The sequence below is a fragment of the Avibacterium volantium genome, from assembly GCF_049366555.1.
Taxonomy (GTDB): Bacteria; Pseudomonadota; Gammaproteobacteria; order Enterobacterales; family Pasteurellaceae; genus Avibacterium; species Avibacterium volantium_A.
The window spans coordinates 1-45,465 of the sequence record NZ_JBMMGT010000020.1 but is presented as its reverse complement, the minus strand read 5'-3'; the positions used below and the strand labels follow the sequence as shown (position 1 = coordinate 45,465).

41 protein-coding genes, 1 pseudogene and 1 riboswitch are annotated in these 45,465 nt (G+C 41.8%); of the genes and pseudogenes, 20 read left to right on the top strand and 22 right to left on the bottom strand.

Annotated features, from left to right (window positions below; translation table 11 throughout):
- Nucleotides 1–399, top strand: a 399-nt coding sequence (locus ACLS0A_RS07685) for an anion permease (protein WP_423106805.1), incomplete at its 5' end; no start/stop codon positions are given.
- A 99-nt stretch (nt 400–498) separates the two neighbouring features.
- Here ACLS0A_RS07685 and metE read toward each other — a convergent pair.
- On the bottom strand, nt 499–2,772 hold the full coding sequence (gene metE / locus ACLS0A_RS07680; protein WP_423105277.1) for a 5-methyltetrahydropteroyltriglutamate--homocysteine S-methyltransferase: 2,274 nt from the start codon (nt 2,770–2,772) through the stop codon (nt 499–501).
- A gap of 248 nt (nt 2,773–3,020) precedes the next feature.
- On the opposite strand from metE, the gene ACLS0A_RS07675 reads away from it, so the two are divergent.
- Nucleotides 3,021–4,610, top strand: a complete 1,590-nt coding sequence (locus ACLS0A_RS07675; protein ID WP_416082708.1) for a phosphoethanolamine transferase — start codon at nt 3,021–3,023, stop codon at nt 4,608–4,610.
- 67 nt (nt 4,611–4,677) lie between these two features.
- Here ACLS0A_RS07675 and ACLS0A_RS07670 read toward each other — a convergent pair whose 3' ends face one another.
- The 11 genes from ACLS0A_RS07670 to ACLS0A_RS07620 all read right to left on the bottom strand — a co-directional run bounded on the left by ACLS0A_RS07670 (nt 4,678) and on the right by ACLS0A_RS07620 (nt 13,307).
- A complete protein-coding gene (locus ACLS0A_RS07670) occupies nt 4,678–5,103 on the bottom strand; it encodes a hypothetical protein (RefSeq protein ID WP_416082707.1) in 426 nt (141 codons plus the stop codon).
- 86 nt (nt 5,104–5,189) lie between these two features.
- Nucleotides 5,190–5,522, bottom strand: a complete 333-nt coding sequence (locus tag ACLS0A_RS07665) for a branched-chain amino acid transporter permease (protein WP_115249871.1) — start codon at nt 5,520–5,522, stop codon at nt 5,190–5,192.
- Nucleotides 5,523–6,257 carry an AzlC family ABC transporter permease gene (locus ACLS0A_RS07660; protein WP_416082706.1) on the bottom strand — a complete coding sequence of 245 codons (735 nt, stop codon included), beginning with the start codon at nt 6,255–6,257 and terminating at the stop codon, nt 5,523–5,525.
- Entirely contained in the window at nt 6,250–7,179 is a 930-nt protein-coding gene (locus ACLS0A_RS07655) for a LysR family transcriptional regulator (RefSeq protein ID WP_416082705.1), read from the bottom strand. The genes ACLS0A_RS07660 and ACLS0A_RS07655 overlap by 8 nt, the downstream gene beginning before the upstream one ends.
- Before the next feature lie 165 nt (nt 7,180–7,344).
- On the bottom strand, nt 7,345–8,700 hold the full coding sequence (locus tag ACLS0A_RS07650) for a sulfatase-like hydrolase/transferase (protein WP_416082704.1): 1,356 nt from the start codon (nt 8,698–8,700) through the stop codon (nt 7,345–7,347).
- Nucleotides 8,697–10,232 carry a tripartite tricarboxylate transporter permease gene (locus tag ACLS0A_RS07645; RefSeq protein ID WP_416082711.1) on the bottom strand — a complete coding sequence of 512 codons (1,536 nt, stop codon included), beginning with the start codon at nt 10,230–10,232 and terminating at the stop codon, nt 8,697–8,699. Before ACLS0A_RS07645 ends, ACLS0A_RS07650 begins: the two co-directional genes overlap by 4 nt.
- Nucleotides 10,233–10,242: 10 nt before the next feature.
- Entirely contained in the window at nt 10,243–10,698 is a 456-nt protein-coding gene (locus ACLS0A_RS07640; RefSeq protein ID WP_265753969.1) for a tripartite tricarboxylate transporter TctB family protein, read from the bottom strand.
- 20 nt (nt 10,699–10,718) lie between these two features.
- Nucleotides 10,719–11,693 (bottom strand): tripartite tricarboxylate transporter substrate binding protein, encoded by a 975-nt coding sequence (locus ACLS0A_RS07635; protein ID WP_416082703.1) that lies wholly within the window; start codon nt 11,691–11,693, stop codon nt 10,719–10,721.
- Nucleotides 11,694–11,887: 194 nt separating this feature from the next.
- The gene (locus ACLS0A_RS07630) at nt 11,888–12,232 is read right to left on the bottom strand and encodes a hypothetical protein (RefSeq protein ID WP_416082702.1); all 345 of its coding nucleotides are present in this window, start codon (nt 12,230–12,232) and stop codon (nt 11,888–11,890) included.
- Nucleotides 12,183–12,362 carry a hypothetical protein gene (locus ACLS0A_RS07625; RefSeq protein ID WP_416082701.1) on the bottom strand — a complete coding sequence of 60 codons (180 nt, stop codon included), beginning with the start codon at nt 12,360–12,362 and terminating at the stop codon, nt 12,183–12,185. The genes ACLS0A_RS07630 and ACLS0A_RS07625 overlap by 50 nt, the downstream gene beginning before the upstream one ends.
- 171 nt (nt 12,363–12,533) lie before the next feature.
- Nucleotides 12,534–13,307, bottom strand: a complete 774-nt coding sequence (locus tag ACLS0A_RS07620) for a TOBE domain-containing protein (RefSeq protein ID WP_416082700.1) — start codon at nt 13,305–13,307, stop codon at nt 12,534–12,536.
- Nucleotides 13,308–13,447: 140 nt separating this feature from the next.
- Here ACLS0A_RS07620 and modA point away from each other — a divergent pair, with 140 nt between their 5' ends.
- From modA to modC, 3 genes and pseudogenes are all read left to right on the top strand, one after another.
- Nucleotides 13,448–14,212: a molybdate ABC transporter substrate-binding protein gene (gene modA, locus ACLS0A_RS07615; protein WP_416082699.1), complete on the top strand. Its 765-nt coding sequence runs from the start codon at nt 13,448–13,450 to the stop codon at nt 14,210–14,212.
- 15 nt (nt 14,213–14,227) lie between these two features.
- Nucleotides 14,228–14,950, top strand: coding sequence for a molybdate ABC transporter permease subunit (gene modB, locus ACLS0A_RS07610; protein ID WP_416082698.1), 723 nt, complete (start codon nt 14,228–14,230; stop codon nt 14,948–14,950).
- Nucleotides 14,937–15,614 (top strand): annotated as a pseudogene (gene modC / locus ACLS0A_RS07605) (molybdenum ABC transporter ATP-binding protein); the annotation flags it as partial. The gene modB and the pseudogene modC, both read left to right, overlap by 14 nt.
- An 88-nt stretch (nt 15,615–15,702) precedes the next feature.
- On the opposite strand, the gene tehB reads toward modC, so the two are convergent.
- On the bottom strand, nt 15,703–16,566 hold the full coding sequence (tehB, locus tag ACLS0A_RS07600) for an SAM-dependent methyltransferase TehB (RefSeq protein WP_416082697.1): 864 nt from the start codon (nt 16,564–16,566) through the stop codon (nt 15,703–15,705).
- Nucleotides 16,567–16,798: 232 nt separating this feature from the next.
- Between tehB and nrdR the strand changes: the two genes are divergently transcribed.
- The 4 genes from nrdR to yfbR all read left to right on the top strand — a co-directional run bounded on the left by nrdR (nt 16,799) and on the right by yfbR (nt 20,070).
- Nucleotides 16,799–17,248, top strand: coding sequence for a transcriptional regulator NrdR (gene nrdR / locus ACLS0A_RS07595; protein ID WP_103853080.1), 450 nt, complete (start codon nt 16,799–16,801; stop codon nt 17,246–17,248).
- 1 nt (nt 17,249) lies between these two features.
- Nucleotides 17,250–18,380 (top strand): bifunctional diaminohydroxyphosphoribosylaminopyrimidine deaminase/5-amino-6-(5-phosphoribosylamino)uracil reductase RibD, encoded by a 1,131-nt coding sequence (gene ribD / locus ACLS0A_RS07590; protein ID WP_416082696.1) that lies wholly within the window; start codon nt 17,250–17,252, stop codon nt 18,378–18,380.
- A gap of 67 nt (nt 18,381–18,447) precedes the next feature.
- A complete protein-coding gene (gene degS, locus ACLS0A_RS07585; RefSeq protein ID WP_416082695.1) occupies nt 18,448–19,467 on the top strand; it encodes an outer membrane-stress sensor serine endopeptidase DegS in 1,020 nt (339 codons plus the stop codon).
- Entirely contained in the window at nt 19,468–20,070 is a 603-nt protein-coding gene (yfbR, locus tag ACLS0A_RS07580; RefSeq protein ID WP_126372872.1) for a 5'-deoxynucleotidase, read from the top strand. It abuts the gene before it with no gap.
- Nucleotides 20,071–20,131: 61 nt separating this feature from the next.
- Here yfbR and ACLS0A_RS07575 read toward each other — a convergent pair whose 3' ends face one another.
- The 5 genes from ACLS0A_RS07575 to ACLS0A_RS07555 all read right to left on the bottom strand — a co-directional run bounded on the left by ACLS0A_RS07575 (nt 20,132) and on the right by ACLS0A_RS07555 (nt 24,707).
- Nucleotides 20,132–20,779: a DUF1919 domain-containing protein gene (locus ACLS0A_RS07575; RefSeq protein ID WP_416082694.1), complete on the bottom strand. Its 648-nt coding sequence runs from the start codon at nt 20,777–20,779 to the stop codon at nt 20,132–20,134.
- 2 nt (nt 20,780–20,781) lie between these two features.
- A complete protein-coding gene (locus ACLS0A_RS07570) occupies nt 20,782–22,029 on the bottom strand; it encodes a multifunctional CCA addition/repair protein (protein ID WP_416082693.1) in 1,248 nt (415 codons plus the stop codon).
- Nucleotides 22,030–22,046: 17 nt separating this feature from the next.
- The gene (locus ACLS0A_RS07565) at nt 22,047–22,649 is read right to left on the bottom strand and encodes a TIGR04211 family SH3 domain-containing protein (RefSeq protein ID WP_115249906.1); all 603 of its coding nucleotides are present in this window, start codon (nt 22,647–22,649) and stop codon (nt 22,047–22,049) included.
- Nucleotides 22,650–22,737: 88 nt separating this feature from the next.
- A complete protein-coding gene (locus tag ACLS0A_RS07560; protein WP_416082692.1) occupies nt 22,738–24,000 on the bottom strand; it encodes an inorganic phosphate transporter in 1,263 nt (420 codons plus the stop codon).
- Between the two features lie 26 nt (nt 24,001–24,026).
- Nucleotides 24,027–24,707 carry a TIGR00153 family protein gene (locus ACLS0A_RS07555; RefSeq protein ID WP_103855614.1) on the bottom strand — a complete coding sequence of 227 codons (681 nt, stop codon included), beginning with the start codon at nt 24,705–24,707 and terminating at the stop codon, nt 24,027–24,029.
- Nucleotides 24,708–24,862: 155 nt separating this feature from the next.
- Here ACLS0A_RS07555 and ACLS0A_RS07550 point away from each other — a divergent pair, with 155 nt between their 5' ends.
- From ACLS0A_RS07550 to ACLS0A_RS07540, 3 genes are all read left to right on the top strand, one after another.
- Nucleotides 24,863–25,975 (top strand): inorganic triphosphatase, encoded by a 1,113-nt coding sequence (locus ACLS0A_RS07550; protein ID WP_416082691.1) that lies wholly within the window; start codon nt 24,863–24,865, stop codon nt 25,973–25,975.
- The gene (radA, locus tag ACLS0A_RS07545) at nt 25,968–27,341 is read left to right on the top strand and encodes a DNA repair protein RadA (protein ID WP_416082690.1); all 1,374 of its coding nucleotides are present in this window, start codon (nt 25,968–25,970) and stop codon (nt 27,339–27,341) included. The genes ACLS0A_RS07550 and radA overlap by 8 nt, the downstream gene beginning before the upstream one ends.
- Before the next feature lie 79 nt (nt 27,342–27,420).
- Nucleotides 27,421–32,268 (top strand): S6 family peptidase, encoded by a 4,848-nt coding sequence (locus tag ACLS0A_RS07540; RefSeq protein ID WP_416082689.1) that lies wholly within the window; start codon nt 27,421–27,423, stop codon nt 32,266–32,268.
- Between the two features lie 82 nt (nt 32,269–32,350).
- Here the strand turns inward: ACLS0A_RS07540 and thiE are convergent, their stop codons facing one another.
- From thiE to thiM, 3 genes are read right to left on the bottom strand one after another with little or no spacing between them, the layout of a single operon-like run.
- On the bottom strand, nt 32,351–33,016 hold the full coding sequence (gene thiE, locus ACLS0A_RS07535; RefSeq protein WP_416082688.1) for a thiamine phosphate synthase: 666 nt from the start codon (nt 33,014–33,016) through the stop codon (nt 32,351–32,353).
- Nucleotides 33,009–33,827 (bottom strand): bifunctional hydroxymethylpyrimidine kinase/phosphomethylpyrimidine kinase, encoded by an 819-nt coding sequence (gene thiD, locus ACLS0A_RS07530; protein ID WP_423105278.1) that lies wholly within the window; start codon nt 33,825–33,827, stop codon nt 33,009–33,011. Before thiD ends, thiE begins: the two co-directional genes overlap by 8 nt.
- A 9-nt stretch (nt 33,828–33,836) precedes the next feature.
- Complete coding sequence (gene thiM, locus ACLS0A_RS07525) at nt 33,837–34,637, bottom strand: hydroxyethylthiazole kinase (RefSeq protein ID WP_416082686.1); 801 nt, start codon at nt 34,635–34,637, stop codon at nt 33,837–33,839.
- A gap of 176 nt (nt 34,638–34,813) precedes the next feature.
- A riboswitch (TPP riboswitch) is annotated at nt 34,814–34,908 on the bottom strand.
- Between the two features lie 183 nt (nt 34,909–35,091).
- Here thiM and ACLS0A_RS07520 point away from each other — a divergent pair.
- The 7 genes from ACLS0A_RS07520 (at nt 35,092) to uvrC (ending at nt 43,997) form a co-directional block, all read left to right on the top strand.
- Nucleotides 35,092–37,536, top strand: a complete 2,445-nt coding sequence (locus tag ACLS0A_RS07520) for a DNA internalization-related competence protein ComEC/Rec2 (protein WP_416082685.1) — start codon at nt 35,092–35,094, stop codon at nt 37,534–37,536.
- 60 nt (nt 37,537–37,596) lie between these two features.
- A complete protein-coding gene (gene msbA, locus ACLS0A_RS07515; protein WP_416082684.1) occupies nt 37,597–39,345 on the top strand; it encodes a lipid A ABC transporter ATP-binding protein/permease MsbA in 1,749 nt (582 codons plus the stop codon).
- Nucleotides 39,346–39,405: 60 nt separating this feature from the next.
- Entirely contained in the window at nt 39,406–40,416 is a 1,011-nt protein-coding gene (gene lpxK, locus ACLS0A_RS07510; RefSeq protein WP_416082683.1) for a tetraacyldisaccharide 4'-kinase, read from the top strand.
- 71 nt (nt 40,417–40,487) lie between these two features.
- Nucleotides 40,488–40,697 carry a Trm112 family protein gene (locus ACLS0A_RS07505; protein ID WP_103855704.1) on the top strand — a complete coding sequence of 70 codons (210 nt, stop codon included), beginning with the start codon at nt 40,488–40,490 and terminating at the stop codon, nt 40,695–40,697.
- A complete protein-coding gene (gene kdsB, locus ACLS0A_RS07500) occupies nt 40,697–41,470 on the top strand; it encodes a 3-deoxy-manno-octulosonate cytidylyltransferase (protein ID WP_416082682.1) in 774 nt (257 codons plus the stop codon). Before ACLS0A_RS07505 ends, kdsB begins: the two co-directional genes overlap by 1 nt.
- Nucleotides 41,471–41,508: 38 nt before the next feature.
- Nucleotides 41,509–42,117, top strand: coding sequence for a YidB family protein (locus tag ACLS0A_RS07495; protein WP_416082681.1), 609 nt, complete (start codon nt 41,509–41,511; stop codon nt 42,115–42,117).
- 47 nt (nt 42,118–42,164) lie between these two features.
- Complete coding sequence (gene uvrC / locus ACLS0A_RS07490; protein WP_416082680.1) at nt 42,165–43,997, top strand: excinuclease ABC subunit UvrC; 1,833 nt, start codon at nt 42,165–42,167, stop codon at nt 43,995–43,997.
- A 90-nt stretch (nt 43,998–44,087) separates the two neighbouring features.
- Here the strand turns inward: uvrC and ACLS0A_RS07485 are convergent, their stop codons facing one another.
- Nucleotides 44,088–44,501 (bottom strand): helix-turn-helix domain-containing protein, encoded by a 414-nt coding sequence (locus ACLS0A_RS07485; protein ID WP_416082679.1) that lies wholly within the window; start codon nt 44,499–44,501, stop codon nt 44,088–44,090.
- 206 nt (nt 44,502–44,707) lie between these two features.
- Between ACLS0A_RS07485 and ACLS0A_RS07480 the strand changes: the two genes are divergently transcribed.
- Nucleotides 44,708–45,465: DarT ssDNA thymidine ADP-ribosyltransferase family protein (locus ACLS0A_RS07480; RefSeq protein ID WP_423111573.1), on the top strand; the 758-nt coding region annotated here is incomplete at its 3' end.

The window sequence follows — 45,465 nt, the reverse complement described above, 5'->3', positions numbered from 1 at the left end:
GGGGGCAGATCACAAATCGCCACCCATTTTGTGGAGAAAATTAGCCATATTCAAGTAAGCTTTGTGTTATTGCTTATCTTATTTGGCTTTATCACGGTGTTATTATCGAATTTTATGAGTAACACTGCTGCCACAACCATTCTCATACCAATGGGGGTATCTCTGCTCGCAATGGTGGGCGGAGGAAATACAAATCCAATGATTTTGCCCTTAGTCATTGGGCTAAGTGCTTCTTGTGCGTTATTTTTACCCGTTTCCACACCACCAAATGCCATTGCTTTTAGTACAGGCTTGATCAAACAATCTGAATTTCGTTTAGGCGGGGTCATTATTAGGCTGCTTGGGCCAGCATTAACGATTGTGTGGATAATGTTGTTATCCGCTGTTCATTTAGTTTAGCGGCGAATTACAGCAAGGTAGGGCTCTTTTCTAGAGAAAAATCGCAAAAAAACACCGCACTTAAGTGCGGTGATATTTTCTCAATTTTTTTAGTTTTTATTAAGCCAGTTCAGCGCGTAATTTCTTGGTCACATCAACCATTACTTCTAATTGCTGTAAGGTTTCTGTCCAGCCGCGGGTTTTTAAGCCGCAATCTGGATTTACCCATAAACGCTCTTTTGGTACCACTTTCAAGGCTTTGCGTAACAGATGTTCAATTTCCTCTGGTTTTGGTACGCGTGGGCTGTGAATGTCGTACACGCCTGGGCCGATGTCGTTTGGATATTTGAAATCAGCGAATGCGTTTAACAATTCCATATCCGAACGTGAAGTTTCAATGGTGATCACGTCTGCATCCAGTGCCGCGATGGCTGGCAAGATGTCGTTAAATTCGGAATAACACATATGGGTGTGAATTTGTGTATCATCTTGCACGCCCATTGAGCTTAAACGGAACGCTTCGCCTGCCCATTGGAGATATGCGTCCCAATCCGCACGTTTAAGCGGTAAGCCTTCGCGGATCGCTGGTTCGTCAATTTGGATCACTTTAATGCCTGCTTTTTCTAAATCTAACACTTCGTCAGAAAGTGCCACACCAATTTGTTTACACACGGTTGCACGCGGAATATCGTTACGCACGAAAGACCATTGTAAAATCGTAACAGGGCCAGTGAGCATTCCTTTCATCACTTTGTTGGTGAGGCTTTGGGCGTATTGCGACCAGCGTACTGTCATTGGCTCAGGGCGTACTACATCGCCGTAAATAATTGGTGGCTTCACGCAACGTGAACCGTAGCTTTGCACCCAGCCGAATTTGGTGAAGGCGAAACCGTCTAATAATTCCCCAAAGTATTCCACCATATCGTTACGTTCTGCTTCACCGTGAACGAGGACATCAAGGTCGAGTTTTTCTTGCTCACGCACCACCAACTCGATTTCTTTTTTCATCGCCGCTTCGTAATCTTCAAGGCTTAGCGTACCTTTTTTGAATTGGGCACGAGCTTGGCGGATTTCGCTGGTTTGCGGGAATGAGCCGATATTTGTGGTTGGCAATAACGGTAAATTTAACCACGCATTTTGTTTGGCGATACGCTCAGCAAATGGTGATTTGCGTTGATCTGCTCCCGCTGGTAAGTTTGCTAAACGCTCTGCCACCTCAGGACGATGAATTTCTTTGCTGTTCGCACGCGAATCAGCCGCTGCTTGGCTTGCATCAAGCTCTGCTTGCACGGCAGCACGCCCTTGTTCAAGTGCGGTCTTAATGACGGACAATTCTTGCACTTTTTGAAGCGTGAACGCCAACCAGTTGTAAAGCTCAGGTTTGTTCTCTTTGAGTTGCACTTCCACAGAAAGATCATAAGGGGTATGCAATAAAGAGCAACTTGGTGCAATCCATAAACGCTCGTCCAATTTGGCTTTTAACGGTTCAAGTACATCTAACACCTGATTGAGGTTGGCTCGCCATACGTTACGCCCGTCAATTACACCAGCGGAAAGCACCTTGTCATAATCCGCAAAAGCGGCGAGCTGTTCAGGGGCGCGTACTAAGTCAATGTGCAAACCGTCCACAGGTAAGGCTTTGAGCAATTCTGCGTGCTGTGCCACCGAGCCAAAATAAGTCGCGAGTAATAATTTTGCGTTTACTTTTTCGCTTAATGTGGCATACACCACTTTGTAAGCCTCAACCCACTCAGGGGCTAAATCCACCGCTAAGGCTGGTTCATCAATTTGAATCCACTCCACGCCCTCAGCTGCCAACGCGTTTAAGATTTCCACATAAACAGGCACAAGTTTGTTTAATAACTCAAAGCGGTTAAAGGCTTCGCCTTTTTCTTTCCCTAAATGTAAGAACGTTAATGGCCCAACAATGGTCGGTTTAACGTTCAAACCGAGTACTTTTGCTTCGCGAATTTGTTGCACATAATGGGCGGGATTGGCTTTAAATTCGGTATTTTTGTGAAATTCTGGCACAAGGTAGTGATAGTTGGTGTCGAACCATTTTGTCATTTCAATGGCGAATTGATCTTTATTCCCACGCGCCAGTTGGAAATATTGGTCAAGGGTTAAGCTCTGGCTGTCGAAACCAAAACGCGCAGGAATTGCCCCTGTTGCCACTTGCAGATCCAAAATATGATCGTAGAAGGTGAAATCAGCCACCGCGACATAATCTGCCTTCGCCGCCGCTTGGTGCTTCCAGTTGATCTCACGCAATGCTTTTGCGATGTCTAATAAATCTTGTTCTGCAATGTCACCACGCCAATAACGTTCTTGAGCAAATTTAAGCTCACGTTTTGCACCAACGCGAGGAAAACCTAAAACGTGAAATGTTGTCATAATCAAACTCCTGTCTTTGTAATTTAATCAAATAGACGTCTAAACGTCTTTCTTGTGTTTAATAATGCCGAAAGGCTCTGTATTATGCAACGTCATAATTTTCACGTTTTGTATGAATTAAATTAATATTCATATAATGGAAAAAAATTTATCAAAAAAGCACCGCACTTTAGCTAGTGTGCTTTGTTTATATAAATCATTGTGTTGTGCTACAATCTCGCTCATTTTAATCTTTTAGGATCATCAAAATGAAAAAAGCCCTATCACTCATTGTGTTATACAGTGTGCTATTACTCGGAAGCGAATTACTTTATCGCATTGTGTTTGCTGTTCCAGCTTTGCCTATGGGTAAATTAGCGGAGAATTATGCGTTTATTTTGGTATTTGTTGCATTGTTATATTTTGTTAAATCAAGAGTAGCGCAATGCTTGCTTCTTGCTTTCTTTGCAATGAGTTTTATTGGTAACAATATCCATTATGCCGCTTATCAAGGCTGGATCACACCAATGAATTTATATTTGCTATTTAAAGAATGGCACGAAGTGATGGGGGCAACTAGCTCATTGGCTGGAAAGACATTATTTCCAGCATTATGGGGTTTGTTAGAAGTTATTTTTGTCAGCTCTATTTTATGTTTTCAACGTAAACGTTCTTGGATTGCTGATGGCGTATTTTTTCTCTTGATGATTTTTGGTATTGCGCGTGTGGCTTTAGATGAGAGTAAAAGCATCATTTCCCCAAAACTTTCTTATAGCCGAATTAAAACAAATTATCTTAGCTTAAGTTCGTTTGTCGGACATACCTTACCCTATAAGTTTTTGCACTTAAGTGCTGTGCCTGATTATCAAATGGAAGAGCCACAAGTTGTGAGCAAACCTAAAGTTCGTAATATTATTTTCTTACTTGGTGAGAGTGAAAGTGCTAAACACGTCAGTTATTTTGGTTATGATTTTGAAAATCGAAACACCACGCCATTTTTAACGCAATTTGCTCAATCTGATGCTCAACCTATTGTAAAAGAAACCTATTCTGCGGGATTGCTTACTGCAATTGCACTTCCTTCTTTATTCAATGCTATTGAATACCCAAATGGATTATCCCAAATTTCTAAAGGCACAACGAATTTATTTCGTTTAGCTAAACAACAAGGCTACCAAACTTATTTTTATACTGCGCAATCTCAAGAGGATATGGATCTGCTTAATTTATTAGGTAAAACGTGGATTGATGAGCTGAAATATCCTACAGATCTTGGTTTTGGATTTAAACAACATATGTCCGATAGGGAATTATTACCCTTATTGAAAAAGATTAATTTACAGGACGGTAATCATTTTATTATTTTACATCAGCGCGGTTCGCATATGCCTTATGGCAAGATTTTAACGGCGGAACAAAAAGTATTTGGCGATAAAACGGCAAATGATGAATATGACAATACTATTTATGCCACCGATAAGCTAATGAAAGCCATTATTCATTATTTAGAACAGCAATCGGCGCAAGATTGGCTTTTTGTTTATACTTCTGATCACGGGCAATTTGTTACCCCTGAGCGTCATATTCAGGCAACAATGGACGAAGATAATTATCTTGTGCCAACGGTGTTATATACCCCTGACAGTGTGTTGCAACAACAATTACATCAAGATTTCTCACAATGTGATCGTTTATTTCATCAGCAAATTTCTACTTTGTTGTTAAATCTATTTGGTTATCAGCAGAAGATAAGTTCTTGTAAGCTGGGTTATGTGAATAATAATGACTTAACCGGTGACCAAGGCTATTTAAAGATCACACCACCACAAGTGGAATTTGTTGAGCCAGGCAAACAGTAGAGAATTGAGCCAATAAAAATAGGATAAGAGCAAAGTCTTATCCTATTTTCTTAATAACTTTGATGAATTACTTCACTTCAATCGTTAAATCGTATTCCGCGCTTTTATCTTGTCTTGCTGAGTTACGCGGTTGTGCAACGCGCACTTCATATTCTGCGGTTTCAGGCAAAGTGAATGACTCGCCATAACTATAATCATCATAACCGAATAAGAACGCTTCAGCATCGCCCTTGGTGTCTAACGTTAATGTTAATACTTCCCCTTTTTTGCCTGGGAATTTATAAGAGTCAAAATCATACCCTGTAATTTTGCCTTTTACGTGCTGAACAAAGCCAGAAGACTGTTTTGATTTTTCCACCACGGATGGTGCTTGTTGCTCCGATGCAGGCGCTTGTGCCTTCGCTGATGTAGCTGGTTTAGGCTCTGAACAACCTGCTAATAATACAGTTGCACTTGCAAATAAGGTGGTTAAAAATAAATTTGTTTTTTTCATTATCTTCTCCAAGATAAAATCCTTAAGGAAATGTCTATGAATATATTGTCTACACTCAGACAGCAAGAAAAATAAAAAATTCAATGTTAATGCACAAAAACAGCTTGCACTAAAAACATATACAATGCCGTGCCTGCGATCATCGACAAAAACATATTCTTTTTCCAAAAATGTAAGCCTAAAACCACCGCACCTGCGATAAAATCGGGCGCGCCAAAATAGGCGGTGGAAAAATCAATATTTTTGTAGCAATACACCACCAACATTCCAAACATTGCGCCCGGTAACACTTTGCCTAAATAGCGAATATAAGGCGGAACAGGACGATGAGCGGGAAAGATCACAAAGGGCAAAACACGACAAAGTTGTACTGCTAAGATGGCGATGCCGATGGTGATAATCTGTTCAGTTAATGTCATTTAATCCACCTTTTCTAATTTGCTGGCTAATTTTGGTCGCCACAGGCTAAGCGCCACTAAAATACCAATCAGGGTTGGAATTAAAAAGTGATTTTTCCCCACCACCACTAAGCAAAGCAAGGCGACCCCCAAACCTAATAAGGAACTTTCGTGGGATTTCTCTTTCATCCAATTTTCTGCAAAAATCACTAAAAAAAGTGCCGTCATCGCAAATTCAATGCCTTTCAGATCGAAAGGAATCACATCACCAAAGAGATTGCCTAACACCGCGCCAATCACCCAATAGCAATGCAAATATAGGCTAACAAAAAGCATATACCAGCCTTTATCTAAGTGCGGTGGAATTTTTGCCATATAATTAAGCGAGAAACTTTCATCTACCAGCGTGCTGATCAAATACCAGCGTTTTTTGCCCAATTTTGAATGGTATTTTTCCAGCATTGAAAGGCTATAAAAGAGCTGGCGTAAGCTCACCATTAAGGTCAGCAAGAAAATATGTAAGGGTGCAAAAGCCACCACTAATGCTCCTGCGACAATAAATTCTACTGATCCCGCGTAAATTAATGCCGCCATAAAAAAAGGATACAATGCGCCAAAGCCTAGGGCTTTCATATAAAGGCCATAAGCCACACCAAGAAAAAGAAAACCTATCATCATTGGTAAAGAATAAGGAAATGCTGCCTTTGCTGCAGCCCAAACTGGGCTTGAATATTGTGCTGATTGATTACTACTCATCTAAAACAGATAACCCCGGTAATGTAGAAAAACTTTGTGCTTTCACCGTTTGATAAAAATCATCAACAAATGCGACTTCTGCATCCATTTCACGGAAAGCGGCATAAAGATTGCTATATAGCCCCTGATTGGTAATTTTTTTTGCCACAATATAGCCACGATCTAAATAAGGTTTGGCGGCCCAAAATGGCAACGCCGCAATACCGCGTTTGCTCGCCACCAACTGAATAATTGCAATGGTTAATTCACTGGTGCGACGTGTTGGGTTTATGCCTTTCGGATTTAACACTTTTTTCAGTAAATCCAGCATATCATCAGGCACAGGATAGGTAATTAAGGTTTGATCGATAAAATCTTCCGCTTGCCAAATGTCTTTATTTGCTAAAGGGTGATCTTTAGCACATAAGCCCACCATTTCATAAGAAAACAACGGCTTATGCACAATGCCTGCGGTTTCTTCAATTTCCGAAACCACCGCCCAATCTGCACGATGGCTGAGCAACAAGCCCACTGTATCCGTATGAAAACCCGATACAATATCCAATTCCACCAACGGCCAATTCTGACGAAAGCTATCCATCGCCGGCATCAGCCAATCAAAACAAGTATGGCATTCTACCGCAATGCGCAACTCACCTGCCTCACCTTGCTTAACGCGCGCCAAATCTCGCTCCGCCTCCACCACTTTCGGCAAAATATCATTCGCCAACTTAATTAAACGCTCCCCCGCCGAAGTAAAACGCAGGGGCTGGCTTTTACGCTCAAATAACGACAAGCCGTATTGCTCTTCCAACAATTTAATTTGATGAGAAAGAGCCGATTGGGTGAGATACACACGCTTAGCCGCCAAAGAAACACTGCCCGTTTCTTTCAAAGCTAAAAGGGTTTTCAAATGGCGAAGTTCAAGGAATATGGGTTTCATTTAATAACTTATTAAAACAACAGAATGTGGGGGATTATACAATAAAAATCCATGAACGAGGCGGGGAAATTTTAAGATGAGCTTATGAATACTGATAAAGAGAAATATGCCTTAATTCCGCTATATCAGGAATTAAGGCAAAATTATAAGTGCGGTAGTTTTTTGCTAATTTTCTATCACTGGGCGTTTTTCTCCCGCTTGTTCCATTAATTCACATAACCGTTCCCGCAAGTCTGCTTTAATTTCCGTATAAGCAGGATCGGCGACAACATTGGTGAGTTCAAATGGATCTTTATCCAAATCATAAAGAAAATCATCGCGATAGTAATCACTACCTGCTTGCTCGCCACCTTGTACATTAGGGGCATAGACGCTGTAAAGATATTTATCGGTGCGAATACAACGTCCGATGCGGCTTTCACTAATTTGAGCGAAAATTTCATTTGGACGCTGTGGATCGGTATGTTCTACAACGTCGTGTAAGTTCTCGCCGATCATTTTATTACCGACATTAATTCCAGCCATTGCAAGGAAAGTTTTTGGCAAGCTTGCGGTGCTGACCAAATCTTTTATGCGTAAACCGCCACGATAGCCAGGGCCGGCAATGATGAGCGGAACGTGTAATGCAGAAGAATGACAAGTACGCTTGTAATCATCATAACCGTTAAGATGTTCATCTTTATTGCGCGTCATAAAATGCGAGCCGTGATCAGAGGCATAAATAATGATGGTGTTATCAAACAGATTTTTTTCTTTCAATTTGTCAATGACGCGTCCTAAATTATCATCAAGGCTACGGCAGCAACCTAAATAATCAGGATACATTTCATCTGCATTGCCTTTTAGCATTTTGAGATCGTGTGGCAGCTGATATTGGCTAAAACGCGTTTTCGATCCTTCAGGACCTTCATAGGTTTGACGATCGTTTTGATGATGCGGTTCGATATGGGAAATCGTCATAAAGAAAGGTTTATCGCCATTATATTGATCTAAATATTCCAAGGCAAAATCGGTAATACAATCAACACGATAGCCTTTGAATTCACATTTATTCATATTTTCGTCAAAAACAAAACCATCATAGCCGTGGGAAGTAAATTCTAACACGTCTGCAGCACGCCAAAATCCTTTGTAGCCACCGCGGCGTTCAGGAGGAATGGCGGTGATGGTGTAATCTACCGTTGGCGCTTGCTCCAATTCGCCATCGCTCGCTAAATGCCATTTACCGATATAAGCGGTGTCGTAGCCGTTTTCAGTAAAGTAATCGGCTAAGGTTTTGGTATTTTTCGGCAGCGCAATATTATTGCGGAAACAACCTGTTTGGGTTGGATAAAGCCCTGTTTGGAAAATTGCACGGCACGGGCCGCAAACAGGTTGTGGGGAATAAGCTTCTTCAAACAGCACCCCTTGTTTAGCGAGTTCATCAAGGTGTGGGGTTACATCAAGCGGCTGACCATAAGCGCCGATGGTGTCCCAACGTTGTTGATCGGAAAAGAAAAAGAGAATATTTGGACGGGTCATTTTACAAGCTCCTTGACCACTTTATAAGTGCGGTCGGTTTGTTTAGATTTTTTATAGTTAGTGTAAATAATCATTGCTAATGCCAAAATGAGCAGAATAAGGAAGGCAAGGGCATAAGGACGAGTAACGAAAATATCCCAGTTACCGTCTGAAATCATCAGTGAACGGCGGAAATTCTTTTCTGTTAATGCCCCAAGCACTAAGCCGAGTAATACTGGAATGGCGGAAAATCCAAGTTTATTAATCACATAAGAGATGACGCCGAAAGCAATGATAGTACCTACATCAAACATTGAGTTTTTGATGGAATAAGCGCCAGCAAAGCAGAAAACCGCAATAATTGGCACAAGGATCACACTTGGAATTTTCACCACTTTGGCAAAAACACGGGTGAGGTATTTGCCTTGAATAAGCATAAATAAATTCACGAAAATGAGCCCAATCATAATGGCATAGACTGTGCTGCCGTGATTTTGGAATAAATTAGGCCCGGGGGTTAAGCCATTAATCATCAAGGCACCCAGCATAATCGCCACGGCACCATCACCGGGGATACCTAAGGTTAAAAGTGGGATCAAGGTTGCCCCTGTTACCGCATTATTGGCGGATTCTGCCGCAGCAATCCCTTCAATAGAACCTTTACCAAATAATTGGGGTTTTTTAGAGATTTTCTTTGCCACATCATAACTGAGGAAAGATGCCATTGATGCTCCTGTTCCCGGGATAATCCCAATAATTGAGCCGATGATGGAAGAAAGTGTGAGAGGCTTACTGATGCTTTTCCATTCTTCACGGCTCATTTTTTCATTTTCAAAGGTAATTTTTTGCTCGGAATTTGACCGCACTTTTTCTTTTAAGAATAAAGCGCTTTTATTGATGATTTCCACCAAAGCAAACAAGCCAATAAGAACAATGACTAAATCGAAACCGCCATAGAGATACACATTATCAAAGGTGAAACGCATTGTGCCACCGCTGATTTGATCTTGCCCTACCGTTGCGATAAATAATCCTAAACAACCAGAAATAATGCCTTTAAGCAGGCTATCGCCACTGACGCCCGCAATAATGGTTAAGCCAAAGGCGCAAATAAGGAAATATTCAGGTGAGCCCATTTTCATAGCGACTTTGGCAACTTCTGGGGCAAGGAAAAGTAACACTAAGGCGCTAAATGTTCCCCCAATAAAAGAGGCATAAAGGGCGATATTCAAGGCTTTTTGAGAATGTCCTTGCACAGAAAGTGGATTACCATCCATCATTGTTGCCGTTGCGTGAGGCGTTCCGGGAGTACGGATTAAAATGGCTGAAATTGATCCACCGTAGCTGCCAGCACAATAAATGCCGAGCAGAAACATAAAAGAATCGATTGCGCCTAAGTTATAAGTAAGAGGCAAAAGTAGCACAAGGCAAAGCATTACGGTTAGTCCTGGCACAGCACCAAAAATAATCCCAAGGAATAGCCCGAGATTCATATAAAAGAAGCTACTCCAAGAAAAGAAAGCTTCAAAGCCATTTACAAAATGTTCTAACATCATTGACTCCTTAAGGCAGAGAAACCCCTAATACATATTCAAAAACCAAGCTAATCGCTAAAATTGTTAGCACGACAATGAGATAATAAAGCCATTTTCGACAATGACTTAAATAAAGAAAAAGTAACGCAAAAATCAGTGAGGCGGCCAAAAAAGGTAATACATAGAGCAGTCCCCAATATAAAATCAGCAAGCCAATGATTAACAGTGAACGGCTTTCTTCTTGCAGATCTAAGGTCATCACTTTGACAGGTTTTTGGCACACCATTCGCCATATTTCACGGCCTAATAAAATCAGACTAGCAATCCACATTAGACCAACAATCATTTTAGGGAAGGTTTGTGAATTAATCGCTTCTGCATTTTTACTTAATTCAATTTGAGAAGGGATAAGCCACCATAAGACGGTGGAAACACCCAAAAATAACACCGCACCAACAAATTCTTTATAAATTTTAATTTTCATTGCTTATCCCTTATTTATGTTTATTTCACCAACTCAGCATATTTTTTCGCTTTCGCCATGGTGGAATCAATATAGCTTTTCACCCATTGACTATCTTGAATATCAATGTTGACGCCAATATTTTTCGCCACTTGTTGGAATTTTGGCTCTTGCATAATATTTTTTAGTGCATTGTAGGCTTTTTCTACATTGGCAGGATCGGTACCAGCACGCATAAATACCGCACAGATATTGGTCATCCAAGTATCGTGGCCAAATTGAGTAACGGCTGGCAAGTCATATACATCATCTTTTAACGGTTTGTTATCAAATGCCACAACAGGAATGATATTGCCCGCTTTAGCAAATTCTTTTGCAAGAGAGGCGTGGGTAACCGCAAAATCAATTTCGCCAGAAACAACGGCAGCAAGCGCTTGGTTTGCGCCTTCATAAGGAATAATTTTGAATTTACCACCCATTTCATCAATTAACGCCGCAGATTGTAATGCTTCAGAAGAATTTATTCCGTTCGCACCAATCTTGATTTCTTTACCGTCTTTAATGGCTTGGGCTAAATCTTGATAGCTTTTCACGCCAGTTTTTGGGTTAGTCAATAAAATGAAAGTAGAAGAATACACATTAATAACAGGGACAAAGTCATCGAATTTGTAAGCCACTTTCATTGTGAGTGGGGCAATAGCAAAGCTACCTTCACCACCAAAAATCATTTTCGTTGAGTTTGGTTTTTCTTTGAGATATTCCGTAAGTGCTACCGCACCGCCAGAGCCTAAAATATTGTCTGCCAGTAACGGCTGACCAAATTGTTCTTTACCAAATTCAGACATTGCACGATTGACTTGATCCGCCAAGCCACCCACCGCCCAAGGGGTGATAATTGTCACAGGGCCAGATGGCCATTCTTGCTGTGCTTTTTTATCTTCTTTACAGCCCGTTAATAAAGAAAGACCAAGCACTCCGGCTAAGCTTACGGCTAATAATTTTTTCAATGATTTCATTATTTCCTCCTAGGAATGAATAAGAGACATTAATCCCTGTTGTTAGACAGAGTTAGCTTAATTAAAGAAAGTGGGCTGATGTTATGATGATTGTCATAGACACAGAATGATCGAGATCACAAAATGGAAAAATTTTGTTAACTGACTGTGAAAATTGAGGGAAGAAGGTAAAAGAGAAATAAAATGATGGAGAGTTATAGTCTTACGCCATTATTAATAAGGATATTTATTTTGCCTATTTCATAGGCATTACTTCCAGTAATAAAAATAAAATTACCATTTTCATCAACATCGTGATTATTTAGGTGATAGCCTATAATGATGAGTTCATTGTCCGTTTCAATATAACCGATATAAAAAGCGCCTTTTTTAATAGATATTTGATAAATATCATAAATAATCTGGTTGATTTGAATTCTGTTTCCTGTTTTTATTCGGGTATTTTTTAATTTTGAACGCAATTCTTCTAGAGAATTACTACTTACACAATTAAGCAAAAACTTTTCGATATGTAGATTTAGTGCTGTAATAGCTTTCACGAATACTTTCTTCCTCTTTTTTTTGTTTTTTTACTAAGCTATTTAGATCGATAGGCTTTGTTTCACCATTATTTATACAAGATTCTACAAATTTTGCAGAACTTTTCGGTAAAATAATTTTTTTCTTCATATTGGTACTCTTTACGAAATAAACTGAATTATACAAAACTGCAATCAAATTCTATCTGTCGTTGATTATAGTGTCAATTTTCCTTGTTGTAGTTTTGCGATAGAGATCGCAAAATAAAAAAGTAATGCGCAATCTTTTGCACTTCAAAAGAAATATGCATTGAAAAGAAAATCAAATCGTCACCAACACAATCTGTTCAGGATCAATATAGCAAAACAGCTTATCACCTTGTTGGAAATTTGAGTTATCATCAATGCTGGCAGTGCATTGTAGGTTTTCGCCTAAGGTGAGCGTGGCTTCTTGGGTGTTGGGTTGTTGGTTGATGTGGGATAAAAGTGCGGGGAAAATATTGCACGTTTTTTGCGGTTTTTCGGTGAATAATTTTACCCACGGCGCTTTGATCATCAGCATCACTTCTTTGCCAAAAACAAGCTGTAAACGCACCGCACTTTGTGGTGTGATAAAGGCGGTAATGGATTGATCTAAATGGGGAATTTTAATTTCCACCGCACAATGATTGCCTGTCTGAGTAAGGCTTTTCACCGTGCCAAAAAATTGATTTCTGGCGCTACTTTGTAAGGAAAAACGCGCGGTGGCGGAAAGCAGGCTGTCAAGGGAAACTTGTTCGTCTTGCAAGATAGAAAAGGCTTTTTGTTGCGTTTGTTCCAAGAGATCATAAAGTTTGAGTAGGCGTTTGGCATAGGTTGTGAGTGTCGTGCCGCCACCATTTTTTCCGCCAGTATTGCGTTCTAGCAAGGGCATTGGGCTAAGGCCATTCATCGCTTCAAGGTGATCCCACGCACTTTTATAGCTCACTTTGGCATTTTTCGCCGCTTGGCTGATTGAACCTGATTTGGCAATTTCACGCAGCAGACGAATCCGTTTCGGATCAACAAAAAGTTGTTGTTGCAGTTTTATGGTGAGTAACACTTCGCTATCTAACATTGGGTTTCCTACGTCATTATCTTTAAAGTGCGGTAGAATTTTTTGTCATTTTACGCAAAGTTCGGTTTTTAATGTAGCTTTTATTTTATTAATCGTTATATAATTTATTTTATAATGGTAAGCCAAAAGGGAGAAAATCTATGTTAAGAATAAAAAATCGACTGGTTTCTGCGCTAGCGGTTTGCGCGTTGATGTCATTTTCTGCACACGCGAAATTAACTGTTTTTGCTGCTGCCTCAATGACCAATGCGCTAGAGCAAGTGAAAGCGAGCTATCTCAAACTTCACCCTAAAGAAGAGATTGATTTTTCTTTTGCCTCTTCTTCTGTATTAGCACGCCAGATAGACCAAGGTGCGCCAGCGGATATTTTTATTTCGGCAAATCAAAAATGGATGGATTTTTTAGCTGAGCATAAGGCGCTTGAGCCTACAAGCCGTGTAAATATTGCACAAAATCGTTTAGTGATGATTGCGCCTAAAACAAGCAAACTTACTCAATTGGACGTGCAAAATCCACAATGGCAAAGTGTATTAGCCAATAGCTATCTTGCTGTGGGCGATCCCGCACACGTTCCCGCAGGGAAATATGCGCAACAAGCCTTAACCAGTCTAAATCAATGGCAGGCAGTGGAAGAAAAACTAGCACGGGCAAATAATGTGCGTGCGGCATTGGCTTTGGTGGAACAGGGCGAAGCGCCCTTAGGCATTGTGTATGGCACCGATGCGATGGCAAGCCAAAAAGTGAAAGTGGTGGCAATTTTTCCTGCCAATTCTCACGCCCCGATTGAATATCCTGCGGCGATTGTAGCAGGGCATCATAACCAAGAAAGCCAAACTTTTTTAGATTATTTAACATCTGACGAAGCGAAGCAAATTTTCACTCAAGCTGGCTTTGCGGTGAAATAAAAGGATTTAATGCAAATGGATTGGCAGATGTTTTTTCATTTTTCCCCCGCTGAGTTGAATGCCATTGCCTTGAGCGTGAAAGTGGCGTTGGTGTCCGTGCTGGCAGGATTACCTTGGGCGATCTTGGTGGCTTGGCTGCTGGCACGGAAAGATTTCTGGGGAAAATCGTTGCTCAACGGCATTATCCATTTGCCTTTGGTTTTACCGCCTGTGGTAGTGGGGTATTTATTGTTAATTGCAATGGGGCGAAATGGCATTATCGGGCGTTATTTATTGCAATGGTTCGATTTTAGCTTTGGTTTTAGTTGGTACGGTGCGGCATTGGCCTCTGCCATTGTGTCTTTCCCTTTAGTGGTGAGATCGATCCGCTTGGCGATCGAAAATGTGGATTTCAAGCTCGAACAAGCAGCGCGCACCCTGGGAGCGTCTGCCTTGAAAACCTTTTTTACCATCACCTTGCCCCTTGCGTTACCCGGCGTGTTGGCAGGCGTTATTCTGGGGTTTGCACGTTCGCTAGGGGAATTTGGCGCGACCATCACCTTTGTTTCCAATATCCCAAAAGTTACGCAAACCATTCCGCTTGCTATGTTTTCCTTTATTGAAACCCCAGGGGCAGAAAGTGCAGCAGCGTGTTTATGTTTCATAGCCATTGCTATCGCCTTGATTTCCTTACTCATTTCTGAATGGTTAGCAAAATACACACAAAAACGCTTAGGACAATCCAATGTTAGAAATTAATGTACGCAAACAATTAGGTAAAATGGCGTTTGCGGTGGATTTACAGCTGCCTACGCAAGGCGTAACGGCATTATTCGGCTTGTCTGGTTCGGGCAAAACCACGTTGATTAATTTAGTCAGCGGTTTGCTGCAACCCGATCAGGGCTATATTCGCTTGAACGGGCGCGCGTTAGTCGATACGCAAAAGCAGATTAATCTTGCGCCTAATCATCGTAATGTGGGCTATGTTTTTCAAGAGGGCAGATTATTCCCCCATTATTCGGTGAAAGGCAATTTGTGCTATGGAATGAAGCAGAAAAATAGCGCAGAATTTATGCGCATTGTGCAGCTTTTGGGGATTGAACATTTGCTTAAACGCTATCCAATCACCTTATCAGGTGGGGAAAAACAGCGTGTTGCCATTGGACGAGCGTTACTCAGCCAGCCCGAAATTTTGCTGATGGACGAACCGCTCTCCGCTCTTGATCTGCCGCGCAAATTAGAATTATTGGATTATTTGGATAAACTCGCGCAAGAAATTGCTATTCCCATTTTATATGTGACTCACAGCCTTGAAGAATTAGCACGCTTAGCGCAACAAGTGGTGTTGTTGGATAAAGGCAAAGTGATCGCCTACGATCAGTGGCAAAATATGCAAGATAGCTCATTGTTCGCCCTTTGGCGCGAAAGAGAGAAGTAAAACGAAAAACAAAAGTGCGGTAAAAAATTTCAACATTTTCTACCGCACTTATTTTCTTTGCTATTTTTCTTTCCTATGATTTTTTCTTCGCTAGCATTGTTACAAATTTCATTTTGATGCGATTACCGTTTTCATCGGTTTTGTGCAGTTCGCCCATTTCTTCTTGGTATTTAATCAATTCCCAATCTTGATAATAATTTTTCAGCTCGCCCTCTTTAAAAGTGAAAGAAAACGGCATTGGGCAAGGCACATCATCGGTACTCATTGCCGCCACAATCAAGTTATAACCGCCTGCGTTTGTGTGATTTTGCATATTCTCAATAATGGCAGGAATGGCGTTGCGGTCAAGGAACATAAACACCACGGTGGAAAGAATAAAATCGTAATTTTCCTGAATATTGGCGTCATTGATGTTGTAAAGTGCGGTCTGAATATTGAGATTTTCTTTTTCTGCCGTGCTGGTGAGGAAAGCAAGGCTGTTTTCGTTGTGATCCCAAGCGGTAACATTGTAGCCGAGTAGGCTTAAAAAGAGCGAGTTGCGTCCTTGTCCACAGCCAAGATCCAGCACTTTACAAGGAGGAATAATTTCCACCGCATTTTTCACTTCAGAATGGGTTGGCGTCATATTGTATTTTTTGCTGAAGTAATCTTCTTTCTTGCAATAAAATTCTAAATAACATTCCAGATCATCAGACGCCGCTTCCACGCGGTGCCAAAGTTGAGGTTCAACAAAAGGCGTATCATCTTGCGCGGTGAAAATATGTTCGCTCACTATGTCTCCGTCTTCCGTTAAAACGAAAAATTTCAGTTTGCCTTGTAACACGGTGATTTTGCCCCAAGTGCCAACTTTGGTGTTATGTTTTTCTTGGAACATTTTCGGCAGGCTGTCTTTGTTCCACACGGGCATTTTTTTATAGCAAATTAGTTCATTTTTCATTGTATTTCTCCAAATATGAAAATAGTTGAGTGATATAGTAGGAAATTAATCCGCCTAAGGCAATAAGGCAAGGCAAAAAGTCGCAAAATACCTGCGTAAGATCATTTTTGCCCCATAAAGATCGTAAAAAAAAGGAAATTTTGCTACAATCCAAGCCTTTATAAGAAGAATTTTTACGCTGTTTTAGCGCTTAAAATGGAAAATACCATTTAAAAGGGGATTAGGAGGATTTATGCGTTGTCCTTTTTGTTCAACAGAAGAAACCAAAGTGATCGATAGCCGTTTGGTGTCCGATGGCTTTCAGGTTCGCCGCCGCCGTGAATGTGGCCATTGCCACGAGCGTTTTACCACCTTTGAAATTACCGAATTAGTGATCCCAAAAATTATTAAAAGTGATCAATCCCGTGAACCCTTTGATGAAGAAAAGCTGCGCCGTGGTATTCAGCACGCTTTAGAAAAACGCCCAGTGAGTTCTGATGATGTGGAAAAATCCATTAACCGCATTATTCATCAACTGCGCGCGACAGGGGAACGTGAAGTGCCAAGCCATTTTGTCGGTCAGCTGGCTATGAATGAGCTAAAAAAATTAGACAAAGTGGCCTATATCCGTTTTGCTTCTGTTTATTTAAGTTTTGACGACATCAACCAATTTACCAAAGAAATTGAGAGCCTGAAGGATTAATATGCAACAAAATGCACAACAATTTACCCAGCAAGATCAGCAGTTTATGCAAATGGCGTTGGATCTTGCTAGCCAAGGGCGTTTTACCACCACGCCAAATCCTTCCGTAGGCTGCGTTTTGGTAAAAGACGGCAAGGTGATCGGCAAAGGTTTTCATCTAAAAGCAGGACAGCCCCACGCAGAAGTAATGGCATTACGCGAAGCCGGGGAAAATGCGCGTGGCGCAACGGCTTACGTTACCCTTGAGCCTTGTTCCCATTTTGGCCGCACGCCACCTTGTGCCAAAGGGTTAATTGAAGCAGGCGTGGCGAAAGTGATTGCCGCAATGACCGATCCCAATCCGCAAGTAGCAGGGCGTGGATTAAAAATGCTCGAACAAGCTGGCGTGCAAACTGCGGTGGGATTATTGGCCGAAAAAGCAGAGTTGCTCAACCAAGGTTTTCTAAAAAGAATGCGTAGCAATCGCCCATTTGTGCAACTGAAAATGGCAATGAGCATTGATGGACGCACCGCAATGGCAAGTGGGGAAAGTAAATGGATCACGGGAGAGCAGGCGCGCCAAGATGTGCAACAATACCGTGCGGCCGCTAGTGCAATTCTTTCCACCAGCCAAACGGTGCTAATGGATAATCCTATGTTAAATGTACGTTGGGAACAGCTTCCTCTGAGCGTTCAGCAACAGTATCCTGATACTGAACTGCGACAGCCCGTGCGTATTATTTTAGATAGCCAACACCGTGTAACACCAGAATATCAATTATTTCAACAACCTACGCCAGTTTGGTTGGTGAGTTCTCGTGCAAGAGATATGCAAGGCTTCCCTGATTTTTGCCAAGCAATACAGATTGAAAAAAGTGCGGATTTTTTCACCGCAATTTTAATTGAACTGGCGGAACGTCAGATCAACAGCTTATGGATTGAAGCGGGTGCACAATTAGCCGGTGCGTTAATCGAAGCAAAATTGGTTGATGAATTAATCGTTTATATTGCGCCGAAATTATTGGGCGATGCAGGCAAGGGTTTGTGCCATTTGCCTCATTTACATAAATTGGCTGATGCCCCTTTATGGCAGCTGCAATCTGCAACGCCAGTGGGGGAGGATTTAAAGCTCATTTATCAGCCGAAAAATTAACCCAAGTTCAAATTTAACAAAAGTAAAGCAACAACCAGAAAAAACAAAAAATACAAAGAGAATCAGAATGTTAAGAAAGATTATCCAATCGATCATCATTGGTTTACTTGCCGCAGGGGCAATTTTGTTGATTAGCCCCTCCTTGAAACAAGGTCAGACTTTGTTTCAAAAAGAAATCTTTTCTTTTAAAGATGCGGTTCGGCTTGCTTCGCCTGCGGTGGTGAATGTGTATAGCCAATCTTTCACTTCAGTGAGTGGACAACCGCAGATCACTAATCTTGGCTCGGGCGTGATAATGGCGAAAGAGGGGTATATTCTCACCAATAAACACGTTATTCAAAATGCCGATCAAATTGTGGTGGCAATGCAAAATGGGCGAATTTTTGAAGCGAGTTTAATCGGCTCAGATAATCTCACTGATTTAGCCGTGCTGAAAATCCGTGCTGATAACCTGCCGACCATTCCTAATACCAAGCGTAAATTGCACGTTGGTGATGTGGTGCTGGCCATTGGTAATCCTTATAACTTGGGGCAAAGTGTTTCGCAAGGCATTATCAGTGCCTTAGGGCGCAACGCTGTGGGCGATTACATTGGGCGGCAAAATTTTATCCAAACTGATGCTTCCATTAATCGTGGAAATTCTGGTGGTGCACTGATAAATTCCCTTGGCGAATTAGTGGGAATTAGCACCTTGAGTATTGGTAAAAATGCCAATGAAATTGCCGAAGGGCTGAATTTCGCTATTCCCATTGATCTTGCCAATGACGTAATGAAAAAAATTATTCGCGATGGACGTGTGATCCGCGGTTTCCTAGGTATTCAAACGGACGTGTTGTTTAGCGATGGGCAAACGAGCAGCAAAGGCATTGAAATCACCAGCGTGAGAGAAAACAGCCCTGCGGCTAAAGCTGGCTTACAAGCGGGTGATATTATGTTGCAATTTGGCGATGTTAAAGCAGAATCGCCAGCGCAAATGATGAATGTGATCAGCAACACCAGACCAAACACCACGGTGAATATGGTGATTTCACGCTTAGGGAAAATCATTACATTACCTGTAACCATTGAAGAATATTCGGTGAATTAAATGTCTTTACAATCTCTACAACCTAGCCATTTTTTTGCTTGTCTGGATCGTTTGAAACTCATTCAACGCTGGTCTTTAATGCGTAATATTGAAAAAGAAAATCTTGCCGAACACAGTCTGCAAGTGGCATTTGTGGCGCATATGCTAGCGGTGATCAAAAATAAATTTTATGCAGGGCAGGTGAATCCTGAACGCATCGCCGTAATGGCAATGTATCATGATAGTTCAGAAATTTTCACCGGTGATTTGCCTACGCCAATTAAATATTTTAATGACAGCATTACTCAAGCCTATAAAGAGATCGAAAGTGCGGCGGAATTTCATTTATTGAGTTTACTACCTGAAGAACTACAAGCCGATTTTGCCCCTTATTTACATAGCGAGCAGTTTTCTGATGAAGAAAAACACCTTGTAAAACAAGCGGATCTGCTTTGTGCTTATATTAAAGCGAAGTTTGAATTGGAGCAGGGGAATCAAGAATTTTCATCAGCAAAAACGCGTTTGGAAAAATTAATGGCAGAATGGCACAGCGAAGAAATGAATTATTTTATTCAAGTGTTTATTCCGAGTTTTGGGCGTAGCCTTGATGAAATTGCGTTGTAATGGCTGAATTAATAAGTGCGGTGGAAAATTTCAAAAAATTCCACCGCACTTTATTTTTGCTTTAATGTGATGAAGCCTTCTCATTTTTATTCTGATTAAACCAAGCCAGATAATCAAATTGATCATAATAGCGTTTGCCAAGCCAGCCAGAATAAGCAAAAAGATCGCCGACACAATCTTGTTGTTCAAAGCCTTGAATATAAAAAGCAGAACGAATTTCAGGATAAGGTTTGTGGGTGAATACTACTTTGTTTTTGTAAGGCAAGGCATCAAAATCGTTGAGATCTTGTTCTGTGCAGCCATCACGATCGGTCATAATGATAAAAAGATTATCGAAATCAATACGTTGCGAACGCTGATGCCATTTTTCTTGAGCTTGTTGAGCATTGGCATAATGCACAAAATGGATTTTTATATCATCTAAATAAGCCACAGGGTAGGGCTTATCGTTATCTTCTACAAATTTTAGCGGTTGTTGCTGATAGTGTTCAATGCGTTGCAAATAACGAATGAAATCTTGTGGCTTAAGGTATAAATTCACAAAAGGTGAATTGAATGGTTGCCCTAAATCGTGCAACATAAATGCCCCATTGCAATTACTGGCTAATACGCTCATTCCCTTATTTTTCAAGCTATTACGAAGTTTGGGATTAATGAAAAGCTTGCGCATTAGCGCGCTGATTTTAGTTTTGATGAAAGAAAATAACATTATTAATCCTTTAACCGTTGTTTTTCTTGCTCAATGGCTTTTTGGCGGCGGCGGTTTAATTCTTCGCGGATTTTTTCTTTTTGAAATCCATCGGCAATTACTTGTTGCACATCAACTTGTAATGCGGCTTGGTACAGTTTGAGTAGAAAATCCGCTTGTGGGTAATCTACTTGTTCAAAGCCTGCGCGGCCTCTGGCATCGGCTGTGCAAACGAGTAGTAGTTCTTTGAAACGTTCAGGTTTACGCCACACATCGAGTTGATTGAATAATTTTAAGATAGTGGCAGGGCGTAGCTCAAAGGCTCGGTGAACGTTGGTATGTGTTTCGCAAACAAGGCACGCCAGTTCTTTAATGTAGCTTGGCACTTTTAGCCGATTGCAAAGATTGCGTGTTGGCATAATGCCTTTTAACTCGTGGCCAAAATGGCGTGGCAGAAGATCTTTTGGCGTGAGCGCTTTGCCAAGATCGTGGCAAATTGCTGCAAAACGCACCGCACTTTTTTGTTGTGCAGGGCTATTTTCCGTCAGCTTTGCGGCTTGTTGCAACACCAGCATTGTGTGGATAAAGCTATCCACTTCAGGGTGATGTTGCACGGGATTTGGCACGCCGTAAAGGGCGTTAAGCTCAGGGAAAAGCACCGCTAATGCCTTGATTTTCCTTAAAATATCAAAATAGATTTCAGGATTTGGCGTTTGTAAGGCTTTTTCTGTTTCTAGCCAAACGCGTTCTGCCGTGAGATGTTCAAGCTCGCCCGATTTGGTGATTTGTTTCATTAAGGTAAAGGTTTCAGGGGCGATTTGAAAGCCTAAATAATGGTAACGTGCAGCAAAACGCGCCACTCTTAACACGCGTAAAGGATCTTCAGCAAAAGCAGGGGAGATATGGCGGAGTAGGTGATTGTTCAGATCATTGATGCCGCCATAAGGATCGTGCAACTTGCCTTGGCTGTCTTGTGCAATGGCGTTAATGGTGAGATCACGGCGGATCAGATCTTGTTCCAAGCTAATGTCGGGGCTGAAATCGCACACAAAACCGGTGTAGCCCACGCCAGATTTTTTTTCTGTGCGCGCAAGGGCATATTCTTCTTTATTTTTGGGATCAAGAAAAACGGGGAAATCTTTCCCCACTTGAATATAGCCTTGTTGCAATAGTTGCTCTGGTGTTGCGCCAATTACCACCCAATCTCTGTCTTTAACAGGAAGATTGAGTAGCGCATCGCGCACGGCACCGCCAACTAAATAAATTTCCATTTTGCTGAATGGGTTGGTTATGCCCAGCCATCACGGCGGCGACGTTTTGGCATAATGAAAGGTAAGATTAAACCAAGTAGCAAACCAACACCTAGCACTGAACCGCCATAAATAAACCATTGGATCGCAATTTCACGTTTGCCTGCATCAAGCATTGCTTCTAAATCGCGGTTTTTATTTTTGGTGATTTCAAGTTCACGGTTGAGCTGAGAATTTTGCTCTAACAATTGGCTGCTTTGTTGCTCAGCTTGTTTGGTGCGGCGTTGCATTTCGCTGGTGCGTTGTTGCCAATCACCGTCTAATTGATTGAGTTTTAAGGTTAATTCTTCAATTTTAGCTTTTAATCTTGGATTTTCATCTTTGCTGCTCGGCGTACTAGAAAGTTCAGAGGTTAAGATCCAAGCTTCACGATTTTTGCTATCACGAATGAGCGTATAGCGATCTTTGTGGTTTAGCACGGTTACCGGTTCGCCTGAACGAATTGCGCCTGCAATTTTAAATTGATCGCCCGCCCCTTTGCGTAAAAAGGTGGAAAGGTTTTCTGTTACATAACGGGTTTCCGCTTGCGCGAAGGGTACGGAAAGAAAGAATAAAAACAAGATCTTAGTAATTTTTCGCATTACAACACCTTAAAAAATAGACAATAAAAAAGTGCGGTAAATTGTACCGCACTTTCTTTCATTCACAAAATCTTTGCATTAAATCGCATTAGATAAAAATTGCATTTAAGACATAGTAAATGACAATAGCAAAGAATGCGCCCGCAGGTAAGGTGATTACCCAAGAAGCGATAATATTGCGAATTACCGTTAAGTTTAATGCCGCGATACCACGCGCAAAGCCGATACCTAAGATCGCACCAACAAGGGTTTGCGTGGTGGAAATCGGTAATCCCGTACCAGAAGCCAGTACCACGGTGGTTGCCGTTGCAAATTGAGCTGAGAAACCACGGCTTGGGGTGAGATCGGTGATTCCTGTGCCAATGGTTGCCATTACTTTATAGCCCATAATAATTAATCCTAACGCAATACCAGCCGCCCCTAATGGCAAGATCCACCAAGCAAGTGGGCTTTTTGCCATAATTTGACCGCCGTTATCCACAATAGACACCACGGCAGACAATGGCCCAATAGCGTTAGCCACATCGTTTGAACCGTGCGCAAAAGCCATTGCACAGGCGGTTAGTAGCATTAGTATACTAAATACTTTTTCTACCGCACCGAATGTGCCTGATTTCACTGTTTGATGGAATTTTTTGCTACGAAAATAGAAATGACTCGCCACCACAGAAATGGCACTGATGCCTAATGAAATAAAGAAAGTTTCGCTACCAGTTAAATGTAAACCAACGTGTTTTAAGCCTTTTATCATTGTTACTACGGACAAAATAAAGATGGTGAGTCCCATATAATATGGGCCATATTTTTGTGCGTTGCGTAACGGTTTTTCCGTATCGAAAATGAGTTTTTGTGTACTGAAGAAAATGCCATACGCCACTAGGCCTGCAATCACAGGGGTGATAAACCAACTGCCCACAATATTGCGGATAGCTGACCAATCAATCGAGTTTGGCCCAACAGTAATTAAACCGAAACCGATAATTGCGCCAATAATGGTGTGTGTGGTGGAAACTGGCCAGCCCATTCGCGAGGCGATGAGCAACCATAATCCAGAAGAAAAGAGGGCTGCCATCATACCTAAGGCTAAAATTTCTGGTGTGGCGATATATTCTGTTGGATTTAAAACCCCGCTTTTAATGGTTTCTGTTACTTCACCACCCGCTAAATATGCCCCAGCACATTCAAAAATCATCGCAATGATAATGGCTTGTTTGGCGGTAATTGTGCCTGAACCTACAGAGGTTCCCATTGCGTTAGAAACATCATTTGCACCCACGCCAAAGGCCATAAAAAAGCCAAAAGCCGCGGTGATAATCACTAGTAAAGTGCCATATTGTTGAATAACTTCCATAGTATTATTCCTATGCTGTTTAACAATTATGAACGAGCCAACATTAATTCAATGCGTGAACCCACACGTTGCGCTTGATCTGCAAGCACACCAATCCATTCAAGGATTTTATATAAAAACATCGCATCAATAGGGTTAAATTCATTTTCCATTGAACGCAACATTAAGCGTAATTTAATTTGCATTTGATCCGTATCGTCTTCAATATCATCTAGGGTTTGGATCATTCGATTCACAAATTGGACTTCACGGCCTTTGAAACCCGTTTCAAGTAAACCGTCCATTTCATCAATCACCAAATGGGCTTGCTCTGCTGCGTCAATACTGCGAACGACATATTTCATAAAATCTTCTTGCATTTCTGGCGGGAATGGACATTGACGACCAATCATTCTGCCTGCAATATCTTTGGCGTAGTTCGCTAATTTATCTTGTTGTGTAACCAATTCTAATAAATCAGTACGTTCAATGGGCATAAACAAACCGCGTGGCAGTTTTAAGCGAATTTCACGCTTTAATGTATCTGCTTGGCGTTCTGTGTCAGAAATCTTTTTGCGTAATTTCTCTGCATTTTCCCAATCACCTTGAAAGGTGTATTCAAAGAAAGGAATGAGATATTTACAACAATCAGTAACTTTTGCTGAATGACGAGCCAATGGTTTTAAAGGGGAATGAGCAAATAATCCTAAGATATTATTTACTGCCATAGATAACTCCTTCTAGGGGTTAGGTTGATAATTTTTTGTGCATATGGCTAGGCTTAACCTATGCGGCGTAAAAATACACTATATTTGATCGAAAAAACAAGCAAATTATTAGATAATATGAAAAAACTTGCTTAAGATTGGAAGGAATAGACAAAATGAGTACAGAAATTGAATTAAAACTACTAATTCCGCAGTTTGGCTTAAATTCATTCAAGCAAAATTTGCTGAAAAACGCACCGCACTTTCATCAGCAGGCATTTTTAGGCAATACTTATTACGACACCGCCGATAAATTTTTCGCGCAGCACCAAATGGGCTTGCGTGTACGCAAAGAAAATCAACAGTTTACCTTAACCTTAAAAACCAAAGGGGAAGCGCTAGGTGGTTTGCATATTCGCCCTGAATATAATTTGCCGCAGCAAAATGAAACGCCAGATTTGGCGCAATTAGTGGAAAAATATCACCTCGATCCCGAGTGGAACGAGCTTCAATTACAGCCCATTTTTGCCACGGATTTTGCGCGAGAAACCTTCCTTATCAGCCCTGAATTTTCGCCAGAACCAGTAGAAATTGAAGTGGCGCTTGATCAAGGCAAGATTTTGGCTCGCGATAAAGAAGTGGAAATTAGCGAAGTGGAATTTGAGTTAAAGCAGGGTAAGGTGGCGGATTTGCTCAATTATGTGCGATCTTTGCCATTGGAAAATGGCGTGCGATTAAGCGCCATTAGCAAAGCGCAACGGGGTTATGCCTTGGCAGAAAATCATCAGCCTAAAGCACAGAATTGGTTAGACAAATGGCGTGATTTTTTAGACTTTGCGCAAAGTGCGGGCAGTTTTTCGCAAAAATTAACCGCACTTTTCCAACTGGAACAAGCTTTAATTGAGGAAACCTTCGCCTTAGGGCAAGCCTATTTTTCCGAAGACTTTTTGCGCACGGTGGAACGTATTGGCGCGTTTTTCAATCTTTATCATTTTTATACGGAAAATGGCAATTTGTTGGAAAATGCCTTTAATCAACAAGGCTTAAGCGATGCCCTTAAAACAGATTGGCTGGCGTTGGTGGAAAGTAGTCAGCAGTGTTTGGTAGAATGTAAACAGCTGATTGCACTTCATAGCGAAACAAAAAATAATGCCGAAGTGATTGCGCAATTATTTGATTTATTGCAATCGGTATTTTATTTACAACGAATGTTAAATCTGATTTCGCTCACTTATGTTGAAGAGAATGAAGTAGCGAATTTGGAAAATTGGGAGATAAACAATGGCTAAAGCAAAAACCGCCTTTGTATGTAATGATTGCGGTGCGGAATATGCCCGCTGGCAAGGACAGTGTAATGCCTGTAAAGCGTGGAACACCATCACAGAAATTCGCCTCGCCCCAGCCAAAGCAAGCCGAGCTGATCGCTTCAGTGGTTATGCAGGGGAAACGCAGGCAAAAATCCAAACTCTCGCCGACATCAGTTTGCAAGAAGTGCCACGTTTTCACAGTGGTTTTTATGAGCTTGATCGTGTACTAGGCGGGGGGATCGTGCCGGGCAGTGCGATTTTGATCGGCGGACATCCAGGGGCAGGGAAAAGTACCCTGTTATTGCAAGTGATGTGTGGTTTAGCACAAAATATGACCGCACTTTATGTTACGGGCGAGGAATCCTTGCAACAGGTGGCGATGCGTGCCAATCGGCTTGGGCTGCCAACAGATCGTTTAAATATGCTTTCAGAAACCTCCGTAGAGCAAATTTGCCATTTGGCCGATCAGCTTAAACCGCAAATCATCGTAGTGGATTCCATTCAAGTGATGCACCTTGCGGATATTCAATCTTCACCAGGGAGCGTTTCCCAAGTGCGGGAATGTGCGGCGTTTTTAACCCGTTATGCGAAAACACGTCAAGTGGCGATTGTGATGGTGGGACACGTGACCAAAGACGGCACTCTGGCAGGACCTAAGGTGTTGGAACACGCCATTGACTGCTCGCTATTATTAGAAGGGGAGGCGGATAGCCGTTTTCGCACCTTACGTAGCCACAAAAATCGCTTTGGCGCGGTCAATGAACTTGGCGTATTTGCGATGACAGAGCAAGGCTTGCGCGAAGTGAAAAATCCTTCCGCCATATTCTTAAGCCGTGGGGAAGAAGACACCGCGGGCAGTTCCGTAATGGTGCTATGGGAAGGCACGCGGCCGTTATTGGTGGAAATTCAAGCCTTGGTGGATCACTCAATGCTCGCCAATCCAAGACGGGTTGCGGTGGGCTTGGAACAAAATCGCCTTGCTTTATTGTTAGCTGTATTGCATCGCCACGGCGGCTTGCAAATGTCCGATCAAGACGTGTTTGTCAATGTGGTAGGTGGCGTAAAAGTGAGTGAAACCAGTGCAGACTTGGCCTTATTACTGGCATTGATTTCTAGCTTCCGAAATCGTCCATTACCAAAAGATCTGGTGGTGTTTGGCGAAGTGGGGCTAGCAGGGGAAATCCGCCCCGTACCAAGCGGACAAGAACGGATTTCCGAAGCAGCCAAACACGGCTTCACCCGCGCTATCGTACCGTTTGCCAATAAACCAAAAAGTGCGGTGAAAAATATGCAAGTTTTTACCGTGAAAAAATTGATTGATGCGTTAAATATTTTAGATAACATATAGAATATACCTCTTTCTGGGGGGGGTATTTTGCGATTTAATTAGTTATAATGCAAGATTGCTTATAACTAATTAAAATTCAATGAACTTTAAGAAATCTAATCTTTTATTTAAATCTTTTTCTAATCCAATTAAATTAGGCATTAGTTTAGCTATTGTGGCGTTGAACGCGGAGGCATCTCGAGTAAGGGGAGATGTTGATTACCAATATTTTCGTGATTTTGGTGAAAATAAAGGTCTCTTTTCAATCGGTGCGACAAACATTCATATTTTTGACAAAAACGGTCAAGATGTAGGCATTATGTTGAAAGATAATATTCCTATGCCTGATCTCAAAACAGCAAATAAGAATGGGGCATTTGCCAATTTAATCGATCCTTCCTTTATAACTAGTGTTCGGCATAATGTCGGATATTCTCAAGTGCTATTTGGTGGAGAAGATACAAACCCAGATTCTCACCATTTTTCTTACCTTTTGGTTAATCGAAACAATTTTCCCGATGAATGGGATGGGGTCACTTATTCAAACCCGCAAGATAAAGATTATCATATCCCTCGTTTACATAAAATGGTAACGGAGGTAGCTCCCGCAGAACTGACCGATGTATTAACGCCAAATGGAAAAGAAAATACAAAAATTTTGACGGATTTAACGCGTTTTCCTCTTTATATACGAGTGGGTTCAGGAAAACAAGAGGTTCAAGAAAGTGCGGAAGATAATAGCAAAACGATCAGTTTGAGTAGTGCATATAAGTATGTTATAGGTGGTGTCACTCACACAATGAGTGAAGCTAATGCGACTAATGTTGTGGCAAATGGAACGATCACGCCAGAAGGGAAACGGATCACGGATAAGCCAATAACCTTATTTGGTTCTATTTATGGGCCAATGGTAAGTTATGGACGAAGTGGTGATAGTGGTTCTGCATTACTGGGGTATGATGCTCAAAAGAAAAAGTGGGTGATTGTAGGTGTTCTAAAATCTGATTATGGTTATGGGAACATTTGGTCATTGTCACGCCCTTCTTATGTTAATGCTATACAAGAAAGAGCCAAGGCGGGGACTATTCAGAATACGCAACAAAATCAAGTTTGGGAATGGAGTGTTGATGCTCTTCACCCTGAAACCAGTAGTATTAAAGCGGGAGAAAGCACCGCATTGGCTGTGCCTTTAAGAAATGAATCTTTAAAATCACAAGATACAGATAAAGAACGTCCATCATTAGATTATGGGAAAAGTGTGATTTTTGATGGTGTAGATGGGGGTGTTTTATTAGTTAAAGACAACATTAATGCGGGAGCTGGAGCACTCTATTTCAATACAAATTTTACTGTGAAGCCTGAAACGAACCAAACGTGGTTAGGTGGTGGCGTTTTGGTTGCTAAGGATAAAACAGTAACTTGGAAAATAGCTAATCCTGAAGGCGATCGTCTTTCAAAGTTAGGGACAGGAACTTTATTGGTTCAAGGTGTGGGAAATAACCTAGGAGATATTAGTATCGGTGATGGAACTGTCATTTTAGATCAGCAGGAAGATGAGCAAGGTCGAAAACAGGCATTTAATCAGGTTGGTGTGGTAAGTGGGCGTCCGACCTTGATTTTACAAAGTGCGGATCAAATTGATCCGAATAAATTGTATTTTGGTTTTCGTGGCGGACGTTTAGATTTAAATGGTAACGATCTCAGCTTTAAACGTATCCAGCATTCTGATGATGGTGCAACAGTTGTTAATCATCGCACGGATAAATCATCGAATTTAACCTTAACAGGTGTAACGGTTTCCGAACAAGATTTAACTTGGGGAAATTGGGGAAAAGCTGGCTCTGACATTTATGAATATGCTATAAGCGGGCGAAAGGATTATTTCGCTTTAAAATCAGGTGGCAAAGCAGGAAGTTATTACCCTAAAAACCAAGCTAGTTCAGATAGTTGGGAATATTTAGGCAGCGATCGTGCGGCGGCGATTCAAACGATCATTGATCGCAAAAATGCACAACAGACCTTAACCGCGTTTGCCGGTTATTTCGGGGAAAAAGCTTCCGACAAAACAAATGGTGGCTTAAATGTAAATTATCAACCAGTGGTAGAAGAATCAACGCTATTATTAACAGGTGGAATGAACCTTAATGGTGATTTTTCAGCTAAAGGTGGTAAGGTTGTTCTTGAAGGTGTGCCGACACCACACGCGCGTGATGTGTTGAATAATCGTGAGGTCATTTTTGACGATGATTGGATAAACCGTGATTTCTCAGCGAAAACTATTTCGGTATCTAATAAAGCGAATTTTACCGTAGGGCGCAATGTTTTCTCACTGAATGCTAATATCAACGCTAATGATAATGCGATTTTAAATCTGGGCTATCAAGCAGGGCAAACTGTTTGCTTGCGTTCCGATCACACTGGAGAAGTTAGCTGTGATATGCCAATTTACAGTGAAGAAACCTTGAACAGCATTCCACGAATGGCACTCGCAGGGGATATTAGTTTATCTCAACAAAGCCGTTTAAATTTAGGGAAAACAGATTTTACCGGTTCGATTCAAGCTGCGAATACTACTCAAACCTCGTTATCCAAAGAATCACATTGGACATTAACAGGTAACAGTACGCTAGGAAATTTGAATTTAGCAGAGGGATCACAAATTACTCTGAGTCAAAATGACAAACCATTTAATACCTTAACCGTTAATAGTGATTTAAGCGGAAATGGAAAATTTTATTACCGCACTAACTTTTCTACATTAAACAGCGATAAAGTTGTGGTAAACGGAAAAGCATCAGGTAATCATTTACTTGTAGTGAATGATATTGGCAATGAACCACAGCGTAACAAAGATCGCCTAACCTTAATAACAGCTAATTCATCTGAAAATTTAACCGTAACATTGCAAAATAGTTATGCGGATATTGGTGCTTACCGTTATAACTTGATTCAAGAAGGGAGCACATTCCGTTTATATAACCCTATTGTTGAAAAAGAAATTGCGGAAGAAGAACGCAAAGCCGCAGAAGAACAAGCACGCCGTGAAGCGGAAGCAAAACGCTTAGAAGAAGAGCGTAAAGCCGCAGAAGAGCAAGCGCGCCGTGAAGCGGAAGCAAAACGCTTAGAAGAAGAACGCAAAGCCGCAGAAGAACAAGCACGCCGTGAAGCGGAAGCAAAACGCTTAGAAGAAGAGCGTAAAGCGGCGGAAGAACAAGCCCGCCGAGAAGCGGAAGCAAAACGTTTGGAAGAAGAGCGTAAAGCGGCAGAAGAACAAGCACGCCGTGAAGCGGAAGCAAAACGCTTAGAAGAAGAGCGTAAAGCCGCAGAAGAGCAAGCGCGCCGTGAAGCGGAAGCAAAACGCTTAGAAGAAGAACGCAAAGCCGCAGAAGAACAAGCACGCCGTGAAGCGGAAGCAAAACGCTTAGAAGAAGAGCGTAAAGCGGCGGAAGAACAAGCCCGCCGAGAAGCGGAAGCAAAACGTTTGGAAGAAGAGCGTAAAGCGGCAGAAGAACAAGCCCGCCGAGAAGCGGAAGCAAAACGCTTGGAAGAAGAGCGTAAAGCCGCAGAAGAACAAGCACGCCGTGAAGTGGAAGCAAAACGCTTAGAGGAAGAGCGTAAAGCCTCGGAAGAACAAGCGCGCCGTGAAGCGGAAGCAAAACGCTTGGAAGAAGAGCGTAAAGCCGCAGAAGAACAAGCACGCCGTGAAGCGGAAGCAAAACGCTTAGAAGAAGAACGCAAAGCCGCAGAAGAACAAGCGCGCCGTGAAGCGGAAGCAAAACGCTTGGAAGAAGAGCGCAAAGCCGCAGAAGAACAAGCACGCCGTGAAGCGGAAGCAAAACGCTTAGAAGAAGAGCGTAAAGCCGCAGAAGAACAAGCACGCCGTGAAGCGGAAGCAAAACGCTTGGAAGAAGAGCGCAAAGCCGCAGAAGAACAAGCGCGCCGTGAAGCGGAAGCAAAACGCTTGGAAGAAGAGCGCAAAGCCGCAGAAGAACAAGCACGCCGTGAAGTGGAGGCAAAACGCTTGGAAGAAGAGCGTAAAAAAGCTGAACTAGATCGCTTGAAACAAGCACAACTCGTTAGTGGCGTATCAAATACCGCATTGTCGGAACTTTCTGCACAAGGAAATGCAATATTACGCAGCGATCAACATTTAAACCAACGTTTGTTGCAAGAAGGTGGCGAGCAAACTCAAGTATGGACGAATGTCGATTATCAAGAGGCTGATTATCAATCAGATAATTACCGCGTTTATAAACAGCATAGTAACTACACTGAATTAGGTGTAGAAAGTGCTGTAAATGAGCAAGGCATTAGTTTAGGTGCGATAGTGTCGCAAACGCGCGGCAACATTGATTATGAGAATGCAAGCGGCAAGATGACTTATTCGCAAGCTACGGTTTATGCCAAAGTGCAAAATGAGGCAGGTCTGTTTGTTGCGGCAGACATCGGTTATGGACGTTCTAATAATCGCATCACTTTAGATGAGCAACGTGCTGATTTTAAACGTAATATCGTTAGTTTTGGTGCAACATTAGGTAAGAAGTGGGTGCTAGGATACCTCGATCTCAAAGCAATAGCTGGGGTACGCTATCATCACCTCACGGCTGCTGATTATGAGCTGAAAGGTCGTGCGGTTCATACTCGAGCTTTAGATTTTGTTAATTATCACGCTGGTGCAGAATTATCCAAAACTTGGCAGTGGAACACGCTTTCTATTTCACCAAGTCTTGCCCTTTACTATTTTGATGCGAGCCGTAAAACATTTAACAATGCGGTTACTGTGAATAACAACGGTTTACAGCAACAGTTTAATCGTGGCTGGCAGTATCAAGCAGGACTCAATTTGAATATGGGGGCTTGGTCAGTGGGGACAACCTTCTCTTATGAGAATGGTGATGAATCTTCTCACAGTCGTCAATTTGGTTTAAAAGTGGGTTATCGTTTTTAAGTTTGATAATTAAGCAAAATAAAAGGCATTCAATTTTGGTTGAGTGCCTTTTTTTGCTATTCACTTTTCATTAAGTGCGGTGTTATTTTACCAAAATTTTTTGTACTGTAGCGGCGACATCTTCTGCTTGCATAATGGTGGAAATCACCGCAACGCCGTCTGCACCGGCTTGTAAAAGGGCAGGAACGTGTTCGGTTCTAATTCCGCCAATGGCGACCAAAGGCTTGTTGATGCCTTGTTCACGCAAAAATTGCACAAAGTTGATCCCCACATCTGGCGCAGCGTCCGCTTTGGAAAACGTCGGGAAAATTGGGCCACAGCCATAATAATCCACGCCATTGAAAGCATTATGTTGCTGCGCTTGCTGCAAGGTATTTACGGATAAACCAATGAGCATTTTGCCTTGAATTTGTTGAGCGAGCTTATCTACAGCAAAATCTTTTTGCCCAACGTGAATGCCGTCTGCGTGCAATTTTTCTGCGAGTTGAACATCATTATTCATAATAAAAGGCACATTATACTGTTGGCATAAATCTTGGCATTGGCGAGCAAGTTGCTCAATTTGTTGCGGATCTTGCAAGGAAAATTGCCCTTTTTCACGAAATTGATAACAAGTAATGCCAGCCTTTAACGCCTGTTCTAAACGCTCTAACAGAGTTTTTTGTGGCTGGCTTGCATCATATTGTGGCAGATGACGGCAATCTTGCGTACCTGCCACTAAATAACAGCGTAAAATTGATTTATCCATTTTTTTGCTCCTGTGAATAAGCCCAGTGATTGGTTGGGCCGTGTCCGTGTCCAATATTTAAAGGGTGCGTGATGGCGCTAGTAATAAAGGCTTTGGCAGTTTTGCAGGCTTGTTCCAAAGATTGCCCTTTGGCAAGTTCAGCGGTTAAGCAAGCGGAAAAAGTGCATCCTGTGCCGTGGGTATGTGGCGTGTTAAAACGTGGGCTTTCCAAGACAAAAGATGCTGTCGGCGTGAAAATAAAATCTTGGCATACCACACTTTCGCTATTTTGCTGATGACCACCTTTTATAATTACGGTTTTTGCACCCATCTGTTGTAAACGTTCAGCAATTTGCGTAATACTGTGCTGATCTTCAGCTTTCAATCCTGTTAAGGCTTCTGCTTCAGGCAGATTTGGCGTTAGTACATCGGCTAAAGGCAATAGTTGCTCACGCATCGCTTGAATTGCCGATTGCTCCAATAAACTCGCGCCCCCTTTGGCGATCATCACAGGATCGATAACCACATTCGCAAATGGGTGCTGACGTAAAAAAGTGGCCACGGTTTGGATAATTTCAGCCGTGCCGAGCATACCAATTTTTACCGCATTGGGCGTGAAATCTGCCACAATCGCCTTGAGTTGCGCTTCAATGGTGTTAAGGGGAATCAAATGAATATCCGTTACGCCTAAGGTGTTTTGTGCAGTAACGGCGGTAATTACGCTCATTCCAAATACATTACGCATTTGAAAGGTTTTCAGATCAGCTTGAATACCCGCACCGCCGCCGCTGTCTGAGCCAGCAATGGTCAGAGCTTGTGCAATATGAGTCATTGTTGCTCCTTATTTTTCTATGTGAACCTGTGCAAGTTGTGCCACTTGTTGATCACTCAGCTCACCAAGCTGATCTAAAAGTGCGGTGTAAAATTGCCCATATTTTGTGCTTTCTAAGTCTTTCGCTGCCAGTTGCCCTGCCACCGCATAGGCTGTACTGGCTTGCACTACCGCATTAAAAGGTTGGTTTGGATCAACCGCTAAAAATGCCCCTAACACCGCGCCAAGCAAACAACCTGAGCCCGTGATTTTAGGAAACATTGGTGTGCCGTTATCAATGGCTGCCACTTGCACGCCATCGCTGATGTAATCTACTGCTCCGCTCACAGCCACAATACATTGATGACGTTGCGCGGCCAGTTTTGCAATTTGTGCCACATCGCTTTCTCCTTGCCCTGCGTCCACGCCTTTCGCCGCCCAATTCACTCCTGCTAGCTGGGCGATTTCCCCTGCATTGCCACGAATAGCGGTGAATTTTACCTTGCTCAGCAATTCAGCCACCACGTCCTTGCGATATTGCGTTGCGCCCACGCCGACAGGATCAAGCACCACAGGAATACCCGCTTTATTCGCCGCTTTACCAGCCGCCAGCATGGCTTTCACCTTGAAAGGATCGAGCGTGCCAATGTTAATCACCAAGGCAGCGCTAAATTGAGCAAGATCCGCCATTTCTTCTTCGGCATCCGCCATAATCGGCGATGCGCCCAAGGCTAACAACCCATTCGCTACATAGTTTGCCACCACAATGTTGGTGATGTTGTGGATTAAAGGATTGGTTTGGCGAATTTTCGTGATTAAATTAAAGTCCATTTTTTTCTCCTATGAATAAAAATTAAGCGTAAAAATAGCCCAATCACATTTGCCTTTATAATGAAAAATCATCTATAAAATCAATGTGATAGGGAATGATGTTGTGGAATGACGATTTGAAAATAGAAAAGGGAAGAATAAAGTGCGGTCAAAAATAGACAGATTTTTTACAACAAGCGCTTTCATAATAAGTTTCCTACGTCAGTGCTAACTGGATCAGGTTCAACGGGTATCATCTCAGCTACACAAGGCAGCACCCCGACTATTAATGGTTTCACTCTACAAAGAAATAGTCAGAAACACAATCTCACCACTCAGAATTTCCGCATTTTGCGCAAAGTATTTTTTCGTTTTGCGAGCAAGATCGCAAAAATTGTTTGACAAGATTGCGAAAGAGCGGTGCTTTCTTCATCATATTTTTATTTGTAATGGTAAGTTGTCATTTTATGTAAGAATGAAATTTTCGCTTAAGTTAGATGTAATTTTATGGCTAGTGATTGGCGCAGGCTTGAGTTTGCTTTATGTGCCGAAAGCCTTATTGCTTGATGTTGAATTAATGCTTTGCACTGTGGGAATTGGGATCTTAGCTGTTTTGGTAGCCTATCTTTTCGCCTATTATAAAATCGCAAAAGGGCTGGTTTACGGCGTGATTTTTGTATTGAGCTTGGGTTATTTTCACTATCAAGCTCAGCAAATTTTGAGCCAAGCAGAGCAGAGTGCCAGTTTAAACAAGATCAGCATTCCAATTAAGATCGAGAAAATCTTACATCAGCAAGATTATCAAACGGTGATTGCCACTGGGAAATTGGCAGAAAATTTGCCTAGCCAGCGAATATATTTGCAATGGCAAAACTCAGAGAAAAATTTGGAAAATAAGGCAGCAGAACAAATTAAAACAGGGCAAATTTGGCAGGCGGAATTATTGCTTAAACCCTTATCAAGCCGTTTAAATCAAGGGGGCTTTGATCGGCAAAAATGGTATTTCTCACAAGGTATCACGGCCTATGGCAGGGTAAAAAGTGCGGTGCAAATTTCGCAGGATTTTGCGTGGCGAGAGCGATTATTTCAAGCCAGTTTTCAGCAGACTCAAGGCTTACCAATGCAAGGATTATTGTTGGCACTGGGCTTTGGCGAACGGGCGTGGCTTAATACTAAGCATTGGCAAATTTATCAGAAAACCAACACCGCACATTTAATTGCTATTTCGGGTTTGCATATTGGTTTGGCAATGTTGCTTGGCTTTGCTCTCGCTAGAGCAGCGCAGTTTTTCTTGCCCACGCATCGAATTGGGGCAATTTTGCCATTATTGTGCGGGGCTTTTATTGCTTTAATTTATGCCCAGTTGGCTGGGTTTTCTATTCCTACATTAAGGGCATTACTTGCTTTGGGATTGCTGTGCTTGACCCGAGTGCTACGCTGTTATTATACGCCTTGGCAATATTTTCAATGTGTGGTGGCATTGCTCATTTTATGGGATCCGCTGATGTTACTTTCCGTTAGTTTTTGGCTGTCCGTAGGGGCGGTGGCAAGCCTGATTTTGTGGTATGAACTGGTGCCGTTGGATTTAATCCAATGGCAAATTTATCCCATTAAAAATCAATGGGTGAAAAAAATTCTACGCTGGATTTTTTCCTTGTTTCATCTACAACTCGGTTTGTTATGTTTATTTACCCCAATTCAGCTTTATTTTTTTCACGGAATGTCTTTATCTGGAATGATGGCGAACCTGTTAGCCGTGCCAGTGTTTAGTTTATGTCTTGTGCCAATGGTACTGTTTGCGGTGTTGAGCCAAGGGGCGTTTAATTCGTGGCAAGGGGCGAATTATTTAGCAGAAAAAATCACGGCGTTGCTCAGTCAATGGCAAGGGAATTGGATGGATTTGTCAGAAAATCAATCGCAATGGATCGTCATTTTGTTGCTCGTTTTGGGGTTGGGGTATGTGCTTTATTTGCAAAAGTCTTCGCAAAAATTGCTGCAAAGAGTGGCGAAAAATCCGATCTTAACAGGGAAAAAGACAATCTCACTCAATGCAGAAAAATTGCCCAGTCCGTTATTTTTACAAAGAATGAAGCCTATTTTGGCTGGGTTGCTTGGAATAATGCTGGTGAATTTGGCGTGGCAAGAGATAAATGCGCCTAAATGGCGATTGGAAACCCTAGATGTAGGGCAGGGCTTGGCAACATTATTGGTGAAAAATCAGCGTGGCATTTTATATGATACGGGCGCAGCGTGGCGTGGTGGAAGTATGGCAACGCTAGAAATTTTGCCTTATTTGCAACGGCAGGGGATTGTGCTAGATAAGCTGATTTTGAGCCACGATGATAATGATCATTCAGGAGGCACTAGTGCGATTTTACAGGCGTTCCCACAGGCAGAATTGATTACGTCATCAGAAAAAAATCACGCAAAAAACCACCGCACTTTTTGTCTTCAGGGGCAACAATGGCAATGGCAAGGATTACGCATTACCGCACTTTCCCCACAAAAGATTCGCAAGCGTGCAGAAAATCCAGATTCTTGCGTGTTGTTGATTGATGATGGCAATCGAAAGGTGCTTTTAACTGGTGATGCCGATAGCCAAACAGAACGGCAATTTGCTGATTTAGCTGGAAAAATAGAGATATTGCAAGTGGGGCATCACGGCAGTAAAACCTCTAGCAGTGAATATTTGCTTAAAACAACGCAACCCAAGATCGCATTGATTTCGAGTAGCCGTGGTAACCCTTGGCATTTCCCTCATTCCGTGGTGTTGGAACGCCTAAAGGCGCAACAAAGTGCGGTGTATAATACGGCAGATTTTGGGCAGATCAGCCTGTTATTTTTCCCCGAACAGATAAAAATTTATACCGCAAGATCGGAGTTTTCCCCTTGGTATAGGGGATTAAGTATCGGGGATTAATTGGCTTGTCGGCAAAATAAGGGTAAAATGGCGAAGTTTTTTAACTGAAATGAATCAATTATGCAAGATAAAGACTTAACAACGCTGCAAACTTTCAAACGCTTATGGCCGATTATTGCGCCTTTTAAAGCTGGCTTAATTGCCGCAGCAATTACCTTAGTATTCAATGCCTTAGCTGATGCTTCTCTTATTCAAATGCTTAAACCGTTGCTTGATGACGGTTTTGGCAAGGCGGACGTGAGCTTTTTACGCATAATGGCTGTGGTGGTGGTGCTGTTGATTATTGTGCGTGGCGTAACCAGTTTTGTTTCAACCTATTGCTTAGGCTGGGTTTCGGGCAAAGTGGTGATGACCATTCGTCGCCGCTTATTCCGCCATTTAATGTATATGCCCGTGCCGTTTTTTGATCAAAATTCTGCGGGTAAATTGCTTTCGCGCATTACTTACGATAGCGAACAAGTCGCCAATTCATCATCGGGATCCTTGGTGACCATTGTGCGCGAGGGGGCGTATATTATCTCTTTACTTGGCGTGATGATTTATACCAGTTGGCAGCTTTCTTTGGTGCTTTTCGTGATTGGGCCGATTATTGCGGTGCTGATTCGTATGGTATCGAAAAAATTCCGTGAGTTAGGTAAAAATATGCAAAACTCAATGGGTGAGCTGACCTCTTCCGCAGAACAAATGCTGAAAGGGCATCGCGTGGTACTTTCTTTTGGTGGACAAAAAATTGAAGAAGAACGCTTTAATAAAGTGAGTAATGATATGCGCCGTAAGGGAATGAAAGTGATGGTAGCAGATGCTATTTCTGATCCTGTGGTGCAAATTATTGCCTCTTTCGCCTTGTCGGCGGTGTTGTATTTGGCAACCGTGCCAGAAATTATGAGCCAAAACTTAACGGCAGGCTCTTTCACGGTGGTGTTTTCTTCAATGTTGGCAATGATGCGACCATTGAAATCTTTAACGAATGTGAATGCGCAATTCCAGCGTGGTATGGCAGCGTGCCAAACCCTGTTTGCTATTTTGGATATGGCAACCGAGAAAGACAACGGCACTTATGAAGTAGAAAAAGCGAAAGGAAATATTGCTTTCAAAGACGTTACGTTTAGCTATTCAGGCAAAGATCACCCTGCGTTAAATCATATTTCCTTTGACATTCCGCAAGGCAAAACCGTGGCGTTGGTGGGGCGTTCAGGTTCAGGAAAATCGACCATCGCCAATTTGGTTACGCGTTTTTATGAGATTGAACAAGGGGAAATCACCCTTGATGGCGTGAATATTCAAGATTACACGCTGAATAATCTGCGTGAAAACTGCGCGGTGGTGTCGCAACAGGTGCATTTATTTAATGACACCATTGCCAATAATATTGCCTATGCTGCGGCGGATAAATATAGCCGTGAAGATATTATTAAAGCGGCTAAAGCAGCGCACGCAATGGAATTTATTGAAAAATTAGAAGATGGCTTGGACACCGTAATTGGCGAAAACGGCGCAAGTTTATCAGGCGGACAACGTCAGCGCTTGGCGATTGCGCGTGCCTTGTTGCGTAATTCCCCTGTATTGATTTTAGATGAAGCGACCTCTGCGCTGGATACAGAATCTGAACGTGCAATTCAAGCGGCGCTTGAAGAATTGCAAAAAGAGCGTACGGTTTTAGTGATTGCCCATCGTTTATCCACCATTGAAAAAGCCGATGAAATTTTGGTGGTTGAACACGGTGAAATCAAAGAACGTGGCACGCATCAAGAGTTGCTTGCATTAAATGGTGCTTACAAACAGCTACATCAAATGCAATTTAATCATTAATCCTATGTTGGTGTACGAATTTTCAGCGTACACCAATCTATCCATTTTAATGAGGTGATAATGAATTTTTGGTATCAATCCAACCTTTTGGCAAAGGCGCTGAAGTGGTTATTATCACCTTTCGCCCTGTTATTTTTACTCATCACTCGCCTGCGTGTGTGGCTATATCAGCGCGGCATTTTGGCTTCTTACAAAGCGCCTGTGCCTGTGGTGATTGTGGGTAATTTATCCGTTGGTGGAAACGGTAAAACCCCTGTGGTCATTTGGCTAGTGCAACAATTACAGCAACGAGGTATTCAAGTTGGCGTGATTTCGCGTGGTTATGGGAGTAAAGCAAAAAGTTATCCCCGTTTGGTGGCAAGCCACGATGATCCAGTGGAAACAGGCGATGAACCCTTATTAATTGCCAAACGCACTAATGCCCCTGTGTGTATTTCACCAAATCGCCAGCAGGCTATAGAACATTTACTCACGCATTTCCCTTGCCAAGTGATTATCAGTGATGACGGCTTACAGCATTATAAATTGCAACGCGATAAAGAAATTGTGGTGATTGATGCACAGCGCCAATTTGGTAATGGTTTTGTGTTGCCCGCCGGGCCACTGCGTGAGCCAATTTGTCGTTTAAAATCTGTCGATTGGATTATCAATAACGGCGCAGAAACGCCTTTTAGCCAAACGGTAATGACATTAACACCGCACGTTGCCATTCATTTGCAAACGGGCGAAAAGCGTCCTTTGCAGGATTTTGCCCAACAAAACATCACCGCCATTGCAGGCATTGGCAACCCACAGCGTTTTTTCTCAATGTTACAAAAGTTGGCGATCAATGTGGTGGAAAGCCAAGCCTTTCAAGATCATCAGGCCTATGATCTAGCACTATTTGAAAAATTTAATAAAAACCAACCGCTCTTTATGACCGAAAAAGATGCGGTTAAATGCCAACATTTTGCGCAATCTAATTGGTGGTATGTGCCTGTTGAAGCAGAAATTAATGATGAACAAAGTGAACAGTTTATTGCCGCATTGATCCAACAAGTAAAAACTGCGCCAAAAAGCACCGCACTTTAATTTATCTGTTTTATGCACTGCCAGATGAAGCGGTTAAACATAGCCTTCTGAAAAGAAGTGGAGAAACTTTAATGAACGAAAAACTACTCGATATTCTCGCTTGCCCGATTTGTCAAGGGCGTTTGAAATATGACAAAGAAAATGAACAGCTGATTTGCACCTTTGAACAACTGGCTTATCCCATTGAGCAGGGCATTCCTGTGTTGTTAGCGGAGCGTGCAATTGCCTTGCAATCAGAAAACGAGAGACAGGAAAAAGCGCAACAAGAAGGAGCAGAATAATGGCGAAATTCACGGTAATTATCCCTGCACGTTTTGCTTCAAGCCGCTTACCGGGTAAGCCTTTGGCGGATATTGCAGGCAAACCAATGATTGCCCACGTTTGGCAAAAAGCACAGCAATCAGGCGCGAGCCGCGTGGTGGTGGCAACGGATAACCAAGCTGTGGCGCAAGCTGTGCAAGCCTTTGGCGGCGAAGTTTGTATGACTTCAGAACATCACAATTCAGGCACGGAGCGCTTGGCGGAAGTGGTGGAGAAATTAGCCCTTGCCGATGATGAAATTGTAGTGAATATTCAAGGTGATGAGCCGTTAATTCCCCCTGTGATCGTGCAGCAAGTGGCGGATAATTTAGCAAAAAATGGTGTGAAAATGGCAACCCTTGCCGTCCCACTGAATGATGCGGAAGAATTATTTAACCCTAATGTGGTGAAAGCAGTGGCGGATCAATCGGGCAATGTCTTATATTTTTCCCGCGCGCCGATCCCTTGGAATCGCGATCAGTTTGCTGGTTTATCTGATGAACAAAAAACGCAACTTGTGCTGCAAAGCCAGTATTTACGCCACATTGGCATTTATGCTTACCGTGCAGGCTTTATCAAGCAATATGTACAATGGCAACCTTCAGCGTTAGAAAATATCGAATCTTTAGAGCAACTTCGCGTGTTGTGGTATGGCGAAAAAATTCATATTGATCTTGCGAAAGAAGTGCTAGCGGTGGGCGTGGATACACCTGAAGATTTAGAAAAAGTGCGGTCTATTTTAGGGCATTATTAATTCATCTTTCATCATTCATTTAAACTAAGGAAAACAAAATGTTAGACAAAATTTTAGGTTCAGTTTTAGGTTCTGTATTAGGGAATAATTCAGCGCCGCAAGAGCAAGGTAATGTGGTGAGCGAAGTGTTGCAACAGTTATTGCGTTCACAAGGCGGTGTGCAAGGCATTTTTGCTAAGTTACAACAAGATGGCTTAGGTGGATTGCTAGACAGCTGGATTGGCACGGGTTCAAACCAAGCGATGACAAGAAATGAAGTAAGCCAAACCTTTGGGCAGAATACTATTGAAGATATTGCCCAACAAACAGGGATTAGCACTAATCAAACGGAAGATATTATTTCTCAAGTGTTACCGAGTTTAATTGATATGCTAACACCAAATGGGCGTCAAGGCGGCGTGTCGGCAGATAATTTAACCCAATCAATGCAGGCTCACAACGATAATCCGCAAGATGTGCTGGGTTCTGTGTTAGGTGGCATTTTTGGTGGTTCATCAAGCCAAGGTGAAGCAAATAGCTCACCTTTGGGCGATTTGTTTAACCAAATTTTAAACACGCCAACACAAACAAGCCAAACGCAAGAAGAAAGCTCAAATGATGATTTAGCCAAAGACATCAACGCAATTCTCAACAATTTCTTCAAATAATTTTTAGGGCGGATCAATTCCGCCCTGCTCACTCATTAATAACCAAAATGACCTTTGATGCCAAAAAATTTCTCGCTAACGTAACCTACGATCCCGGTGTTTATCGTATGTATGACGATAAAGATCAGGTGATTTATGTGGGCAAAGCCAAAGATTTAAAAAAACGTTTATCCAGTTATTTTCGAGCGAATTTATCCAGTAAAAAAACCGAAGCCTTAGTCGCCAGTATTCATCGCATTGAAACCACCATCACATCAAGTGAAACGGAAGCCTTGCTGTTAGAGCATAATTATATTAAAACCTACCAGCCACGCTATAACGTGCTATTGCGTGATGACAAATCGTACCCCTATATTTTGCTCACCAAAGAACGCCACCCGAGAATCACCGCCTATCGGGGAAGCAAAAAAATTCAAGGCGAATATTTTGGCCCTTATCCTAACGCAGGAGCAGTGCGCGAAACCCTTTCTTTATTGCAAAAATTATTCCCTGTACGGCAATGTGAAAATTCTGTTTATCGCAACCGCTCACGCCCTTGCTTGCAATATCAAATTGGACGCTGTTCCGCCCCTTGTGTGCCGGGCTATATTTCCGATGAAGATTACAATCAACAAGTGAATTTTGCGCGCCTTTTCTTGCAAGGTAAAGATCAGCAAGTACTGGATCATCTTGTGGCAAAAATGGAGCAAGCAAGCCAAGCGTTGAATTTTGAAGAAGCGGCACGCATACGAGATCAAATCCAAGCGGTGCGCGCGGTGATAGAAAAACAATTTGTCAGCAATGATCGCCTTGATGATATTGATATTATCGCCATCGCTTACCAACTTGGTATTGCTTGCGTGCAGGTGCTGTTTATTCGACAAGGCAAGATTTTGGGCAACCGCAGTTATTTCCCGAAAGTGCCAGCCAATACGGATTTATCCGAACTCACCGCTACGTTCGTGGGGCAATTTTATTTGCAAGCGCACCAAGGACGAACCGTGCCGAACACCATTATTGTGGATCATAAATTGGCAGAAAAAGCTCAATTAGAAACACTGCTCGCCGAACAAGCAGGACGTAAAGTACAAATTCAAGACAGGGCCAAAGGGGATAAAAGTAAATATTTACAGCTCGCACAAATGAATGCGAAAGCTGCGCTGGTTACCCAACTGAAACAATCCACGCTGATCCACGAACGCTACCAAGCGTTGCAAGCGTTGCTCGGCATTGAAAAAATCCAACGAATGGAATGTTTTGACATCAGCCACACAATGGGCGAACAAACCATTGCGTCTTGTGTGGTGTTCAATCAAGACGGGCCGCTGAAATCCGATTATCGCCGTTTTAATATCACTGGCATTACGGGCGGTGATGATTATGTGGCAATGGAACAAGCTTTGTTAAAGCGTTACGATAAAGATCTTGAGCCAGAAAAAATCCCCGATGTGATTTTCATTGACGGTGGCAAAGGACAGCTTAACCGAGCCTTACAAGTGTTCCAACAGCTCAAGGTAAAATGGGACAAAAAACGACCGCACTTAATTGGTGTGGCGAAAGGTGTGGATCGCCGTGCAGGCCTAGAAACACTCATTATCAGCAAGCAAGATCGCGAAATCAACTTGCCGCCAGACAGCCTTGCCTTGCACTTAATCCAACATATCCGTGATGAAAGCCATAACCACGCCATCAGCGGGCACCGTAAAAAACGCCAAAAAGCCTTCACCCAAAGCGGATTAGAAACCATCGAAGGCGTTGGCGCAAAACGCCGCCAAGCCCTATTAAAATACCTTGGCGGAATGCAAGGCGTGAAAAAAGCCACCCTTGACGAAATCGCTTCTGTACCAGGTATATCAAAAGCGCTAGCAGAGAAAATTTTTGAGGCGATGAAGGGGGAGTAGAATAACCCCAAGATCTGGTTGTTGATGCAAATTAAAAATAAAACTTGTATTAGTAGTAATTAATGCAAGTTTTATTTTTATAAATTAATTCTATTTTTTAAGCAAACTAATAATTTCATTCAAAGATTTAATTTCATTCTCTTTTTGCTGTAAAAGCAAATCTTTTGAATACAATAATTGTTGCTGATTTTCAATAATCAATTTTAATTTTTCTAATTCTAAAGTTAAAGCACTATCAGAAGAGTAATAATTAGCAACATTATTGTTATTAGAGCAGTTTTCACCAAAATACCACATTGGCATTCTTTTATCTAAATCAATTAAATCATTTACACTAATATTAAATATATTGGCAATTTGTTCTAACTTGTCATAATGCAATTTTGATTGTCCGCGTTCTATCTTGGCATAACCTGTTACCGACATTCCCATTCTATCAGCCATTTCTTCTTGCGACCATTGACGGATTTCTCGCATAACACGAACTTTATCATAGATTTCCATAGTTTAACCTTCCAAGTAAATTGTGATTAACTAAATTTTTCGCAGTATATCACTTTTTAAGCATGGGGGCTATGTTGTTTTTCGGTAAGGCTTTGAGTTTTTTTAGTAACTAAATGAGTTAATTTTGTAACGGTTTGATTCTGGAATATTAACCAGTAAAAAATATAGAATCCTACCAATATTAAATATTAATTTGAGAGTATTCTATGTTAGAACTTAAAGAAGTAGAGTTAATAAAAGAAATTATTAAAAAAAGAAATATTAAATGGTTATGTCATTTTACCCCTAGAGAGAATCTAGAATTTATTAAAAGAGATGGATTACAACCTAGAAATCTCATAACTCATAATTATCAAGTTACAGATACTGGTCGTTTCGATCGTTTCAAAAATTCTATTTGTTTATCTATTAGTAAGCCTAATAAACGGATGTTTGATAGAAAAAAAGAAAGCGGGTTAGATCTATGTCTATTATTAATTAGCCCTGATGTTTTATTTGAAAAGGAATTTTTGTTTTATCCTCATAACGCAGCAACAGCAAGTTATAGATATATAGATATCAATGCGATAAGAGGTTCTCAAGCATTAGATAATTTATTTTCACCTTCTATTTCTTATCAGAAATCAAATTTACCTCCTCAAACTATTTCTCGATCTAATGATTTATTAGACAGCGAAACAACTTCAGATCAAGCAGAGGTCCAGTGTTTAGATGTTATTGAGCCTAAATATATAGAATATATTCTTGATGAAAATATTATTCCTTTAGAGTATAAAGATATACTAAACTATATAGAAAGCAGAAAGGAAAAAATCAGTGAGCTTTTAGGAGTAATTAGTTCTACTTCAAGATCAAAGGTACCTAACTATATAGATGATATTTCTAAAGAAGATAGTGATAGTAAAGCGTACAATAAAAACTCTAAAACATTTAGAAATAATAGTATGCCTGCTGTTAGAGAAAT

Excerpts from the sequence above, each read along its gene's own strand:
- thiE (WP_416082688.1), bottom strand. The coding sequence starts at position 33,016 with ATGGATAAATCAATTTTACGCTGTTATTTAGTGGCAGGTACGCAAGAT.
- radA (WP_416082690.1), top strand. The coding sequence starts at position 25,968 with ATGGCTAAAGCAAAAACCGCCTTTGTATGTAATGATTGCGGTGCGGAA.
- ACLS0A_RS07555 (WP_103855614.1), bottom strand. The coding sequence starts at position 24,707 with ATGGCAGTAAATAATATCTTAGGATTATTTGCTCATTCCCCTTTAAAA.
- ACLS0A_RS07640 (WP_265753969.1), bottom strand. The coding sequence starts at position 10,698 with ATGAAAATTAAAATTTATAAAGAATTTGTTGGTGCGGTGTTATTTTTG.
- nrdR (WP_103853080.1), top strand. The coding sequence starts at position 16,799 with ATGCGTTGTCCTTTTTGTTCAACAGAAGAAACCAAAGTGATCGATAGC.
- lpxK (WP_416082683.1), top strand. The coding sequence starts at position 39,406 with ATGAATTTTTGGTATCAATCCAACCTTTTGGCAAAGGCGCTGAAGTGG.
- ACLS0A_RS07660 (WP_416082706.1), bottom strand. The coding sequence starts at position 6,257 with ATGAGTAGTAATCAATCAGCACAATATTCAAGCCCAGTTTGGGCTGCA.
- uvrC (WP_416082680.1), top strand. The coding sequence starts at position 42,165 with ATGACCTTTGATGCCAAAAAATTTCTCGCTAACGTAACCTACGATCCC.
- ACLS0A_RS07625 (WP_416082701.1), bottom strand. The coding sequence starts at position 12,362 with ATGAAGAAAAAAATTATTTTACCGAAAAGTTCTGCAAAATTTGTAGAA.
- yfbR (WP_126372872.1), top strand. The coding sequence starts at position 19,468 with ATGTCTTTACAATCTCTACAACCTAGCCATTTTTTTGCTTGTCTGGAT.
- ACLS0A_RS07570 (WP_416082693.1), bottom strand. The coding sequence starts at position 22,029 with ATGGAAATTTATTTAGTTGGCGGTGCCGTGCGCGATGCGCTACTCAAT.
- ribD (WP_416082696.1), top strand. The coding sequence starts at position 17,250 with ATGCAACAAAATGCACAACAATTTACCCAGCAAGATCAGCAGTTTATG.
- ACLS0A_RS07560 (WP_416082692.1), bottom strand. The coding sequence starts at position 24,000 with ATGGAAGTTATTCAACAATATGGCACTTTACTAGTGATTATCACCGCG.
- tehB (WP_416082697.1), bottom strand. The coding sequence starts at position 16,566 with ATGAAAAATGAACTAATTTGCTATAAAAAAATGCCCGTGTGGAACAAA.
- ACLS0A_RS07665 (WP_115249871.1), bottom strand. The coding sequence starts at position 5,522 with ATGACATTAACTGAACAGATTATCACCATCGGCATCGCCATCTTAGCA.
- thiD (WP_423105278.1), bottom strand. The coding sequence starts at position 33,827 with ATGACTCATATTGCACAAGCTCTGACCATTGCTGGCTCAGACAGCGGC.
- ACLS0A_RS07565 (WP_115249906.1), bottom strand. The coding sequence starts at position 22,649 with ATGCGAAAAATTACTAAGATCTTGTTTTTATTCTTTCTTTCCGTACCC.
- ACLS0A_RS07575 (WP_416082694.1), bottom strand. The coding sequence starts at position 20,779 with ATGTTATTTTCTTTCATCAAAACTAAAATCAGCGCGCTAATGCGCAAG.
- thiM (WP_416082686.1), bottom strand. The coding sequence starts at position 34,637 with ATGGACTTTAATTTAATCACGAAAATTCGCCAAACCAATCCTTTAATC.
- degS (WP_416082695.1), top strand. The coding sequence starts at position 18,448 with ATGTTAAGAAAGATTATCCAATCGATCATCATTGGTTTACTTGCCGCA.
- ACLS0A_RS07520 (WP_416082685.1), top strand. The coding sequence starts at position 35,092 with ATGAAATTTTCGCTTAAGTTAGATGTAATTTTATGGCTAGTGATTGGC.
- ACLS0A_RS07620 (WP_416082700.1), bottom strand. The coding sequence starts at position 13,307 with ATGTTAGATAGCGAAGTGTTACTCACCATAAAACTGCAACAACAACTT.
- ACLS0A_RS07550 (WP_416082691.1), top strand. The coding sequence starts at position 24,863 with ATGAGTACAGAAATTGAATTAAAACTACTAATTCCGCAGTTTGGCTTA.
- ACLS0A_RS07635 (WP_416082703.1), bottom strand. The coding sequence starts at position 11,693 with ATGAAATCATTGAAAAAATTATTAGCCGTAAGCTTAGCCGGAGTGCTT.
- ACLS0A_RS07675 (WP_416082708.1), top strand. The coding sequence starts at position 3,021 with ATGAAAAAAGCCCTATCACTCATTGTGTTATACAGTGTGCTATTACTC.
- ACLS0A_RS07495 (WP_416082681.1), top strand. The coding sequence starts at position 41,509 with ATGTTAGACAAAATTTTAGGTTCAGTTTTAGGTTCTGTATTAGGGAAT.
- modB (WP_416082698.1), top strand. The coding sequence starts at position 14,228 with ATGGATTGGCAGATGTTTTTTCATTTTTCCCCCGCTGAGTTGAATGCC.
- ACLS0A_RS07670 (WP_416082707.1), bottom strand. The coding sequence starts at position 5,103 with ATGAAAAAAACAAATTTATTTTTAACCACCTTATTTGCAAGTGCAACT.
- msbA (WP_416082684.1), top strand. The coding sequence starts at position 37,597 with ATGCAAGATAAAGACTTAACAACGCTGCAAACTTTCAAACGCTTATGG.
- metE (WP_423105277.1), bottom strand. The coding sequence starts at position 2,772 with ATGACAACATTTCACGTTTTAGGTTTTCCTCGCGTTGGTGCAAAACGT.
- ACLS0A_RS07485 (WP_416082679.1), bottom strand. The coding sequence starts at position 44,501 with ATGGAAATCTATGATAAAGTTCGTGTTATGCGAGAAATCCGTCAATGG.
- ACLS0A_RS07505 (WP_103855704.1), top strand. The coding sequence starts at position 40,488 with ATGAACGAAAAACTACTCGATATTCTCGCTTGCCCGATTTGTCAAGGG.
- kdsB (WP_416082682.1), top strand. The coding sequence starts at position 40,697 with ATGGCGAAATTCACGGTAATTATCCCTGCACGTTTTGCTTCAAGCCGC.
- ACLS0A_RS07655 (WP_416082705.1), bottom strand. The coding sequence starts at position 7,179 with ATGAAACCCATATTCCTTGAACTTCGCCATTTGAAAACCCTTTTAGCT.
- ACLS0A_RS07645 (WP_416082711.1), bottom strand. The coding sequence starts at position 10,232 with ATGTTAGAACATTTTGTAAATGGCTTTGAAGCTTTCTTTTCTTGGAGT.
- ACLS0A_RS07540 (WP_416082689.1), top strand. The coding sequence starts at position 27,421 with ATGAACTTTAAGAAATCTAATCTTTTATTTAAATCTTTTTCTAATCCA.
- modA (WP_416082699.1), top strand. The coding sequence starts at position 13,448 with ATGTTAAGAATAAAAAATCGACTGGTTTCTGCGCTAGCGGTTTGCGCG.
- ACLS0A_RS07650 (WP_416082704.1), bottom strand. The coding sequence starts at position 8,700 with ATGACCCGTCCAAATATTCTCTTTTTCTTTTCCGATCAACAACGTTGG.